We start from the raw sequence: 57,671 nt of genomic DNA on the forward strand, positions 1-57,671 counted from the left end.
CTCTCCAATTTCTTGCATATTAAGGTTTTCCGCTGCTTTTAGGGTGTCTAAATCAAGTACATGTTGTGAGGACGTGTTGGCCAGCGATTTTACTGCCACCCCAAAATCTTGCAGTTCACCGCCTGAAGCCACTTGACTATGGTGGCTTAAAATACGCTCTACCAAGGTAGTGCCAGAGCGGGGCATACCTATTACAAAAATTGGCGAGCTGTCTTGGGCGCCATGTGCTTGAATACTTTTAATCAAGTTCTTATTAGCGCTTCCACACGGGCTATTCGCCTGCTGCTGTAGATAATCGAATAAAATTTCATAATCAGCCAAGGCGTCTTGACTAGCCTTCTGCTTAGGCGATTTGGCGTGCTGTAGTGCTTCAAAAGCCTCATCGTATTGCCCTAATGCTTCATATTCTTTTGCTAGTGCATGGCCAATATGTAGTCGTCCTTCGACATGATTTTCACACGTGCGTGATGCGTCCAGCAAACGATTGATATGATTTTTCTCAGCTGTGATCCCCCCTAAATCAGACAGCGCAAAATGCGCCTGATAAAAATTGGGATTCAGTGAAATAGCTTGCTCGAAGTGGTCTCTGGCTTGAGTAAAACTACCGGCGAACTTACTACTGACGCCATAGTTATAATGAAACTGTGGATTGTCATTATTAATTGATAACGCACGCTTGAAGTAAGAAAGTGCCCCTTCGTGATCGCCTACTCTGCTTAACGCTACCCCAACGGTATCTAAATCAAGCGCTCGGGTAAGTGACGTTGGTGGGGCGTGTTTAGCGGCGGCTTGGGCAAGGTTAAGATCGCCAATCAGTGCAAAGCATTTGGCTAAATAGGCATAAGTAAGCGCTCTGGTTTCTAAACCATTCGACTTTTCTAACAACTTAACCGCTTTGTTAATTTGTCCTATTTCGATATGGATGATACCCAGAAGAAAATAAGCATGGGGGTCATCACCAAAAGTCTGAATAACATGCACGCAGGCTTTGTGTGCTGACGTATAGTCCCTTTTGCTAATGGCTGTGGAAGCCACATCGAAAAGCTGTTGTTTATCTATCATTTTTGTATGTCATAGCGGTTCGTCGATACTGTTTGTGGTAATTGTTTTTTCGTTGCTATTTATTGCTAACGTTAATAATCATAAACCTGAAAAAAAGGCACTCCATGGAGTGCCTTATTAAGTACTATTGGTAATACTACTACATATCAAACTTGTAGTTGAACTTCAGACCTACTGTACGTGGCGTAAGTATGTAATGGCCATAGTTACGACTTAATTCAGTACCATTTGGTTGAAGCACACTATCATATAAACCTTCACCAATATCGCTCACAGTACGTCGTGTAGACACAAACGCATACTTGTCGAACAAGTTGTCGATGTACAAGGTTACGGACCACGTTTCAGATGAAATTCGCGCATTCAAGTTACTAATAGCGTAACCGGGTAACGCTTCACCGTCCTGGCGTAAACCCACCGTAGTATAAACATCACTTTGTGCAGTGATACCATAGTTCACGTCTAACATCTTATCGCCAAACACTTCTTGGCTGTATGTCATACCAAATGAAAATTGATGCTCGGCTGAACCTGGCAAACGATCGCCATCTTTACCGTCGTAAAAATCCTGTAGTTCACTACCTTCTTCACCTTGGGCAGTAAACAAAAACGGCGTATCAGCGGTTAGCTCTGCTTTCGTATGAGCATACGTGGCATACATGGTTAAGTAGTCGTTTGCGCGACCACGCAACGATAACTCTGCACCTTTAGAAGCTGCACCTTCTGCATTAACGGTAATGGGTTGCTGGCCATTTACGGTAGCTCCTTGTACTTGAGGATCGTCCCAATCTACGTAGAACAGAGCGGTGTTAACTTGAAGCTTGTTATTAAAGAAGTTAGTTTTTATTCCCAGCTCGTAGTTAGTCGTGGTATCTGCACTATAAGTTTGCTCTTCTGGCAACGCACATACTATTTGGTTATTTAAGTCATCAACATCGTCTGGGCACGCTGGTGCACCATTAGCGCCACCAACTCGAAAACCTTCGCTAATCGTCGCATAAGCCATGGTATCAGAAGTGAATTTATAGCTTGTATTTAGTTTAAACAGAGTTCCATTATCTTCTTCCACAGGAGCTTCTGTCAGTTCCAAGTTGATAGCGTCCGAAGGCTCGCCACCGAAAACTGAATTGGCTAGCGGGAAGTCCACTCCCGAGCGAGCATCAACTTCATACTCATAAGCTCGTAAACCGATGGTAGCATCCCATTTATCACTAATTTCGTACGTTAGTTCACCGAATAGTGCCATTTCGGTTACTTCCACTTCGTCAGCTGAAAAATACTCAAGCCCATCTGGGCGATAGTTACCTTCAACGCCCGCCACTTCAATCAAGTAAACATCGTAATTAGGCGTGAATTCTTTGCTGGTGCCTTCACTGTCAGTGTCGTAATAGAATCCACCCACAATCCACGATAGTGGACCATCGTCTAGCGACACTAAGCGCACTTCTTGCGTCAGCGTAGAGCGCTCTGTTAGCTCTTCCGTGTAAGAAGAAAACGCCGGGAATTCTTCGTAACTGTAGTCTAAGCGAATAAGCAGGTCAGTTTGGTCTCGTTGACCGTCTGATTCGAACTTCGAATAGCCCGTAGCAGACACCAATTCAGCAAAACCAAGATCGGCTTTTACTTCTAAGCTTAATAATGAATCTTCTTTCTCACGAGGCTCTTCGTAACGATAAGCCGACTCGTATTTACCGACTAACGCACTTAACCCGTTTTCATCAGACAACGCATTGTAGTGGCTGATTGAACGGCCTTCTACGTCTTGTGTTTGGAAAAAATAAGTAAGCGTAGCGTCAATGGTGTCGGTGGGTAACCAACGAACTGCTACGCGACCGGTTAGCGTGTCTTCACCGTTAGCATCTTCTACTTGGCGTAAGTTTTCGCTAATAGCCGTGCTGTCGGTCCAATCAGGATCGGGCAGTGAAACACCACCTTCTTGCACAACGTAATTGTAATCAATAAACCCCGGATTATTGAAGTAATTAAGTGATGCACGAACACCCAATTCACCTTCAATAATAGGCGCGTTGAATACGAAACTTCCTTCGCCACCTAATGAATCACTTTCTTCCATAGTGAACACGTCACCGGTAATTTCAGCAGTAGTAAAATCTAGATCTACTGCTTTTGGAATATAGCGAATGGCACCACCAAGCGTACCAGCACCATATAAGGTGCCTTGCGGCCCAATGAGAACTTCAACACGATCTACATCAAGTAAACGCATGTTAAGAAAAAGCGGAATTTCACCAAAATAAGTAGCTACCGTACCACCATCTGAACCTGGGCCAGATGAGTTTGTATTTAAGCCTCGCACGATAATAGGAGAATCGTTTCGACCACCCTGATCGGTGACGGTCAAGCCTGGTACCCAGCGAGCTACTGAGTCAAGGTCTTCAATATTTTGTTGGGCCAACACGTCCGATGTTATGGCGGAGATATTAATTGGAACTTCCTGCAAAGTGCCGCTTCGGCGGGTTGCAGTAACTTCAATTGTTTCTACTTGTTTTTCATCTACAGTAACTTCCTGGGCGACAACTGCACTGCTACTTAAAGCAGTAAATACAGCGCCGGCAACCAAAGAGTACCCGAAGGTGCTGCCTTTATAGTGCATGCTTGTGTTTTCTCCTGGCGGGGCTTCTATCTAGTACCCGTTAATTTTATTGTTGGGTACGTGCATCAGTGTTTTCAGCATGATCCGTAGCAGAATCTATGCCGTAAAGGGCGCGCATTCTAAAGCAAAAACGCAGTAATTTTTAATTATTTTTGAATAAATATGCTCTAATATCGCGCATGCATGCACTAAATGTGAATTAAGAGTAATAAGCAGCTGATCTAATGCAGCATTAGAAGTTGATATATATGGACTTTTATAAATTATCACCAAAACAGTGAGTACATGCTCGCACACGGTGCAAAGCTGCGGGAATAAAAACCCATTCAAAAAAAGGCGCCTTTTAAAGGGTGCAAAAAAAGAAAATTTACACTCGCTTACGCTAAAAAGTGCATTATCGGCATGAATAAACATAGAAAGCTTAAATAAAGACAGCGGGTTTAAGCTGGGAGATGATTTAAATATTAAGGCTGATTAAATTTAGATAAGAAAATTTGGAGCGGGAAACGAGATTTGTGACTGGCCGACATTTGGTCGCGGCCCCACGGGGGTCGCATTATTCAGTCTGAAATCGTGCTAGTTCAATTTGAAGTATAAAATTTGGAGCGGGAAACGAGATTTGTTACTCGCCGGGAACCGGTCGTGACCCGTGGGGTCGCATTAATCAAACTGAAGTAGGTTGATTTAATTTTATATATGAAAATTTGGAGCGGGAAACGAGATTCGAACTCGCGACCCCGACCTTGGCAAGGTCGTGCTCTACCAACTGAGCTATTCCCGCATAGAGTCGATGCTGTTGCATCTGATGATACTCACTACCATTTGGATTGTGATAGGAGTTTTTTTTGGAGCGGATAACGAGACTTGTAACTGGCCGACACTCGGTCGCCGGGAACCGGTCGTGACCCATGGGGTCGCGCTTTCACACTCTTCAGTGCTGTTTTTCAACAAACACTGTTTTTTTGGAGCGGGAAACGAGATTCGAACTCGCGACCCCGACCTTGGCAAGGTCGTGCTCTACCAACTGAGCTATTCCCGCATACAAAAAAAGGCACTTCGTTTTGAAGTGGTGCGCATTGTACAAAAATAATTTTATTTGGCAACCATTAATTGGATTTTTTTGTACAAACGCACCTTTCCCGCTTAAATCGTGAACACTTTCTCACGATAGTAGCGCATTTCTTCAATAGACTCGCGAATGTCATCAAGGGCAAGGTGAACCCCCTTTTTATCAAATCCATCTAAAACTTCAGGCTTCCATCGCTTAATCAGCTCTTTTACGCTGCTCACATCAATACTGCGGTAGTGAAAGTAATCTTCTAGCTCTGGCATGTACTTCACCATAAAGCGTCTGTCTTGGCCTATAGTATTTCCGCACAAAGGAGATTTACCGGCATCAACATAGTCAGATAAAAACGCCATTGTTTGACGGGCTGCTTCAGCTTCATTCACCGAACTGGCTCGACAACGTGCAGTAAGCCCAGTTTCACCGTGTACACGGGTGCACCACTCATCCATATTATCAAGTACATCATCAGGCTGATGCACTGCAATAACGGGGCCTTCAGCAAGCACATTTAGCTGTGCATCTGTCACTATGGTTGCAATTTCCATCACCACACAAGTCTCTGGATCGAGCCCTGTCATCTCCATATCAATCCACACTAAATTACTGTCGTGCTTTGTCATCGGCTTCCTCTTAGTACTGAGGCATGGCAACCATGCCCTACAAACGTTATTATAAGCGCAGTATACGTGAACTAGAAAAGAATCGTGGCGAAAAAACCAAAACTTACACATAGACAGAAACGCCAAGTCGCAGCTAACAGAAGCAAACGGCTGCAAGATAAGCATGGTGACAACAAGCAAACGTCAGTAGATGAAAGCCAACTGATGAGCGGCGTTGTGACGGGTCGCTTTGGCAAACATGCCGATGTTGAAGACGCCGAGGGCAATGTGTCACGGTGTCATATCCGCCGTACAGTAGACTCTGTGGTATGTGGTGATAAAGTACTATTCAGTAAAGGCGACGATGCCGACTCTGGTAGTGTACGTGGTGTTATTGAAATAGTTAACGATCGCCATTCAGTCCTCACCCGCCCCGACTTTTACGACGGCATAAAGCCCATTGCGGCTAATATCGATAAAATTATTGTGGTAAGCGCTACCCTTCCATCACTCTCTACGCACATTATCGACCGCTATTTAGTGGCTTGTGAAGACATTGGCATTACCCCTTTTATTGTTTTAAACAAAGTGGAGCTTCTTTCACAAAGCGAAAGAGAAACCATTAATGAACAATTAAAGGTTTATAACGATTTAGGTTATGAAGTGCTTTTCACCAGCTGTAAGACCGGTGAAGGTATTGATGAACTTAATGCCTATCTTGATAACAATGTAAGTGTTTTCGTAGGTCAGTCGGGTGTAGGGAAATCTAGCTTAATTAATAAAGTATTACCTGGTGCCGACATACTCACCGGGGAAGTATCAGATAACTCAGGCTTAGGCCAACACACCACCACCGCAGCCAAGCTACTGCATTTACCGGCTGGCGGTGATTTAATAGATTCTCCAGGCGTCCGAGAATTTGGCTTATGGCACATTCCTACCGAACGCATTACTTGGGGCTTTATTGAATTTAGGGATTACTTAGGTGGGTGTAAATTCCGTGACTGTAAACACCTTAACGACCCTGGCTGCATTCTTCGGGAAGCCGTAGAAGAAGGTAAGATTAATGCCGAGCGTTTTGCTAGCTACCACAAAATATTAACCACCATGGACGAGCAACGTCCGAGCCACAGTCAACCACCTGGCGCTTAAGGCTAGCATTTACTATTAATATGGCTTGTTGAAAATGAATATAAACACGACTTCAACAAGCCTACCCCTTCTGGCTTATTCCAAGTTTGTAGCATACATAATCTTAAAGTTGCTTACGCGCTTATAAGTTAGGGTACAATTAACCTGTCTTTTTAATGGAGAGCTTTCGTGCTGGACTGGCTTAAAATAAACTTACAATACATTACCCCTAAACATTTGTTGTCTCGCCTAGTAGGCAAATTAGCGGCAGCAGAGCTTGGTGGCTTCACTACGTTTCTTATCAAGCTTTTCATCAAGCAATATAATGTTGATATGAGTGAGGCATTACATTCAGATCCTGCGCATTACCGCAGTTTCAACGCCTTCTTTACTCGCCCATTAAAACCAGAAGTACGCACCGTTGACCCACGAGAAGATGTATTGATTCAAGCGGTGGACGGTACGGTAAGTCAATTTGGCGACATTGAAGTTGACAGTATATTTCAAGCCAAAGGCCATGATTACAGTCTAACCAGTTTATTAGGCGGTAAGCCAGATTTAGCGGCGCCGTTTAAAGACGGAAAATTTGCCACTATTTATCTAGCCCCTCGAGACTACCACCGCATTCATATGCCGGTAGAGGGCACACTTACCGACATGGTTTATGTGCCTGGTGAGTTGTTTTCTGTAAACCCGCTTACCGCACAGAATATTCCTGGCTTGTTTGCTCGTAACGAGCGCGTTGTGGCGTTATTCGATACGCCCGTAGGCAAAATGGCTATGGTATTAGTAGGCGCTACGATTGTTGCCAGTATAGAAACCGTTTGGGCAGGCACAGTGTCGCCGCCTACCGGTAAAAATGTTCAACACTGGACTTACGAGAAAGATACCGAAGCAAGCGTGCACCTTGCGAAGGGTGATGAGCTAGGCCGCTTTAAATTGGGCTCTACCATTGTGGTATGTTTCGAAAAAGACATGATTGATTTTGATGCATTAGCACCTGGGCAAGTAACCCGTTTAGGTGAACCTATGGCCTTTGTTGCGAACGCGCCAGTAAACACTGATGCGAGCGCTGATTTAGGCGATGACGCAAGCGCTGATTTAGGCACGCAAGCGACACCAAGCTAGTTTATGAATGCAGTAAAACGAAGTTTGATATCACTGCACTTTACCGTTGTCTTATTAGGCGGTACTGCGCTTTTTTCTCATCTAGTGCCTCTGAGTGCCAGTGATATCACGCTAATGCGATCGGTATTTGCCTGTATCGCATTATTTCTCTTCCTAAGATTTTCTAGCGAAAGTTTGACGCTGGCAAGCCGCAAAGATTATCTAATAGCCATAGGGCTAGGTATCTTGATGGCCTTGCACTGGGTAACCTACTTTGCGGCAATGCAGTACTCTAGTGTGTCGGTAGGTATGATTGCCCTATTCACTTTCCCCGTAATTACCGTACTGATAGAGCCGTTCTTCGAAAAAGTAAGCTTGGTATGGCAAGACATTGTATCTGCGCTTACCGTTATCGCAGGCGTGTATTTTATTGTGCCTGAAACGTCACTGGATAATGACATCACTTTAGGGGTGCTTATTGGTGTGGGCTCTGCGGTGCTTTACGCGTTCAGAAATCTGATCCACCGAAAACACTTCAAACAATACAGTGGCGCGAAAGCCATGGCGTGGCAAACCCTAGTGATTGCTATTTTCTTGCTACCTACCGGCAGCAATGAAATTACAGATGCCCCGATGAGTGCTTGGTTAATGCTTCTGCTGTTAGGTACTGTTTTTACCGCGTTACCACATGCATTAATTGCAGCAAGTTTACGTCATTTACGAGCAAAAACCTTTTCGCTGATTGCCTGCATGCAGCCTTTCTATGGGGTTATTCTTGCCGTATTGCTGTTGGATGAAAACCCCAGTGGAAACACGCTATTGGGCGGTATTCTTATTACTTCTGCATCTATCTATGAAACACTCAATACCCATAAGCTGCACGGTAAGTCAGAAAAGGACAGCGACTAAATGCTTATTATTGCCCACAGGGGCGCGAGTACGCTTGCGCCTGAAAACACGCTTAAAGCATTTACGCTAGCCTTCGAGCAGCAATCTGATGGTATAGAATTCGACACCTACCAGCATGATGACGCCATTATAGTATTTCACGATAAAACCCTTGGGCGCACCACAAATGGTTCAGGATTTTTATTACAAACTTCACTGGCGGATTTAAAGCAGCTAGATGCTGGGGAAGGTGAAGTTATTCCTACCTTGGAAGAAGTGCTGGCTACCGTACCAGATGGTGCGCTGTGTAATATTGAAGTGAAGCACTTGCGCAATGCTGAAGCTTGGGTGCAAGACGTAAAGCGTGCAGTAGAAGATGCACAGATAAACCCAAATTCCTTACTTATTTCTTCGTTTAATCACCATTGGCTAGCCGAAATAAGCGCATTATGGCCACAGGTGGCCATTGGCGCATTAACCGCCACCTACGCACTTGATGCAACGTACTGTGCCCGTCAGCTTAAAGCGAAATCTATTAATATTGCGTTAGATGTGGTGAATGCTGATTTTGTAAATGCGGCGAAACAAGAAGGATTGGATGTGTATGTTTATACGGTAGACGAGCCAGAAGATATGCTTCAATTGAAGCTATGGGGCGTAACCGGTATTTTTACCAACGTGCCCGAAATTGCAAAGCGAGTTGTGGGTTAAGGGCTAAGGATTAAGAAGCTAAAACTTAGCGTTATTTATAAAGCTTTGGGCGTAAAGCTTGAGTTAAAAATTTACGCCGGTTGGCTTACAAAAGCGCCTATTCTACTTCGGTAGATAAGTGACTAGAAAATACCGTTTCTTTACAGCACTTACATTGACGGCACAAACGCATGTTAACCCAATGCCCCGCCACGATAAGTAGCGCACCCACAGCGATGGTGAACGGCTCATAGGCTTCACCAAACATGTTTTTGTTCCAATAAATTGCACCACCCGTAAACAGCAATGCCAACGGATAATAACGGCCATGATAGCGAGTGGCCCCGCCGATAAGTGCAACCGCACCAATAATTAACGATATAGTTAATATGGTTCGTTCAAACCAAATTTGGGCGAAAAACGAAGAACCGATAAGTGGCAATAATGGCACAACAACAGGTAGCGCTAGGCAATGCAACGCACACAAGCTCGACACCCAAATGCCCAGTCTGTCTAATTTTGTTGGATTGTCTTCTACCGGATTCATTTACTGTACCTTTACAACATCAAAAACTTTAAAACACGCCACTTCACACACGCTTTAATCATATGACTCTTGTCACAGAAGCTCTTGTTATAAGCGCTTTCGTGATATCACAATAGCCGCACGTGCACTGTAGCCACAGAATAACTCTGCAAGAGACGTTATAATATAACATTTTAAAGCAAATGCGAAACTTTCCCCTATGATATTTTCAATCTTTAAAAGAACGAAATGCCATAAGTGGAGATTAGAGTCGGGAAATGGCTGATTATTATTAATAATTAAATGCCGAGGTGCGAATCACGGAAAAAGTAGAAAGGAAGAAACTTATGCTTGTTGCACGAGCAAAATTAACGAGGGCTATTCATTCGGCGCAGAGGCGATTCATTCGGTGCGGAGACTATTCATTCGGCGCGGCCGCTTCAGTTTCTAACAGCGGCTTTGGATGAACCTCTTTAACCAAAGTGTTATTGGGGATGCTATTGGGGATATTAGCCACCAGTGTGAAATAATCGTTTACTGACGCTAAAGCAATTCCTTCGTTTGCCAGGCTAGGCAACGTGTGCGCTAAAAAGGTAATCGTTTCTGGGTAAGGATGTGCAATTACCACAACGGTGCCGTTTCGTTTGGCCAATCGTTTTGTGTATTCAAATTGCTTACTAAGCGATGCAACCGAGCGATCATTATCAAGAAATACCTGCCGGCTTGCATTCGGCACCCCCACTCTATCCGCTACCTGTTGCGCTGTAGTATTTACGCTAGTTCTGCTATCTACAAAGAAAAGTCCTTGGCGCTTTATCTCTTCCATAATGGTTTGCATGGCGGGCTCTTCAACCGTAAATGCACTGCCCATGTGATTATTCACTCCTACTGCGTTCGGCACACTTTTAAGCGCTGCTCTTAGCGTGTGAGTAATGGCCGCAGGATACATATCGGTAGATAACCCTAAGGGACCCATGGCTTTGCCGCTGGTCGACTGCATTGGCATGTGTAACATGACAGCGCGGCCTTGCTGCTCGGCTTTACGAGAAATTGTTTGTGCAAGAGGGGTTCGCGGTAAAATTGAAAAGGTCACTTCGCTGGGAAGCGCAAAGGCCGCCATATCTGATTTTCTGTAACCCAGATCATCAAGAATAATAATAACACGAGGATTTACCGGGATAGTCGCTGACGCCGCAGCATGACTCGTAAAACTCGTCATTATCATTAACGATAAAACACACAGACGCCAAAGCACCTTCATCTACGTTTCTTCACTTCCATTATTGATTTTATTATTTCCACGCGCACTGCTGATATTAACAACGAGATACTAAACCGAATAAGAAATAAGTCTTATAAGAACTGAGCCAGACAACAATAGTATGGCTGTATCTCGGCTCCATTGAACCAGCATTTATGCAGCATACCAATTTACAAAAAGGAAACAAGCTCTGCTCAGCTGTTCTTAGCGTGTAAAGGTTGCGTAAAGAGTGACCGCCAAGCTCAATTTCAGCTTTAATTGTCGATAAGGTTACAACGTATACTATTTATTGTGGAGTAATTATGATTTCTTCTGTTAACAGCTCAACCATGCAAGCTGGCATGCCGCCACGCCCTGAAGGCCAAGCCCTTAGCGATACACAAAAAGAGTCTGTGAGCGCTATTTTGTCATCTTACGATCCGGAAAACTTATCAAGCGAAGATGCGGCTTCTATTGTAGAGCAATTCAAAGAGGCAGGTATCGAGCCAAGTAAGTCTTTGAATTCGGCGTTAAGCAGTGCAGGTTTTGAAGGTAAAAACATTGCTGAATTAGCAGGAATGGGCAAACCACCGCCTCCTCCACCACAACAAGAAGCGTCGAATTTACCTGACAATTCCACATTTTCGATAACGGTATAACCGTAAAAAATGTTTAACTTGTCACAGTGTAGCCTGCTTATATAGCGTGCTTAGCGATCAGTTAAACCAAGCGGTGGGATTTAACGCTTTTCCCTTATGGCGTATTTCAAAATACAAATTAGGGTAATCTTGTCCGCCGCTTCTTCCTACTAAGGCAATACTTTCACCTGAAAGAATATCGTCGCCAGCTTGTTTCAACAACGCTTGGTTGTGCCCGTAAACACTCATGTAACCTTCCCCGTGATCGACAATGGCCACTAAACCAAACCCGCGAAGCCAATCGGCATAAAGTACTTTGCCCGATGCCACGCTCTTTACCGCTTCGCCTTCCGAACCATCGATAATAATGCCTTTCCAGCGCACTTGTCCTTGCCTGCGATTGCCAAAGAGTTTACGAATGTGACCTTCAACAGGCACTGACAACTTCCCCTTTAACTTGGCTAACCCATCCAGCGATACCTTAGCTCTAGCCGCAGCGCGTTCAGCAGCAATACGGGCAGCTTCAATAGCATCAAGTAACGCCTTTTCATTTGCCTGCAAGGTGGCAATTCGTCCGCTTTCACTGGCGATAGTTTTATTAAGTTTGGCTAAGGTTTGCTTTCTATCATCTTGGCGAGTGAGTAACACCCCCCGCTGACTTTCTTGTGTCTTGCGAAGGGCAAGCAAGGATTCCGCTTTTTCAGCAAGCTCTTCGGTTACCGCTTCAAGGCGAGCCACGTTGTCTCTAAATCGGGTAATTTCTTGCTGACGTGCCTTTGCCAAATATTGATAATACGTAATGACCCGTTCGAAATTACGGGCATCTTCTTGATAAAATAACATTTTGGCGTAGTCGTAATGCCCCGCCATAAACGCACTTTTCAATTGACTTGAAAGCAAGGACTGTTGCTGGCGAATAGCTTCTTTTAACCCTTCCTGCTCTTTTACAAGCACTTCTTCTTCCGCTAACACACTATTTAATTGCTGTTTGTTTTGCGCCAAGGCTTTCGCCACTTTCGCTATTTCAAGCTCTGAACGCTTGAGCACTTGCTCTAGTTCTTGTGCGCTAGCTTTGTTATTTTCTAAAACCTGCTGACGCGCTCTTAATTCAACTTGTAGTTCTGCCAGCTTCTCTTGGCTAACATCTTGCGCCTTTACGGTAGATGAGACTAAACCCATACCGAATATGACAGCAAGTAAACAGACAATTGGGCAAAATCGTTGAATAAACATAAAAAGGTAATAGCGGCCTTTGGCGGTGTATTGGTGGCAAAAACAGATTGCAGAATTCGCCTACAATCATGATGATAGTTAGCGTATCAGTGTATCTGAGGGCTAGATTAAATCCCAGTGCAATTTGGTTGTAATATCAATCCGCTATTGTACCGCACACAATTACAAGACACGCTTGACTATTGCAGGGTGGTTTCTCGCCCGTTTTTCTATATACTTTGCACTCTTTTTATGGTCTGTAGACAAGGTTAGAAGTAATGGATCAGCTAATAGCGTTTGCCAGCGATAATATTGTACTTGCTGGTGTATGGGTTGCTTTGGTGGGCATGTTGGTGTTTAGCTACATTTCAACGTTTACCTCTTCAATCAAAGAAGTTAATACACACGAAGCCACTTTGTTAATGAATAAAGACGACGCGATTATCTTTGATACTCGCGCGGCTAAAGACTTTAAAGCGGGGCACATTTTAGGTGCTAAGCAAATAAAACCAGAAGAATTGCGCGAGAAAAACTTCGCTAAGCTTGAAAACAGCAAAGATAAACCCATTATCGTTGTATGCGCTATGGGCAATCAAGCTCGTGGTACAGCCGGTGCGATGTCAAAAGCGGGCTTCACTAATGTCAAAGTCCTTAAAGGCGGCATGAACGCGTGGCAGAGTGCAAGTTTACCGATTTCAAAATAATAGGTGATCATAGTGAGTAAAGTAGAAATTTACACCAAGGGCCATTGCCCATACTGCCATCGTGCTAAAGCACTTCTCGCACAGAAAGGTGTTGAGTTTCAAGAGTACCCTATTGATGTTCAACCAGAATTGCGTGACGTAATGATTGAGCGCGCGAATGGCGGTTGGACAGTGCCACAAATTTTCATCGACGATAAGCACGTAGGTGGCTGCGATGACATGATGGCACTAGAAGCACAGCAAAAACTAAATCCTATGCTTGGGTTAGCATAACGCGTCAGCGCGTAAAGCAACGCAATACATTAAAGTAAAACGACAATTAAACAGGAAATATCATGGCTGACGATAATCAGACTACTAACGGCGCCGCAGCAGGCGACCAAGTGCAAGCCCCTCAATTCAACATTCAGCGTATCTTCACTAAAGATATCTCTTTTGAGTCGCCAAATGCGCCAGCTATTTTCACTAAAGAGTGGAAGCCAGAAATTAAGCTAGATATTGACACTAGCACCAACAAACTAGACGAAAACGTTTACGAAGTAGTGTTGTCAGTAACCGTTACCGCCACACTTGGCGAAGAAACTGCATTCTTATGTGAAGTGCAGCAAGCCGGTATTTTTGCCATTGGTGAAATGCCTGATCAGAACAAAGCGCATACGCTAGGTTCATTCTGCCCGAACATGCTTTTCCCGTATGCACGTGAAACGATTTCAAACCTTGTGAACCGTGGAACTTTCCCTCCACTAAATTTAGCGCCAGTTAACTTCGACGCTATCTTCGCTGCTTACGTTCAAAAGCGTGCACAGCAAGCCCAAGGCGAAGCGCCTAAGATGGACGCGTAAGCACCATTATGATGAACCCGAATTCGGTTTCAGTATTAGGGGCGGGGTCGTATGGCACCGCCCTTGCTTTTTGCTTAGCCAGAAATGGTAACCCTACCTTGTTGTGGGGGCGCGACGAAAAGCATATGGAAGCGCTGGCTTCAAGCAGAGAAAACGCGCGCTATTTGCCAGGTGCTACCTTTCCTGATGCGCTTAATGTAGATGCCAATTTAGAAACGGTCATTGCCACTAGCCAAGATATTCTTGTGGTAGTGCCAAGCCACGGCTTTGCGGCAATGCTTCAAAGCATTAAGCCTTTGTTGCAGCCCAACCATAGAATTATTTGGGCAACCAAAGGGCTTGAACCTAAAACCGGCAGATTGCTTCGAGAAGTTGCAGAAGAAATTCTGGGTACTGCCTATCCGCTAGCCGTATTATCTGGCCCCACATTTGCCAAAGAAATGGTGGCAGGCTTGCCTACGGCTATTTCGTTATCGTCCACTGACGAAACCTTTGCTGACGAATTTGCCGCTAAGCTACATTGCGCGAAATCGTTTAGGGTATACAAAAACCCAGACTTCACCGGCGTACAATTAGGCGGTGCAGTGAAAAACGTGATTGCCATAGGCGCTGGTTTGGCAGATGGGTTAGGTTTTGGTGCGAATGCCCGTACCGCATTGATTACTCGTGGTCTTGCAGAGCTTACTCGTCTTGGCGTGAAGCTAGGTGCTCAGCCAGAAACCTTTATGGGCATGGCTGGCCTTGGCGACTTAGTGCTCACCTGCACCGATAACCAATCACGTAACCGTCGATTTGGCTTAGCCTTAGGCCAAGGTAAATCTGTCGACACGGCGATTGAAGAAATTGGGCAAGTGGTAGAAGGCTATCGCAACACGGAAGAAGTACATGTGTTATCGCATAAAGTCGGTGTTGAGATGCCAATCTGCGAGCAGATTTACGCGGTACTTTATCACGGTAAATCGCCAAAAGAGGCCGCATTAACCTTACTGGGTCGCGATCTTAAAAACGAAGCCTGATTAAAAATTATACAAAACTGATAAAGCGCGCAGCATCAACACTGCGCGTTTTTTTATGTCTAGCGTGCGCCGTCGTAGCCTAGTTGACGCCAGCTTTCATAAACAAAAACCGATACCGCATTCGATAAATTCATACTTCTGCTGTCGGGTAGCATTGGAATACGTACTCGCTGTTCTGGCGGTAGCGCGTCAATAACATCGTCGGGCAAACCTCTGGTCTCTGGCCCAAACAATAAAGCATCGCCTTTTTTGTATTGTGCATCGCTGTGAAATGCTTTGCCTTTGGTAGTACAAGCAAAGATTCGGCTTGGCTTTTCACTTTCAATGTAAGCTTCTAATGATGCATGACGCTTAACGTGAGCAAATTCGTGGTAATCCAGCCCTGCCCTACGTACACGCTTATCGTCCCACTCAAACCCAAGAGGCTCAATCAAATGCAGCATAAAGCCGCTATTGGCGCATAAGCGGATAATATTTCCCGTATTGGGGGGAATTTCTGGCTGGTAAAGTACGATGTCTAACATGCTGGCTCACTGTCGAAATGCTAAATTGCCACGCTTTTAAATGGCGATATGACGAACGGGCGCTCATCGCCCATTAGCGTTATTTTACGCGCTTAAAAAATCAAATACAGTAGAGAGTGCAGCATCACGAATGTCGTCCGATTCGGTAAGCACCTCATGATACGCCACAGGAATAATTTCTACCTGAGCATTGGGGAACTTAGCGGCTACGCGACGTTGGCGTTTATTCTCTATAATACTGTCGCCATCTGCACTTAAAATTAACGAGCGCGTAGTAATAGCAGCCGCATTAAGTTCAATGGTATTCATCGCGGCTTGTGCTGCCCGCAACCATTCAGTGGTTACACCACCAAGTTGAATTTGGCGCTCTTCATCATAAAGCTGGCGAAATAAGCTATAGCGATTCTTACTATGCGTAAGTTTATTTAAGGCATAAGGAAATGCAATGTAAGGCGTTTGCCCAAAGAAATAACCTGACTCACGCTTTTTCATTTTATTAATACTAAGCCCTACTTTTATAAGGCTATTGGCCAACCAATTTGGTAGTGCAGGCTTAATACCGAACATCGGGGATGCGAGTACTGCTTTGTCGAATAAGCTAGGGTCTCTTAATAGGGTTAGTGCGCCAATTGCGCCGCCCATAGAATGGCAAAGTAACTGCAACTCACCCTGTTGGCGCGGCTTCACAATATCGTTTACGAAGGTGATTAAATCATCCACGTAATCGGCGAAATCCGCCACGTATCCATGTTGAGGATCGTGAGTCATACGCCCCGATAACCCTTGCCCTCGGTGATCAAGAATAAAAACTGCAAAGCCATTTTGATACAAATCGAAAATGAGTTCTTTGTATTTTAAGTAGGACTCGATACGTCCAGAACTGATCACCACCGTGGATTTGGGGGTTTCTGGTATGCACCACGCGTAATGCACATCGATGTTATCTTTACCAACAAACTCGCCAAGGGTGACAGAAGTTTGCCAAAAAGGGTTTATTTCAGTGGCAAAGGTCGAAGCTAAGTCTTGCTCTGACGTAAACGTCCAGCTCATACAGGCATATCCTAATAGAATCGTGAGGCAGTGATAACTTGAACGCTACACGGCAATGAAAATTTATGCGCGTTAAGTGTTTTCTAACTTGCGAGGGAAGGACAGTGTGACGCTTAGGCCACCTTCTTCTCTTGTCACTGCTTTTATTGCGCCATGATGCAATTCTACAGCAGCTTTTGCAATGGATAAGCCCAAACCTACCCCACCAGAAGCTCTTTCTCTGGCTAAGGTTGCACGATAAAAAGGGGCAAATACCCGTTCGCACTCTTCACTTGATAAACCTTCACCGTCGTCGCAAACGGTCACCGACCATTCGGTGTCGGTGACGGTAAACTCAACCGTTGTTAAATAGGTGCTGTGGCGGATGGCGTTACGTAGAACATTCTCAACTGCACGGCAAAGTAAAACTTGGTCTACCAGCACGGTCAGCTTGGGTATTTCATTTATATCGAGGGCTTTATTGCTATTTGCGGCTTCAAACTGACCATCAGTAAAAATATCGCGAAACAACAGAGATAAAGAATAAGATGAGAAGGTGGTTACCCCATTTTCAGCGCGGCTTAATTCCAGCAATTGGCTCACTAAAGCTTCCATACGCTCAGCCTCTCGCTCAATACGGGCCAGCGATGCTGGGTCTACATTTTGCTGATGTGCTAAACCAAGTGCCATCTGCAGTCGAGCCAAGGGAGAACGAAGCTCGTGAGATATATCGGCCAGGAGCCGTTTTTGTCCGGTCCACATTTTCTCTAACTGACCTGCCATTGAATTGAAGTCGCGACCTAGTTGACCAAGCTCATCCTGTCGCTTCTCAGTATTATCAATTCTCGCTTCCCAGTTACCAGTAGATAATGAACGCGCAGACTTCTGCAGCCGAAGAATTGGTCGTGTGAGAGATTTCGCAAACAGCCAAGATAACAACGTCGTTGTCACTAAGGCGATACAAAGAAACAATACAAAGGGAGGAGCATTTTCACCAGGCAAATCCATTTTGGCAAAGAACAAAGCAAACCTTTTACCATCACGCTCAAAGAGCATTGGCCCAGTTATTTTTAGCGCGCCCCGATTTAGTGTGATTGGTACTTTTTGATCGACGATGCGCTCTATATCTCTTCGGTCGTCTTCACGTAAAGGCGGGCCGCCAGCAGCGATCATCCGGCCTGTGTCGACATCAACTGCGATTGCTCTTCCTCTAACGGCACGTCCATTTCTATCTAGCGCTACTCTTAGCGGCGCTTGCATGGCGCGCTCGCTAGTTATGCCGCCAAGCAAACGCTCTAAATGTTGAATTTCCTGTGGAGACGCGGTGTTTACCTGAAGTTCTTCAAAGAAGAATCGACTTCCCCAAACAGCCAGTACAGCAGTAACAATGAAGGTAGCCCAGAACCACAAAAAAAGGCGCCCCACAATGGCGCGAGCAGGGTTTATTTTACGGAAAAACGTCATTGACCAGATAGCAACATATAACCCACGCCGCGGATGGTTTTAATTTTTTCGATATTACTAATAGCGGCTATTTTTTTGCGCAAGTTACTTACGTGCATATCGATACTTCTATCAAACGCTTGAAGAGATTTACCTAATACCTTCAAACTGATTTCTTCTTTCGTCACTCGGCTTCCTGTGTTTAGCATAAGCAACCGAAGTATAGAAAATTCTGTACTGGTCAAGGTCATTTCAACCTCACCGACTTTGGCGACTTGGCTACTACTACTTAAAAATAATTCATTCACAATCAAGTCTTGTTCAATAGTACCACCGCTGTGAGTCAATGACAGTCTTCGGAATATGGCTTTTATTCGCGCTACCAACTCTCTATGATTGAACGGCTTTGGCAAGTAATCGTCTGCTCCAAGCTCTAACCCTAGAATGCGGTCGTAGTCATCACCGCGCGCCGTTAGCATAAGCACGGGTGTCGCATGACTCACTCTTAACTTCTTAAGTACATCGAAACCGTCCATTTTAGGCATCATGACATCAAGCAGAATGAGGTCGTAATGACCACCTGCCGTTGCTTCTGCTAACCCTGCTTGGCCATCATTACTGACCTGAATTTGATACCCCATGCTTGATAGATAGGTGGCTAGCATGTCAGTTAGTTCATTATCATCATCGATAATAAGAATGGACTGTAAATGAAACTCTGAACTCATGTTTTTGAAACCTACGACGGCTTGATTCATCTTTCGGATACCCAAGTATAATGCATAGAGGAATGACAACGGTTAAATACTGCGCGTTGCGTTAAAAAAACTAGGAAACGCCACAAGCGACGACCTAGCCATTCCCACACACAAACGATGGAAATGATAAGCTTTGTGACCGATAGAATCTGCGCATGGTTCAAACTTTACACAAGCTTTACAATGCGTTGACTGCTTTTGGCCGCAGAGCTAGTAAGATTCTGGGGTGCGAATACAAAGGAGACGCCCGTGAAATCAATTCTCATTGCTGGGTTATTAGCGACAACTTTTAGCCTAGCCCACAGCGCAAATGCGGCCCCTCAAGGCCCCAAAATGCGTGATCATGCTCCTGGGATGGAAATGATCAAAACCTTAAGCCGCCTTTCTCTTTCTTCAGAGCAAATGGATGAGGTGAAAAAGCTTGTTACCGCGTTTAAAGCCAATCATGAACGCCCAGACGCCTCGTCGGAGCACCCAGATAAGCCCGACCTCGCTACCCTTTCAGAAAGTGAAATTCGTAGCCTTGTTGAAACCAGGATACTGAAACAACAATCGCGTCATTTTGCTATTGCAGAACTTCGCAGTGAGATTTACAACCTGCTTTCAGCGTCGCAACGTAACATGCTAACCGAGTTTGAAGCTAAACGAGAAGCCAAACGAGAAGTCGCGCACGGTGGGAAAAGAAATACTGTCAGAAGCGCTATGCGAGGCCAGCCGCCAAGAGGACCTCGCCTGCCGTTTAAAGAACTGCAACTGACTGACGAGCAGTTAGTATCACTTGAAACCTTAAACGCCACTTTTCGTGAAACCCGCTTTCAACATAAAGTCACAATGGATGCACTCAGAAACGCTGAGCAAGCCCTTGTGCGAAGTGGCAATTTCTCCGAATCTGCATGGGATGCACTTTATGCTGAATATAAAGATGATCTCGTTAATGCAGCAATAGAAAACATGACTCATAAACAAGCCACGTTTGCAGTGCTTACCGACGCACAGCAAGCCGAGGTATTGGAGAAGCGCGAAAACGTAGACGCGCTTCGCCGTTTGTTTAGCGATAATTAAGACTACTCGCTAGAAAAAGATAACAACTTGGAACGTAAGCAAAGACGCAAACTTTAGTTTGCGTCTTTTTTTTGTACTGGCGAAACGATGTCATATAAGTGAACTGCCGATTCTGCGCCTTCAACCTTTAATACACTCACTTCATCACCTAAATGGGTAATAGCAAACTGCCCATTCTCTACCGGCAACATCACGCTCTTAGTTGGCGATAGAAGTACCGGCAACGACTGCTGTTTGTATAACTGAAAGCTATCGCCTTCGCGAATACCTTGGGCAATACCTAAATCGACAATCAACTGCTGGTTACTGGTATTAACCACCCGCGCAAAGGTAGGCTCGCAGGTAATGGCGGCAGAAATATCGGTTAGCGCAGCATTTACGGTGTTTAATACCATTCGCCCGTACTCGCTACGCCAAAATAAGCTGTTATTGGTATCCACTTGGTAGCTGTTTTCAAACTCCCAATCTGCTTCACTGTGATAACTGTCGTTATAAATGATACGTTGCCTGAAGGTATCTAGCACGAACACTTGAAGGGTAAAGTTGCGCCTAACCGCCACCTCGTCGCTGTCGAAAAAGGACTCACTTTGTGCTATTTGCTCAAACAAGCTTACATCTTTAATGTAGCCGAATAGTGCGAACTGCTGACCATAGGTATCGCGTAAGTAAGTCGATTTTTGTTGTAACTCTACGCCTGAGAGTGCTTCGGCAGACCACATATCGGCGCTAGCCATGGCTTGTGATATCTGCATGACATTAGGTGTATCCGCGGTATTTTTCAGTTGCTGCGCAAATCGTTGTGTAATGTGTTTACCAATATTATAAATACCGCCTGTGGCCGCCTGTCGTGAGTCGAGTAGGGCAAAATGAGTCACCAGTAAGCGCTTTTGAAAGCGATTGGGTTCACAATCAAACAAGGGGGTTAAATTGACATTCACCACTACCGATAGCACATTATCTTGAACACTTTCGCTAATGATTTCGACTCGCTGTATTCGGCCTGCGGTACGAAGCTCTGCTTTGCTGCTGAGTATTAACCCATCGATTAGAACATCTTCGGCGGCAATAACACTTCCGCTCTTATAAGACGCATCCGCGATAGCATTTTTAATCACCGTAGGGCGCACAGAATCTAAGTCGGCACCGGTAAAATTAAGACTTGCTTCACCTTGTACCCATATGGCCATGGCCGTGCCATGCCACATAGTTATTATTGCTATACCTAGACGAAGATAGCCTTTCATGCTTTTCACCTACTAACCGAATATTGCGAACAATTTATCTATCACAGAGCGCTCTTGATTCTCTTGCAAATCCCCAGTGCCGCTATATTCAATGAGTGCATTACCCACTTTTGAAGACACCACGGTATTGCTTTCATCAACATCTTGCTTGCGTACTTCACCTGAAAAACGAATATATTCTTTTCCTTTATTCATGGTTATCCATTTTTCCCCTGTGACCAGCAAGTTTCCTGCTGGCGTAATAGCGGTGACATAAACGGTAATGCTGCCTTGCAATGAGTTTGACTGGCTTGATTGTGCCGAACTGGTAAATTCGCTGTCCTGTTCATGGTCTACTTCAAGGTCATCGCCTTCAATTTGAATTCCCCCTACCCGCACAGTTAAAGGTTCTATATCAAAGGTGCTGTTTTTATCTTGGTTGTAATCAAGTGACTTCTCAGACTGGGTGGTCTCATCCAGCTTTATTAAAATCATATCGCCCACTTTGTACTGGCTGTGGCGCTGGTACAGCCCCATGGCAAGCTCCGGATTAAACAAAGAGCCGCTAGGAATACGAACTTGTTCAACAGAATACGCCCGCGGCGGCGCATAAGTAGGATCGCCCGGAGCAGGTTCATCAGAGGTGGGCGATATAGCGCGCTGCTCTACTTTTGGATTAGTTGGACTGCTTGCCACCACTTCTTCTTCATGTGAAACCGTTTGGGCACAGCCGGTCATTGTAAAGATTAGGGCAAGAAACACTTTCTGGCATCGAATTTTCATAATGTGCTCTGAAGGAAATAAAAAATAACGTTGATTAAGTGCCATCCATGACCCGAACAGGAGCAAGTTTAAACGAATAATTTCAACACGAAATACGTTCTTTAGTAACTTTGCAAAACCTTTACAAAACAATGACATGCCTGCGGGTATGGGGAAGTTATGGCCATTGAAACATCTACACAAGGCACAATAAATTCGTTGCTTTCAGCAGTGCCATTAGCGGGGGAAAATTCCACCTCGAATACGGCAGAGGAAGCGGCAACTACTAGCCAGTCTTTGCCGTCTATGTTTGCCGCTTTGTTGTCAAATGAAGAAGCCAGCAATGACGACACGTCAGAAACGACAGATTCACAAAGCAGCACTACCACAAGTCAATTTGATACCAGCTTGTTGTCGAACCTTGTCACCGATGACGCTATTAGTCTAATGCAAAACCAATTGCTTGGTGCGCTACAAAATAATGTCTTCGCGGCACTTACTGCGGCAGCATCAACGTCTTCTACCGACACTGCAACACAAGCATCAAGCAGCGCTGCCACTTCAACTACCACTTCAACTTCTGTTGAAGCAGCAACGACTGCAACCGAAACAACCTCGATGTTCGATAACATGATGACATCGGCATTCGGTGAGGACGGACTGGGGCTGCAAGACGGATTCGACGCGCTCAACATTGTGAACCATTTGCCGGTAGTGTCTGATATTTATGAGGCGACGACATCAAGCCATATTGCAGCGGCATCCAGTATGGCAGGCAGCTTCTTATATGGCGGACTCGGTGGTTTGCTTTATAACGCCGTCGACCTAACCGTAGAGGGGCTTACCGGTAAGAGTATCTCAAATAATTTATGGGATGCGGGCAAACAAATAATTAATGGCAATGCCACCACTGAAAGCACAGGTGAAAATAGCCTAATGATAGATGCGGCCGATGGCGAGACATCATCAACACCTGCTAGTGACGTTTATGAATTTGTACGTCGACAAGCTGGGGGCTAAGGGGTTACGCAAACTTTGGGGAGGTAACGTACGAGAGCTATAAGCGGCGGTTAGCGCCGCCACGCTTAAAAATTGGGTTTGATTGGTTTGTATTCAGACGATAAGAAAAGCGGAGATGTTACCATTAAATCGGCGGTGGCTGGTGTACATGCCACTGGCACATTCCACACTGAACATAATCGCAATAGTGCGCGAACATCAGGATCGTGAGGCGCTGCATTTAATGGATCCCAAAAGAAAAACAGCGCATCAAGCCTGTTTTCAGCGATTAATGCACCAATTTGCTGATCGCCGCCAAGTGGTCCACTTTTAAACCGTTTTACTTCTAATCCAGTTTCGTCACTGATGAGCCCGCCCGTAGTGCCAGTTGCCACTAGGTCACATTGCTTCATTATTTCGATGTGATTATGTACCCATGCAAGTAATTCGGGCTTTTTATGATCGTGAGCCACCAGCGCAACGGTAAGTTTACTCATACTTAGAAATTCCACCTGTCGATTGTTTAACCATGCTTAATCTGTATCATCGCCGATTTATGCGATAATTAGTATAAATATTCAGTTTTATACACTCAATTGTCAACATTATGTCATATCTCAGTGGCTACTATAGGTAAAACTCTTACCCATCTGTTTATTGGTATATCTGTAGCGCTCAAGACCAAAAATATTTATACATTTTTATTGCATAAATATTCCATATAAGTAAACTAGTCGACGGTTAAGGCATCCATCCCATTTTTAGGGTTGATACAGACACAGGAAGCACTGATGACACAACCAACTCTCGTTCGTGGTAGTAATACTGGGAACGTCAATGAGTTAACCACTCCCCTGGATAGCTGCACATTGCATTGCTTGCGACGACGAATGTCTGCGATTATGCTTTTTCGGTAGCACACTTTTTACCTTTGTAATGTGGTAGCGGTTAGGCAATGCATTTCGCCAAATCAGTTTACAAAGGTAAAAAGTGATTTTTTTCTCCATTTATTGAATTTCTCATTATGTATAACGTATCGATTATTGGTGCCAGTGGTTACACCGGCGCACAGCTAGTTCAATTAGTTCATCAACATCCTGCTTTGTCGCTTGAGGGTACTTATGTTTCAGAAAACAGTGCCGATGCGGGAAAAAACATTGCGGCTCTTCATGGCAACCTAGCACACCTCAACTATACGTTGACGCCTATTAGTAATGACATATTAGTAGAGTTGGCGACGGAGATGGACTTCGTATTACTGGCCACGCCACATGAAGCCAGCCACGATTGGATGGAAACCTTGTCTGCGGGCAAAGCAAAAATACTCGACTTATCTGGTGCGTTTAGAATTAAAGATACCCAAGTCTTTGAGCAGTTTTATGGTTTCCCTCATACCGCAACAACAAGTTTGAAAAAAGCGATATACGGGCTGGCTGAATGGTACGAAGACGATATTGCACAAGCCGATATTATTGCCGTACCTGGCTGCTACCCAACTGCGAGTTTGTCAGCGCTAAAACCTTTGGCTGCGAGTGGCCTATTAGATGATGCGGTTCGCCCTGTGATCAATGCGGTATCGGGTGTATCCGGTGCCGGCCGAAAAGCCAGCCTAACGTCAAGCTTCTATGAAGTGAGCTTGCAAGCTTATGGTGTGCTCGGTCATCGCCATACGCCAGAAATTGAAGCTTATTTAGCGACACCGGTTATATTTACACCTCATTTAGGCAACTTTAAACGGGGCATACTTGCCACTGTTACCGTTAAGCTTAATCAAGGAGTGACTAGCGCTCAACTAGATGCTGCATTTACCGAAGCTTATGCTAATGCGCCAATAGTAAGGTTACGTGCTAGCTTCCCCAAAATTGACGATGTGGCGCATACGCCTTTTGTTGATTTACACTGGAAGTTTGATGAAGCATCTGGTTATGCAGTTATTACGGCTGCTATCGACAACGTCATGAAGGGGGCAGCATCGCAGGCAATTCAATGCCTTAATATTATGACTGCCCAACCGGTTGAAACAGGACTCGTGCAATAATGAACAGTTCACCTGTAGTAATTAAAGTAGGTGGCGCGTTGCTAGACGACGCAGCCGCAATGCAAAAGCTATTTTTAAGCATTAAACAAGTTAGCGAATCGCGCCCTGTTGCCGTGGTTCACGGTGGCGGCCCTTTGGTTGAAACCCTGATGGCAAGTTTAGGTTTAGCAAGCACCAAAATTGATGGTCTTCGGGTAACGCCTGATGAACATATGCCTTATATCTGTGGTGCGTTGGCGGGAGCGGCAAACAAACAACTATGTGCTGCGGCGATTGCCTCAGGATTAACGCCCGTCGGCCTTTCTTTACTTGATGGCAATATGGTAGTGTGCCAACCGATGGCACAGAAGTATGGCGCTGTAGGTATTCCTTCAACTGCCGATGCTTCTTTCCTTAAGAGTGCGCTAGCGCAAGCCACCTTGCCGATAATAAGCTCAATTGGCAGCAGCCCTGAAGGGCGTTTATTAAATATAAACGCAGATCAAGCCGCCACTGTCGTTGCCGAGTTGCTTGATGCTGAATTGCTGTTGTTATCGAACGTTGATGGCGTACTTGATGCTGATAAGCAGCTCATTGAAGTGCTTAATCAAGACTCAATTGCCGAGCTTGCTCAAGCTGGGGTAATTACTGATGGTATGAAAGTTAAGGTAGATGCCGCGTTGCAGTCTGCCAATACCCTTGGACTCCCCGTTTATATTGCTAGCTGGACAGCTGACATTACTGACATTTTAAATAAGATTACGGGCACGCAGGTATTACCTACATCGCAAGCACCGGAACATGGCGTACTAGGAGACGCATTATGAAACAAGACCTACTGACTTTTTCCAATTGGACACCCGAAGCAATGCATAAGTTGTTGAATTTGGCTGTTGAAATTAAACAATCACCTTCAAGCTACAGCAATGTATTAGCCGGAAAATCGGTAGTCGCCTTGTTCGAAAAGCCATCTTTGCGTACCCGTGTCAGCTTCGATATTGGTATTAACCGCTTAGGCGGCCACATGGTGTATTTAGACAGCCAAAGCGGAAAGCTTGCTGGCCGTGAAGACGCGGTTGATATGGCGGCTAATCTTGCATGCTGGGCTGATGCTATTGTTGCTCGTGTATTTTCTCACAGCACACTAGAGCAGTTTTCTGCTGCCTCTAAAGTACCTGTAGTCAACGCACTGTGTGATAAGTATCACCCTTGTCAGGCATTGGCCGATTATCTCACCGTATTTGAACGTTTCGGTAAGACCCAAGGCCTTACCATGGCCTACATTGGAGATGGCAATAATGTAACCCACTCTTTGTTAATTGCAGGCGCGTTACTAGGCTGTAATCAAGTAGTGGTTACGCCAGAAGGTCACGAATGTGATGCCGAGATTGTTGCGCATGCTAAAAAGCTTGCTGAGCAAACTGGCGCGACTATTGTAGAAAGCTATGATGTTAGCGCTGCAAACGGTGCAGATGTCATCTACGCTGATACCTGGTTGTCCATGGGTGACGAAACACCGCTGGCTGATATCAAAGCGAAGTTTATGCCTTACCAGGTGAATGAAGCGCTAATGGAATCTACCGGTGCAAGCTATGTTATGCACTGCCAGCCAGCCCACCGCGACCTAGAAATTACAGGCTCGTTGATTGATAGCGACAAGTCGTTATTGATGCAACAAGCCGAAAATAGAATGCATGGCCAAAACGCCATTCTCACTCAATTATTAAGTGCCTAAGAGGACTCTTTTAGATGCAAAACGTAAAGAAAATCGTACTCGCCTATTCAGGCGGTCTTGACACTTCAGCCATCATTCCATGGCTTAAAGAAAACTATAACTGCGAAGTCGTTGCCTTTGCGGCCGATGTCGGCCAAGGCGACGAAGAGCTTGAAGGCTTACACGAGAAAGCGATTGCTTCTGGTGCTAGCGAATGTCACATCGTTGACTTGAAAGAAGAGTTTGTACGCGAATATATCTACCCAACGATTAAAACCGGTGCGGTATACGAAGGTGAATACCTACTTGGTACGTCTATGGCGCGCCCTGTTATTGCCAAAGCACAAGTAGAAATCGCCTTAAAAGTTGGCGCTGATGCACTTTGTCACGGTTGTACGGGTAAAGGTAACGACCAAGTACGTTTTGAAAGTACATTTGCGGCCCTTGCTCCACAGCTTACGGTAATTGCGCCATGGCGTGAGTGGGACATGGTATCTCGTGAAGACTTATTAGCTTATTTAGCTGAACGTAATATCGAAACTACAGCGTCTGCTACCAAAATCTACAGCCGCGATGCAAACGCATGGCATATTTCTCACGAAGGTGGGGAATTAGAAGATCCATGGCAAGAGCCTACTAAGCAAATCTGGACGATGACAGTTGACCCAGAAGATGCACCAGATGCGCCAGAGCGCGTCACGCTTTCTTTCAACGAAGGTGAACTTACTCACGTTGACGGTGAAGCCTTATCGCCTTACCAAGCATTAGTTAAGCTAAACACAGTGGCAGCTGCACACGGTGTTGGCCGTATCGATATTGTTGAAAACCGTTTGGTTGGCATGAAGTCTCGTGGTTGTTATGAAACACCAGGGGGCACGGTAATGCTTAAAGCATACAAAGCCCTTGAAACGATGGTGCTTGATAAAGCCGCGCTTAAATACCGTGAGCAAATTGGCCTTGAGTTCTCGCACGTAATGTACGACGGCCGTTGGTTCACAGCCTTAAATGATGCCTTACTAGCGGGCGCAGAATCTTTCGCTAAGAAAGTGACTGGCGACATCGTAGTGAAACTTTATAAAGGTCAGGCAACCGTTACACAACGCCGCTCACCTAACAGCCTTTACTCTGAAGATTTTGCTACCTTTGGTGCAGATGACGTTTACGACCAAAAACACGCTGAAGGCTTTATTCGCCTGTTCAGCCTTTCAAGTCGTATTGCTGCATTAAAAAATCAAGGTTAAGGAGTAACACATGGCATTGTGGGGTGGTCGATTCGAATCAGGCGCTAGTAGCATGTTCAAGCAGGTTAACGATTCGTTGCCGTTTGACCAAGTGATGGCAAGCCAAGATATTCAAGGCTCTATTAGCTGGTCTCGTGCACTGCAAAAAGCAGGTGTACTAACCACAGACGAACAAGCACAACTTGAAGGTGCACTTAGCGATTTAAAAGCGAAAGCTGACGCGGGTGAACTAGACTTCAACGCTTCTAGCGAAGAAGACATTCATAGCTTTGTTGAGTCTGCACTTATTGAGCAACTTGGTGACATTGGTCGTAAATTACATACGGGCCGAAGCCGTAACGATCAGGTAGCTACAGATTTTCGCTTGTGGGTACGTGAGCATATTGCGTCACTTCGTAGCGATGTAGTGGCCGTTATTCGCTCACTCCTTAATGCCGCAAGTCGTCACCAGGAAGCCATTATTCCTGGTTACACCCACTTGCAACGTGCTCAGCCTATACACTTCGCTCACTGGTGCTTAGCGTATGTTGAAATGTTCAAGCGCGATTTAAGCCGCTTAGACGATTTAAAAGTACGTATGAACCAGTGCCCTCTAGGCTCTGGTGCGTTGGCTGGTACAACTTACCCGGTTGATCGTCATGCTATTGCCGAAGAACTGGGATTTGACTCTCCGTGCTTAAACAGCCTTGATGCTGTTTCAGATAGAGATTTCGTACTAGAGCTATTGTTTGTCGCGAGTACCAGCATGATGCACTTGTCTCGCGTGGCTGAAGACATGATTTTCTATAACTCTGGTGAAGCGGGCTTCTTGCAACTTGGCGATAGCGTAACCTCTGGTTCTTCACTCATGCCTCAGAAGAAAAACCCTGACGCATTAGAGCTTATGCGCGGCAAATGTGGCCGTGTATTCGGTTCACTACAAGCCTTGCTTGTGACTATGAAGGGCTTACCACTTGCGTACAACAAAGATATGCAAGAAGACAAAGAAGGCGCTATCGACACGGTAAATCAATGGCATATTTGTTTGTGTATTGCTACCGAGGTGCTCGATTCATTGCAACTTAATGAAGACCGTTGCCGTGAAGCTGCCACACAAGGCTTTGCTAACGCGACTGAGCTTGCCGACTACTTAGTAGGTAAAGGTATTCCGTTTAGAACGGGTCATGATATTGCCGGTAAAGTGGTGCTAGAGGCCATTGAAGCAGGCTGTGCGATTGAAGATTTACCATTAGAAAGCTTGCAAGCAGTATGCGATAAAATTGAAGACGATGTTTATACCGTATTGCAATTAGAGTACGGCGTAAATCAGCGCAATATACTAGGTGGCACTAGCAAAGAAACAGTGACTAAAGCACTGTATCAAGAGCTAGAAAACCTAGATAAGCAAGGGTAATCACATGGTGCTTGCCCATCATGACGGCGTTAAACTTTTCAGAAGTTCACTGCCGTATATCAATGCTCATCAAGGGAAAACCTTTGTTTTGATGTTCGGTGGCGAAGCCATTGAACATCAAAACTTCCCCAATATTATTCATGACATTGCCCTGCTGAATACCTTGGGTGTTCGCGTGGTAGTGGTGCATGGTGCACGGCCGCAGATTGATCAACGTGTTGCGCTTCGCAATATTGAAGGTCGATTTGAACATGGCGTGCGTATTACCGATAAGCAAACCCTAGAGTGCGTTAAAGATGCCGCAGGCTCTGTGCGCTCACAGGTAGAAGCCTTACTTACCATGGGACTACCTAATTCACCGATGCACGGCGCACAAATTCGCGTGTGCTCAGGTAACTTGGTCGTTGCTAAGCCTATGGGCGTAAGAAACGGTATTGATTTTGAGAATACCGGCATGGTGCGTCGAATAGATACCACGGGTATTAATGACCACCTGAACGATGGCTCTATTGTGCTGCTCTCCCCTATGGGGTATTCCGCTACAGGGGAAGTATTTAATCTTTCCCATGAAGATGTAGCAACCCAAGCGGCCATTGCCCTTAAAGCTGACAAGCTTATTGTTTTCTCTAACTTAGACGGTATTTACAATAGTGAAGAAAAGTTACTTCGCACTATTGAGCGCCCTCAGTTAGAACAGCTTATTTTAAGCGGTAATATTACTACTGAAGATACGGTGTTAAAGGCGTTAACCACCAGCGTAGCAGCTGGTATACCTCGTGCGCACTGCATTAGTTACGAGAAAGACGGCGCGTTGCTGCAAGAGCTATTCACCCGCGATGGTACAGGCTCGCTGGTAATGGAGCACCACTACGAACAACTTCGTGCCGCGACTATTGACGATGTGGGCGGCATTTTAAAGCTCATTAAACCGCTAGAAGAAAGTGGTGTGTTGGTAAAACGCTCACGTGAACGCTTAGAAAGTGAAATCAATCAGTTTATTGTGATTGTTCGCGATGGCATGATCATCGCGTGCGCGGCACTTTACCTTTACCCCGAAGATGGCTGTGCTGAGTTAGCCTGTGTGGCTACCCACCCTGATTATCGTGGTAAAAATCGTGGTGAGCGAATTTTAGATGAAGTTAAAATACGCGCCCGCGAAGCGGATATCAATCGTGTATTCGTACTTACCACAGTGACTGCACACTGGTTCTTAGAGCAAGGTTTTGAACACGCAGATATTAGTGCTCTGCCTGAAGTGAAAAAAGAACTTTATAACTTTCAGCGAAACTCTAAAGTGTTCACCTTAAACATTTAGTAAAGTTATAGCGCGCTAAAGTGTTAGCGCGCCGTTTTTTAACACAGAAAATTACTAATAACTATCAGTTATTTAAAACAATATTCTCGACAAACAGGCTAGGCTGAGATAACGTTGACGATAGAATAATTACTCGGTTATATGTAGTGTTTAATCGTTGCAGTACGTTACTCAAACGTTATCTTCTTCTTGATGTAGAGCATGTTCGCGCCCCAGACGCTGATACATGGAAGCTTAGCGTGCTGCGAATTATCCTTCTTATCGGTGTTACCCTAACTTCAGCCATCGTACTGCACTCTTCTTATGCTGCCTATCAAAAGGGCATGTATTACGTGTTGTATCTTACCATCGGCTTTTCAGCATTACTTTACGCCACACTGGGGCTTCGTAAAGGTCAAATAAAACTCGCGTCAGCCAGCCTTACCCTCACTATTGTATTAGCCGGGCTGTGCATACTTTTCTTCACGATAGATATTGCCTCGGCTCGTTACGGCTTACTATTTTTCTTCACGCTTCCCATTATTTTACGGCTATTTTATGGCAATAAAGCTGCCATAATCGGCATGTTTTTGAACCTCATTCCTTTTGCGGTACTAATAAACAACCAGCCAATTGCTCCACTTTTCGGCATCGACATCACGTTACCCGACACTCACACCTATTTAAGTTCGCTAATATTCATGTTTTTTAATTTTTGCCTTCCCATGGCAGTGATTCGCGTGATGACATCATTGGAAAGTCAGTCATCGTTAAACTTGAAGCAAACGAAAAAGATGGAAAAACTGGTAAGTCGCTATCAAGAAATTTTTAACAACGGCGGCACCCCTTCCCTTTTTTGTGATCAGCAAGGGAAGATATTGCAAGCTAACAAAAGCGCCCGAAAACTGATTAATCAATTACCGGAACCCTGCCATTATATTCATCAACTTTTTGAGCTAAATGAGCCGCTAAGTGCAGGTCATCGGCAAAAGACACATATATCGGGCAATCCACATGCCACCTTCGAGCTTCAATCTGCCAGCCTTCAGCACCACAAAAAGCAATTAAATCATTGCTTCGATGTATCTGAAGCAACGGAACATGACCGCAAGTTTGACGCTTTTAAACGCCAGCATTTTGAAAAGCATTATTACGATGAGCTCACCGGCCTGCGAAACCACCATTATTGGAATTGCAGTATTAATCAGCCCGTTCCCGCAAACACACACGCGGTCATGCTAAAACTTGCGAATTTACGTGACATTAATTTGCAGTATGGTTACACCCAAGGTGATAAAGCATTGGCCAGATGTGCGGCGCAGATACAAAGTGTGCTGCCCGCATCGGTGAACGTATATCGATTACCTGGCGCTAGATTTCTGGTCTCAAGTCAACATGACTCCCGCAAGTCCAAAGACTTTAATACTTGGCTTCGGAATAAGCTTCCCCGCACTATTCAGATTGATGACAATTTCGTAAAGCGAACTCAAACACTAAACTGGTTGGGCGGTTTTGTACAAGTAAACACCCCCAAGTCGCCCTCTCAGGTTACTGAGTCTTGTGCCATTGCCTTAAGCCAAGCCAGTAGCGACAAAGATTTCAGTCAGTTCGATAGCAATGTAGTAAAGCTTATTCGAAAAGACACGCAACACAGAGACAAGGTAAAGCGGTTACTCGACAACCGCTGTTTAGCGTTATGGCTACAACCTCAGGTTTCAATTGATAATGCAATTGTAGGTTTTGAAGTGCTTGCTAGGCTCAAAGATGATGAAGAAAATAAGATACTTCACCCTTATCAATTTCTTCCTGTTATTGAAAAGAACAACTGGCACATTCTCTTTACCCAAAAAGTGCTTGATAACACTATTGAGCTTATTGAAAACTGGCCAAGCAGTATTCCGCCAGTTCCTGTGGCTATAAATTTATCGGGCCCTGAACTCCTCAGTGATTTGTTCTACGAAAAATTACTGCGCCGCTATTCAGAGAGCGCATTTTTACGAGATCGCCTGAAACTGGAATTGACAGAAACGTCGGTATTGGCGAGCCACCAAGAAACAAAACGCAGGCTAACTTCATTGGCCAATGTGGGCGCGACTATTATTATTGATGATTTTGGAACTGGCCATGCGTCACTGTCGCAACTTATCGATATGTCTGCATCGGTGTTGAAAGTAGATAGAGAATTCATAGACCGGATAGATAGCTCAGAACGTCACCGTAAGATTGTTCAAATGACAATAGAGTTGGCAAAAAGCCTAGATATGCAGACCATTGCTGAAGGAGTAGAAACTCAAGCTCAGCTTAACTTACTTGTCGACATGGGCTTCACACTTTTCCAAGGGTATCTGTACGGAAAACCAGCCCCAATTGAAGCATGGCAGGGAATGGACAAGGCTATTACTGTAGGAAAACCTGCCGTTTAATAACAGTCTATAACAAATTTAAATACCTATTCTCTTGCATTTTCAAGCACTCCTCGCTTTACTGGTAAGACCAGAAGAGCGAGAATGATAGATGATCAAAGATATCAGCGTTACCTGTGAAGACAGTACTCACTTAACCGCAACACTCTACACACCGAAACGCGCTATTAAAGGCGCAGTAATGATAGCGCCTGCCACGGGAATTAAGCGTCAGTTTTACGCGGCGTTTGCTAACTATCTTTGTGAGCAGGGTTTTGGTGTGATTACATTTGATAACCGGGGTATTGCTGAATCGTTAAAAGGTAAGATTAAACACAGTAAAGCGTCGCTAGTCACCTGGGGGCAACAAGATATGCCCGCCGTTTTAGAAACCCTAAAAATACACTTCCCTAAGACCCAATATTTTTTAGTTGGCCATAGCGCAGGTGGGCAACTTTTAGGGCTAATGCCAAACGTTAACGACCTTACTGCATTTTGTAACTTCGGTAGCTCTTCAGGCAGCTTACGTAACATGCGAGCAGGTTACTTGCTCAAAGCGCACTTTTTCATGAATTTCTATATCCCTTTGAACAACTTACTTTTCGGGCACACTAAGTCTCACTTAGTCGGCATGGGTGAGCCCTTGCCTAAAGGCGTAAGCAGGCAGTGGCAAAAGTGGTGTAATGGTCAAGGGTATGTGAAGGAAGCCTTTGGTAAAGAAGTACTCAGGCACTGGTATGATGATATACGCCTGCCATCTAAATGGATATTGGCCACCGATGATGACATAGCAAACTTGTCGAATGTGAAAGACATGATTAGTGTTTTTCCAGAGCTCGAAGCGGATATTCGTCTGCTCAACCCCGATGACTATAACCTTGCAGAGATAGGCCACATGAAGTTTTTCTCAAGAAAATGTCAGGCATTGTGGCCTGAGGTTAGTGATTTTCTATCATCACATAATGTATTGTCCGCGTCCGAGACTGAATCCCCTGTAATATGAACCCAGTCTCTGCAGTATAATTTCCACAGAGACTGGGATTAAGCTTATCTAGTCGCAACTATCTGGGCTGGTGTGATTACCAAGGGACTAGGCTTGATCTCACAAAAATAGAACTATTAGGGGCTATAAACTAGCCCCTCGCTGGCAGGCACAAGCCCATTGCAAATCGACTCAAAATCGCTCGCTAGGCTGTCAATACTACGTTGGTTTTTGACCGTTAACCACGACGCCGTCCACATCATAGCTTCTTTAACAAAAGCCCCGCTCCTAGCGTGAAACACACTCGCACCTAACTCAGCCATTCTGGTTTGAATATGTGCAGGGGCAAAGAAAAACTCATCTTCCTTATCAGAGGTCTCCAAAGTGTTTGATGAGGCCTCATCGGCTTTAGCATCTTGCCAATGGGTTAATCCCACTTGCACATAGCGCATTAGATCATCGCCAAGCCTATTCTTAAGCCGCAGCTTTATCTTATTGTTGCCTGACATATCTACTACAATGCTGGATTTGCTGGCGATGTCATCTAGGTTGTCGTAACAAACCACTTGATGGTAAACATCTAGTCCTTCAACAAACTTTTGGCTTTTACCTGAAGTCACACCTACTACGTGATAGTCATCTTTTCTAAGGGCATAAGCCAACCCTAAACTGGTTTTGCTTGATGCGCTTAATAGAATCACTTGTTTAGGTTTAGGCATATTGCACTGGTCAATTAAATCCCACAGACAATAAGACGTAATATATAAAGGCCAAAGTAACATTTGCAGACTTTCGCGGTGTGTTTGCATTTCGTCAGCATGACTATCTAACGGGCGATACAGATTATATCCCTGTGGTAACGGCCTTCTATGCGCGCTGGTATCAATCAAGTTGTTTTGAGCAAAGGTGACAGAGTCCATATGAAGGTGTGTTGCAGGCGGGAAATACCCAAAATAGCGACTGCCTACGTCCACACCTTCTACACTAGATGCTGTTACCTTCCCTATTCCCCATACCGGAATAACGCCCCAATTTTCTTCGTTATTGTTTTTAGTTGAATGACTATTGATAGGTGGGAAAAACTGCCAATAGCCAAGCTTATCGCCCATCATAAAGTAGGTGAGATTATTAGCAGTAAACGCAAAGCGCTCGACCTCAAAGGTCACCCCTGCTTGGGTTAAGGGTAAGTCTTCACTTTGCACTACACGGTATTTACTTAACTCTTTTTTATTAACTTGAAACTGTTTCACAGCCTTCTCCCTTATTAGCTAAGACGCTAGTTTTCCACTTGCTTTTAACCCATGCATGTATTCCATGAGTTTTCCCATAGCAGGTTGCGAGGCTGCTTTTAGACGCCCTAGCACTTGTAGTTTCGACATATCGTCTTTGGCCACACCATGAACAATTTTTGAAAAACCATCGAGCCTGCAATTGTGGATCCATGCACGAAGCTCAGGCTGCTCCCCCCAAATATGCATATTTCGCAGCATTGCTGCTGTCATAGGTACCCAATCAATATCACGATTAGGCAACGGGACAACTTGCGTCAGTTTCTGCTTTGTAGCTTCATCATCGTAGGCCGCCTCAACGTGCGCAATTAACGCTGCACTGAACACCGGCTGGTAAGCTCGCACGGTTTGCGGCGTAATAGTATTGCCTTCAAAAACAGGCTTTATCTCTAAATTGGTGAGTGCTGACGCCGAACAGTCCACCACCAATGCATCTTCTGGCATTGCCCACTGAGCATCCTTAAATGTAAGCGCCTCTTTTCCCACATGCGTTACTCTGCCATGGCGAATTATATTAGGTAAGGTTTGCAGCGCTGCCAGCTCGGCTTCACTTACCGTTGCACCATGGAACATTGCGGGCCTAACGTCTTTATCAATACGCAACATGACGCCCTTTTCCTCTAATTTATCGAACATGTCATCGATAGAGGTCGACTGTGCAATGGCTTCCATTTGGTTAGCTTGTGCGCCAATGGTATCGAAGAAAAAATCACTGAGTGGCTGGGTGTTTTTTCTATTTAGCAGCCATGCGTCACGAGATACCACCCAATGAATGTTTTCAGGATTTACAAAGTTGCTAAGCAACCATAAACACGTGTCAATCCCCGTTTTACCGCCGCCTATGACCACATAGTTTTTATGACCTCGTACTCGTTGGGTTAAGGTATTTACCGGTGTAAAATCAACCTCGTCGTCAAGGGTAAAACTGGGCTTGTGGGTAATAGGAATACTGGTTTTTAAGTAGGTTGCATCCACGATTTTATTGTTGACGGTAACGTCGAAAGTTTTACCGCCAGTGATATTGGTAAATTTACCGTCGCCTTCGTATTGGCTGAGGGGAAAGTATTGAACGCGCCCCGAAGGCAAAAAGGTTTCTTGCATGACTGAATCGAAGTAAGCACTCACCTCAGCACCAGAAGCTAAGCCCATCAAGCCCTCATTCATTCCTGTTTTATCAATCACTCCGCGATTTAGCTCTCGTGAACAAACACCATAGAAAGCAGAAGGCTGATGTAAGGTGACAAAAGGGTAAGCTAAGTTCCAATGGCCGCCAGGCTTGGCATATTTATCGACTATGATAATGCTGGCATCGGTTTCACTGAGTAGTACATCGGCAAACGCCATACCTACCGCCCCACTTCCCACAATCAAATAATCGCAAGTTAATTGTTCTGCTTTCATATACTATGTCCTTTATGTATAAACCTGCCTGCTCGCGGGTTTAATAAATGTAGTCACGCTAATCGACAATCTAATGGAACGATTGAATATAACAGTGTTATATTCAATATATATAACGCCGTTATATTGCGCAACATGTAAATTCAATGTAAATGAAAAAAGATACTCGTCAGAAAATTTTAGAAGCTGCTTCAACCTTGTTTTTAAAGGGCGGAACTCACGCTCTTAGCGTTCGCGCTATTGCTGAAGGTGCAAGCATGTCTACAATTGGCATTTACAGCCATTTCAAAGGGAAGCAAGGAATTCTTGATGCCTTGTATATTGAAGGCTTTACGCTTGTCGATGAGATGATGAAGCAGTCTGAGGGTAATACCCCGGCAGATAGGTTGCTTAATGCCTGTGAACACGTACTTCAATTCTCAGAAGCACATGCAGCACATTACAATTTGATTTTTGGCTCTAACCTAAAAGACTACACCCCGAGTGAAGACGCACTTGCTGCTGGAGAAAAGGCGTTTATTACCTTAACTAAAGTGGTATCAGCGATAATTAAAAAAGAGATTGCTGTAGAAGAGCGTCAAGATATAGCCATGCAATTTTGGGCGCTGTGTCATGGTTATATCAGTTTAAACCAACATGAAATTCGCAATAGAATAAATTGGGTAGACTGGAAAGCACGGGCGTTAAATGCTATTCGCTTACATGTTTACGCGTTGGTTGCTGCGTACAACAGTCATTCATAAAAAGAGCACAAAGCAGCAACACATTAACCGGCCTATCACGAGTAGGTACGAAATAGGCGGCGGTTTATATGTTGCTAACTTATGCAGTGATCGAGGCTTATTTCGCTTCGTTTAGCGCATCATCGATGTCTTTCGCGCTGTGCCTATCTTTAAGCTGTGCATCGCCCCACGTACGATTAACAATCACGCCGCGCTGAACTGCAGGGCGGGCTCCAACCTCAGTAGCCCAGCGTAGAACATGCTTGTAGTCATTAACTTGCAAGAAAGTGGCTGCGTCATAAAGATTACCGAGTACCAAATTGCCGTACCATGGCCAAATAGCCATATCAGCAATACTGTATTCCTCACCGGCAAAATAGGTATTTTTGGCGAGATGTTTGTCTAGCACGTCCAGCTCTCGCTTCACTTCCATGGTAAAACGGTTAATAGGATATTCCATCGGGTACGGCGCATAACTGTAAAAGTGCCCAAACCCGCCGCCCAAATAAGGCGCTGAACCTACTTGCCAAAATAACCAATTGAAACATTCTACTTTTGCAGCAGGATCGCTAGGAATAAACACATTAAACTTATCCGCTAGATAACGAAGTATTGACCCCGATTCAAATAGCTTTGTTTCCGGTGTGGTCGATGTATCTACCATGGCAGGAATTTTTGAATTTGGGTTTACATCAACGAAGCCAGATGAAAATTGATCACCTTCGCCGATATTCACCAACCACGCATCGTAATCAGCGTCAGCAATACCTGCGGCTAAGAGCTCTTCCAACATGATCGTGACTTTTTGTCCATTGGGCGTTGCTAAAGAATATAGTTGAAGTGGATGCTGGCCTACGGAGCGTTCTTGCTCATGAGTGGCTCCCGACACTGGTCGATTGATGCTAGCCCACTTGTTACCGTCACCTTCATTTTGGCTCCATACTTTGGGCGGCGTATAGGTATTACTGTCAGACATATCAGATCCTTTTCTATTGCATTAGCATGATTATAAATTTGATGTGTGTGCTGAATAGGGAATTACAAGGGATAGGCTAAATGATATACGACCAAGCGCTTCTCGCTGGGACAATTCGCAAAGAAGGCAGAGTAAAATCGTTTTAAAGCGTATTTTAAACTGCCCCCGCGTTAATAAAAGGCGCGCAATCCATTGCCCGCAAACTGTGTGGTTATTCGGTGCGTGCTGTTAAAAAGCGTATTCGCTACAACTAGCATCACCAATAACCGAATTTTTTCTAACAAGTACTAACCGCTGTTTGAAAAAGCCTAGTCTTGTTCCAAAGAGGACAGTGCATCAATCAACATGCACGTATTGAAATCGTTCGACATGAGCTCGTTTGACACAAGCTCCTTAGCAAAAATGGTTTTGGTAAAATTCCTTACTATTGCAAACATACACTTCCTACCTGTGGGTATTGCTTTGAGGCGCAATACCGATGCAGCCATTACTTCACTCTTAACCTTGATTAAGCAGTATTTATGCCACCACAACAAAGGCATGAATATCAACACCTTACTCAAAATCATGGCGCAGGTAAGATAAGCGTCGTTGAGAAAATGTTGCACTCTCGCAACACTTTTTTACTGACTAAGCAAATAGTGGGAACGTGTGCTAAAGCATGGAGTGAATAAAAGAATGCGTCAGAGCGAGTAAAACCTAACGGGAGGGATAAAAAAAGCAGCCCTAGGGCTGCTCTTATAGACTTTAATTAACGCTTACACAAATGCGCAGGCCTAAATGCTAACGCGCTTGTATGGTCTGTATTCAGCTTTCCAGAAATTACGCTCAATGTGGTCATTCAACGCATCGTCTGACAACTCAAGGGCTAGCCCTTGCGCCATTGCTACCTTACCTACTTCAAAGGCTATTTTACGGCTAAGCTCTGCGATAGCACCGAGTGGAGGCAATAATGAACCCTCGCCGGTGTTTACCAAAGGCGACGCGTCTGCAAGTGCGTTACTTGCAGCCATCAGCATTTCATCACTGATTAATTTTGCCTTTGCAGCAACCACACCCAGGCCTATGCCAGGGAAAATATACGAGTTGTTACACTGGGCAATGGTAAATACTTTACCTTTGTATTCAACTGGCTTGAACGGGCTTCCCGTTGCAATAACCACTTCGCCATCGGTCCATTCAATAACCTGCTCTGGTCGTGCTTCAACCTGACGAGACGGGTTACTTAATGGAAAGATAATCGGTAGCTCACAGTTTTGCTTCATGGCGCGAACCACCTGCTCAGTGAACAAACCAGGTTGCCCCGATACGCCAATAAGAATATCTGGCTTGGCACAGTGCATAACATCAAGTAGCGATGCGTAATCGCCGCTAAAGGTCCAGGTTTCAAGGTCAACTAACTGCTGATTGAGCTTTTGCTGGAAATCACGTAGGCCTTCCATGCCTTCGGTTACTAATCCGAAGCGGTCTACCATGAAGACTTGCTTACGCGCCTGCGCATCGCTAATACCTTCATGCTCCATTTGCTGAATAAGCATTTCAGCAATACCACAGCCGGCTGAACCTGCCCCAACAAACACCACTTTCATGTCAGATAGCTTTTGTTGCTTCATGCGACACGCCGCTAAGATAGTGCCTAATGTAACCGCAGCAGTACCTTGAATATCGTCGTTAAAGCAACACACTTGATTGCGATAGCGGTTTAGCAATGGCATAGCATTTGGCTGTGCGAAGTCTTCAAACTGAATCATTACTTCAGGCCAGCGGCGTTTTACAGCCTGAATGAACATATCGACAAATTCATCGTAGTCTTCTTGCCCAATACGAGGATGACGTGCCCCCATGTACATTGGGTCGTTAAGCAACTTCTCGTTGTTCGTTCCTACATCAAGCATAACCGGCAAGGTGTACGCAGGGCTAATACCACCACAAGCGGTATATAAAGATAGCTTGCCGATTGGAATACCCATACCACCAATACCCTGGTCACCAAGACCAAGAATCCGTTCGCCGTCAGTCACTACAATCACTTTGACTTTACGCTTCGTGGCGTTACGAACAATATCATCTATTTGGTGGCGCTCTTCCCACGATACAAACAATCCGCGCGAACTACGATAAATGTCCGAGAACTGCTCACAAGCATCACCCACTGTTGGGGTGTATATAATTGGCATCATCTCATCAATATGCTTTTGAATAAGACGATAAAACAAGGTTTCGTTGTTATCTTGAATAGCGCGTAAATAGATATGCTTGTTCAGTACTTCGTCGAAACTACTGTATTGCATGTACGCACGCTCAACTTGCTCTTCAATACTTTCGTAACGAGGCGGTACTAAGCCTGTTAAGTTAAACGCAGCGCGCTCTCTCGAGGTAAAGGCACTGCCCTTATTTAATAGGGGCGTTTCCAGCAGCGAGGGTCCAGCATGAGGAATATAAAGATATCGATTTGAATCTTCTGACATGGGTTATCCGGTTTTATTTACAGGCAATTACTTAGCAGCAACCTGATGAGCGCGCTTTTGCACGCTCTTTATTAAAATATTTCTTCAGGCTCAGGCGTCGTTGTTTTATCTTGCGAGGCAGGGTCGACCACTTCATCATCAAGAACATATGAGGTGGGTTCGGTGCCTTGCAAGAAATATTCAAACAGTGTCGTATGGTCTGTCCTTCGGGTCAACTTACCACTGGTACGATCAATGCGAACACGTACTATCTTCTCAGGCACAGGAATCGGTGAATGCGGCTTCTCTGCCAATGCATATTCCATAAATCTTATCCATGCCGGACCTGCTGCTTTTGCACCGTCTTCAGTGCCAATTAACGCATTACCGATCCAATTAAATTTTTCAGGGTTACGATTAATGAGATTTTGGTTACGAGTGGCACGGCCTAGTTGTCTGCCCATGTTGTCAAAACCCACCCACGCAGTCGCAACGATATCTTTTTGGAAACCACTGAACCACGTATCTCTTGAATCGTTTGTAGTACCGGTTTTACCGGCAATATCGGTGCGCTGAAGAATATTTCGTGCACGCCAACCTGTACCAAGCCAATAAGTCTTCTTACTCCAATTCCCATTTGCTCGCACACCTGTACGCATCATCTCACCTACCAAGAAAGCATTTTGTGCGGTAATAACTTGCGGTGCACTTTGTTTTTCAGTTACTTCGCTTTCGGCTAGCAATACATCTTTATTAAGCTGGGCTTCAAGTAAGGCTTCGACATCAACCTCGTCATTGTCTACATCGCTTTGTGAGTCACTTTCTGGATAGCTTTCAGGTGCATGTGCTTTAGTGCAGTTGTCGCATGCCCAAACAGGATTGGCTTGCCACAACACTTGATTATGTTCATCCAGCACTTTAGCAATAAAGTGAGGGTTTACTAAGTAGCCGCCGTTAGCAATAACTGACATACCACGAACCACTTCAAGCGGTGTATGAGAGCTAGACCCTAAGGATACGGTTTCGTCTAATGGAATATCGTCTGGATCAAAACCAAAGCGAGTCAGATAGTCTGCCGCTTTGCGAAGCCCAACTCCCCGCAATAGACGAACTGACACTACGTTCTTCGATTTACCCAATGCTTTACGCATACGAATAGGGCCATCGTACTCTGCCGGTGAGTTTTGAGGACGCCACGCCACACCGGTCGCCGCATTCCATTGATTGATAGGGGCATCATTAATAATTGAAGCAAGAGTATAGCCACTGTCTATCGCCGCAGAATAAATAAAGGGCTTAATATTAGAGCCTACTTGTCGTTTTGCTTGCGTGGCACGATTAAACTGGCTTTGATAAAAACTGTATCCGCCGACTACCGCTTCAACCGCACCATTTTTTGGGTTAAGCGCGATAAACGCCCCGCTCACTTCAGGCAATTGCGCTATACGCCATGCATCATCTTGCTCGCGAATATAAATAACTGCGCCAGGCTGGGTAACATCCGATGCCGTTTCAGGCTCGCTGCCTTGTCTAAAGTCAGTGATATAACGTCTTGCCCAGTCTAGGCCTTCCCACGTAATCGTGCGCTTGTCGCCGTTTACATCAAGCACATCAATCGATTGTTGGGCAACTGAAAGCACAACTGCAGGCACAAGAGGCTTTATGTACGCCACTTGTGACAGCGCAGAAAGCATCTCGCGCTCACTCCAATCACTGGCAAGCAACTTGTCACTGATATCGGTATTTAAAGATAGCTGAGGCACTGGCTCATCTTGGCTGTCAGGCGAAGGGGCGTCCCATAAATAGCCAAGTGGTCCTTTGTAACCATGGCGCTCATCATAATCGTGTAGATTTCTTACCACCGCGCGCTGAGCAGCAAGTTGCAAGTCAGAACCTGCGGTTGCATAAACTTGATATCCACCAGTTTCCGCTTCATCTTTACCGTAAATATCGACCATTTCGTTATAGATGATGTCGGCCAAATAAGGGGCATCTACTTCAATTTCAGCCCCATGTTTACGCGCAGTGATAGGCGCGTTTGCCGCATTATCAAAGTCCGCTTTAGATATGTATTCTTCATCAAGCATGCGCAGCAACACTACGCGGCGGCGTCCTGCTGATGCTTCAGGGTCAGTAATAGGATTTAGCGCTGAAGGCGCTTTAGGCAGGCCAGCAATTGTGGCAAGTTGTGCCAGCGTGAGTTCATTAAGCGATTTGCCGTAATACACCTGGGCAGCGGCACCAAAACCAAACGAACGATGGCCTAGCTCCACTTTATTTAAATAGAGTTCCAGGATCTCTTCTTTGCTAAGTTCCTGTTCCATGTGCCAAGCGATAAATATCTCTTTTACCTTACGAATATACGTTTTTTCTCGACTTAAAAAGAAGCCTCGGGCAAGCTGCATAGTTAATGTACTGGCGCCTTGCCTTTTTTCACCCGTTATAATTAAGCTTAAAGCAGCACGAGCGATTCCGATGGGGTCAATACCGTGATGTTCAAAGAATCGACTGTCTTCGGTTGCCAATATCGCGTGGATTAATTGTTCAGGTACTTCCTCAAGTTTTACGGGGATCCGCCGTTTAACGCCATATTGGGAAATTAATTTTCCATCATGGGTATATATCTGCATGGGCGTTTGAAGTCTAACATCCTTAAGTACAGTAACGCTTGGTAGGTTAGGTTTGATATAAAAGTAAATACCAACAAGCGCGACAAAACCAATAAGGCCTGAGATGACAAAGAATAATAATAACGGTTTAATGTACTTCACAATTTAAGGATACCAAGGCATTTTTGCGAAAATGACGTATATTTTCATACGTATGTGTTATCAATAGAACCATACGCACAATAAAAACTGAGTAATATTGTACTTTAGAGCAATTACCATTGAAACCGGACACTTGTAAATGAAATCGCTGTTCAAGAAAAAGATGCCTCCCATTGTGGGTTTAGACATAGGCACACGTCAAATAAAAGCGGTATGGCTAGAACATTCAGTCAATGGCTACATGCTTCAAGGCTATGCTTGTGAATCTATCAATAAAGTGGCTTTTTCAGAGCGCGATATTAAAGATTACGAGGCGGTAAGTTTAGCACTTAAAAAAGTGCGTAACAGCTTAAAAACTAAAATAAAGCAAGCTAATGTCGCGGTAGCGGGTACATCGGTAATCAGTAAAATCGTTTATATGGAGCCCGACCAAAATGATTATGAACTTGAAAGCCAGATAGAAATTGAAGCTGACAGTCTTATTCCTTTTCCCCTTGAAGAGGTTTACTTAGACTTTGAAGAGCTTGGCCCAAGTGAAACACACTCTGGTAAGGTCAATGTTCTGTTAACGGCTGCACACAAAGATTTAGTCGATAGCAGACTGCTATTGTCTAGAGAAGCGGATTTCGAACCTAAAATTGTTGATGTGGAAAATTACGCGATTGGGAATGCCATCGACTTTTTCTACAATGGAAAAGTAGAAGATGAAGCCATTTGTGCCATTAATGTAGGTGCATCATTACTTCAAGTGAGCGTGCTACGTAACGGCAATGTTGTCTACACAAAAGAGCATGCATTCGGTCTAAATAACTTAATCAACGATATCAGCGCTATTCAAATGATTGAGCGTGAGGAAGCCGAACGTCTATTAATGGATGATTCATCATCTAACAGTTGGGTAGACGAAGTTTTACCTATCTTTGCCGCTAACTTACAGCAAAACATAAATCGTGCGTTACAAATGTATATGACGACATTTCACGTTGACCGCCCTGCAAAAATTTTACTTTGCGGCGGCGCTGCCACTATTCAACCTTTAGTCGACATATTACGCCAAGACTTAGGCTTACAAGTTGATGTATTCGATCCCTTCTTAGGCATGACTATGAACCCTAAGTTAGATTCTCAGCGGTTACGTCGTATCGCCCCACAGCTAACTATTGCTGCAGGCCTTGCTAGCCGGAGTTTCACATCATGGCACATGTAAACTTACTTCCTTGGCGAGAACAACAGCGCCAACATCAGAAGCAACAGTATCTAATGGGGCTCGTCGCCGTTGCCGCTATCGTGGGGTTAATTTTTTGGTTTATCGGTCAAGCCATCGACCAACAAATTAATCATCAGAATTCAAGAAACCAGTTTCTTGAACGAGAGATTGGCTTACTAGATGCACAAATAGCAGATATAAAAAATATAAAAGAAAGCAAAAATGCGATTGAACAGCGCATGGCCCTAATTGAGCAATTACAGGCTAGCCGAAATGTAGCGGCCATTATTTTTGATGAGCTGGCTAAAATCGTACCTGTGGGTGTGACCTTCCAATCCATGAAGCGCATAGGCAATAAGTTAGAAATTGAAGGCATCAGTGATTCAAATAACCGTCTTTCTGATTTTATGCGTTCATTAGACAACTCTGATGTTTTTGTGGGGGCTGAATTATCCTCTATAAAAGCTGACACCAATGCTTCTCGCGCAATAAGCACCTTCACGCTTACCTTTATGGTTAGCCCTTCGGTAGCACCGTTGGAGCAAGACGCTGAAGGGGAGACTAAACAATGAAGTTTGATGTAGAAAAGCTCAAAGAACTTAATGAACTAGACTTTGAGCAAATCGCAATTTGGCCCAACGAAGTACGCATCGTGGTTGCTGCTTTTGTGGCAATCTTAATTGGTGCGCTTAGCTATTATCTGCTTATAAGCCCTAAATTACCTATTCTTGAGGCCGCAGAATTAAAGGAACAAGAGCTTAAACTGCAATACGAAGCTAAGTACCGAATAGCGGTAAACAAAGAAGCGTACCGGGAACAGCTCGCGCAGCTAGAAGACGACTTTTCTTCCATGCTGAAAAGCTTACCGACTAGCAATGAAACGCCAGGTTTACTGGACGATATCACCTATGTAGGCACATCATCTGGCCTTACTTTTAAGCTATTGAACTGGCAACAAGAGGTACCTAAAGAGTTCTACACCGAACTGCCTATTGAAATTGAAGTCAGCGGCGGCTATCACCAATTTGGAGAGTTCGTCTCTAAAGTGGCTGGACTACCTCGTATTGTCACCTTGCATGACTTCGATATTTTACGGCAAAGCAATGGGCTCACCTTGCAATTGCAAGCGAAAACCTACCGTTCAGAAAATAGTACCGGTATAGGCGGAGGCTCTGACTGATGCGCTATTTCTTAGTTCTTGCCGCGGTTGTTATGATAACCGCTTGCTCACCAAAACTTGATGACTTGCAGGCGTACACACAGAGCGTGAGCGATAGTGCGGTTCATAATATTGAACCCTACCCTGAGTTTGCCACCCCTAAAACCTTTATATATTCGGCGGGCGAATTGCCTAGCCCTTTTGATTCGCCCAAAGAAAATACGCCACCACTAACACAAACTCGACAACAAAACTGTGTTCAACCTGACTTTGAACGCACAAAGCAGAAATTGGAAAGATATGGCTTAGACTCATTAGGGTTGACTGGAAACTTTAAAAGCCAAGGCGTTGAATGGGCGCTAGTCACTAGTAATGACGGTATTCTACATAAAGCCAAAATTGGCAGCCGCATCGGTTTATTTTACGGTAAAATCACTGGAATTAATCCAAACTCACTAACAATAGAACAGCTTATACCTGATGGCGCAGGTTGCTGGCAGAAAAAAGAGATAACGTTGAGCAAAACCTCAACGTCAGGAGAGAAAAAATAATGGCTGAGCGTTACTTATTTAACAAATCTTTAAATCGTAGAAGCTCTCGCTGGCCTTGGTTGCTGTGCTTTGCTGCCATTTGTACGGTAGTGATGGTTTATGTTTCGCCCGCCAAAGCGTTACAGCCCGTATTGTACGACCCAAATGACGACACCCCGTCAACGCGAATTACCGGCGTAGACTTTACCCGAGAAGCCAATAATACCGGCGTTGCGTTAGTCACCTTTGAAGGTGCTTCGCCTACACCACAACTCGTTGAATCTCAGGGAAAGGTCACCATTACCCTCGCTGATAGCGTGTTGGATGAAAGTCAGCTCGTTGAATTAAACGTGACAGAATTTTCCACGCCAGTATCAACCATTGAGACCTTTCAAGACGAAAAGAATACGCGCATAGAAATTCTCTACAGCGATACCGTGACCGCTCGCCACGCGATAGACGATAACGTCATTCGCATCAAAATTGAGCCGATGAGCTTGTCGCAACAAGAAGAGTTAGAGAACAAGAAAACCTATACGGGCGACCCTATCTCGCTAGATTTTCAAGACGTTCCTGTACGTCAGGTATTACAAATTATCGCACAAGTTAACGGCTTCAACTTAGTGACCACAGATACGGTGACCGGAAATGTCACCATAAGTCTATCTGGTGTACCTTGGGATCAGGCCCTTGATATGATTTTGCGCGTTAAAGGCTTAGATAAACGCTTAGAGGGCAATATCTTGTTGATTGCGCCAACCGAAGAGCTTACCGCCAGAGAGACCCAAGCACTGCAGTCGAAAAAGCAGGTATCTGATTTAGCGCCTCTTAGCACGGTAAATATCTCGGTAAATTATGCCAAGGCAGCTAACCTCGCAACTATCTTAAAATCTTCAGAGGGCGGCATTTTATCTGAGCGCGGGACAGTTACCGTAGATGAGCGCACCAACACGATGCTTATTCGAGATACGTTACCTTCCATTGATGAAGCAAGAAAAATGATTGATGCGTTGGACATTCCCGTCAAACAAGTATTAATCGAAAGCAGAATGGTGACCGTACTTGATAACGTGGATGAAGAGCTAGGCGTTCGCTGGGGCTTAAGCGATAGAGAAAGTGACAGTGGTGTTTCCGGGAGTATTGAAGGCGCTGAAACTATTGCAGGCGGCTCTATTCCGAGTATTGACGACAGACTAAACGTAAACCTTCCGGTTTCGGGTGCAACGGGCACTATTGGCTTTCAAATCGCCAGCTTGGTTGATGGCACCATATTAGATTTAGAGTTGTCAGCACTTGAATCTGAAAACAAAGGTGAGATTATCGCCAGTCCACGTATTACCGTGGCGAACCAACAAGAAGCATATATTGAACAGGGAACCGAAATTCCTTATGTTCAAGCTACCTCAAGTGGTGCTACGTCGGTTGAATTCAAAAAAGCGGTGTTATCGCTTCGTGTAACACCGCAAATTACGCCAGATAACCGTATTATTTTGGATTTAGTGGTTACCCAAGATACCCGTGGTGAAACCGTGTCTACTTCAACCGGTGATGCGGTGGCCATTGATACCCAAGAAATCAAAACTCAGGTCTTGGTAGAAAACGGTGAAACCATCGTATTAGGCGGTATTTTCCAGCAAACGAGTACCGATAGCGTGTCAAAAGTGCCATTATTTGGTGACCTGCCGTTTTTAGGTGTGCTGTTTCGGAATACTTCGGAGTTTCAAGAGAAACGTGAGCTACTTATATTTGTAACACCGAAAATAATTACAGAAAAACCGTAACAACCTATAATTCAAGGTAAAATGCGGGCTGAGAGCTGTCCGCTTTTTGCGTTTTCTCGTACTGCAATGCCCCTGTATTTACATTATAGTGCTAATTGTTTTCAACAATACTTGCAAGGGCTTGTTAGAAACTGAGATAATCGCGGTCTCGAAATTTTAGCGAGGTTAAAGGAGTAGTGCTTATTGGACATTAAATAAGCACGAGTCAATGGGTAGGCTGGTAAGGCAACAGTGCATGCCCCTAACATGATAAAGTTGTGATATAAGCAAATATGGCTGAAAAACGTAATATCTTTTTGGTTGGCCCAATGGGTGCTGGCAAAAGCACCATCGGTAGACACCTGGCAGACGAACTTCACCTGGATTTTTATGACTCCGATCAGGAAATTGAGCGCCGTTCTGGTGCTGATATCGCCTGGATCTTCGACCTTGAAGGCGAAGATGGATTCCGTGCGCGTGAAGAAAACATCATCAATGATTTAACAGACAAGCAGGGTATCGTGCTTGCCACTGGTGGCGGTTCAATTGTAACCAAAGCAGTTCGTAATCGTTTGTCTGCACGAGGCATTGTTGTTTACTTGCAAACTACGATTGATAAGCAAGTTGCTCGAACACAGCGCGATAAGCGTCGCCCTTTGCTTCAAAACAACGATCCGGAGCAAGTACTTCGCGATCTTGCAGATTTGCGTAATCCTCTTTACGAAGAAGTTGCAGATTATGTAGTTGATACTGATGACCAATCTGCTCGCGCAGTGGCAAATCAGATCATTAGTAAAATCGGTTTATAAATAAAATAATTAGGAGGTGCTACGCCCATGTCAACCTTAACTGTGGAACTTGGCGAACGTAGCTATCCTATACATATTGAGGCCGGGTTGCTTAAGCAGCCTGGCCTTTTTGTGCCTTATATAAAAGGTCCGTTAGCGGTTATTGTTACCAACGAAACCGTTGCGCCTCTATACCTTGATACCGTGAAAGCGGCATGTGGTAGTAAGCAAATTGAAACCATTGTATTGCCTGACGGTGAACAATATAAAAACCTTGAGCAATTCGAGGTAGTCATGACCCGCTTACTTGAGCTCAACGCGGCTCGAGATACCACCCTAATAGCATTAGGTGGTGGGGTTATTGGCGACTTGTGTGGTTTCGTGGCTGCAACATATCAACGTGGCGTACCCTTTATTCAAGTGCCCACTACCCTACTTTCACAAGTAGATTCTTCTGTGGGTGGTAAAACTGCGGTTAATCATCCTCTAGGCAAAAACATGATTGGCGCATTTTATCAGCCAATTTTAGTCGCTATTGATACACAATCACTGTCTACGCTACCTCCCCGTGAATTCTCTGCTGGTATGGCGGAAGTCATAAAATACGGCATCATTTATGATGAAGCCTTTTTCTCTTGGCTTGAAGCGAATGAGCAAGCACTAAAGCAGCTAGATGAATCAACCCTTAATGTTGCCATTAAACGCTGCTGTGAAATTAAAGCAGAAGTGGTCGCTAAAGATGAACGTGAAGGCGGACTAAGAGCTATTTTGAACTTGGGTCACACGTTTGGTCACGCAATTGAAGCTGAACAAGGCTACGGCAACTGGTTACATGGCGAAGCAGTGTCAGCTGGTACTATAATTGCTTGTGTAGCTGCAGAGCAGTTAGGTTGGTTTACAGCGTCAGAAACTCGTCGCGTACGATCACTCTTTGAGGCATTTTCACTTCCAGTGGAAGGGCCTAGCACAATGAGTAAAGCAGATTATGTTAAGCATATGAAGCGCGACAAAAAAGTAGAAGCCGGTAATATTCGTTTTGTGCTTCCTAAGAATATGGGCAATGCTGTCGTCACTAAAGATGTGACTGACGATATGCTTACTGAAATTCTACGCTAGCCATTTACTGGCACACCTAACTAACACCAACATTCGTTTTCTTTGCTAGCCCTTTACACATGTATCGGGCTTTATGGGGTTATTGCGCATGCACAGTGAATTGCATGAACGTCTTGAGTATTTAGTTAATTATTCCTCTCAACTGGTTTTTGTCAGCGGCGACTCTATTGCAGAGCAACAGCAAACCCTTGAAGCCTTCGTCTACCAGCAGCATGACGATACTGAGATAGCGTATTTAACCGCTGAATCCAATATGGAAATTTCTGACTACCGTGGTCAGTTGTGCCGTCAGTTGTTAGGTCAAGTAGTCGGCAGTTTCGTACGCCCTCTTAACGAACTTTTATCCGCGCTAAATAACCATGAGGGTCCAGTCCTCATTGCTATCACGCAAGCCGAGCACATGCCCGACAAACTGCTTCAAGAATTATGGGATTTGGTGTTACAAAGCCGCTTTGCAGGTAACAAGCAGCATTTGAACGTATTACTATTTGCCACAACCAAGTGGGCTGAAAATGCTAAAAAATGGCTTCCAGCCAAAAATACCGATACGCCATTGCTTATTAGTAGCCAGTCCATTTCTTCAAACCTTCAAGGTTCAAAGCCCCAAGGCTCTGAATTAGATAGGATGATTTCCCAGCGCAGAGAAGCGTTTCAAGCTCATCTTGATAAACGAAACCTTCCTATGGAAACTGCCCCGTCTAATCCACTTACTTCTACGGGGTTTTATATTGCGATTGCCTTAGTATTCTTATTAACTTTTGGCGGGTTGGTTACCTGGCAGTATGGTGATTCAATATCGTCATTATTTTCACCTATTGAACAACAACCTAAGCCTTCTGAGGCTGAAATTGTGGTACCAGGCTCTGCTTTTAGCAAAGTCGCAGACAACCACGTTGAGCAGCCTAACGCGCCAACGTCAGATAATGAGAGCAATGTAGAACTGGTGACTGACTGGAAAGGGGCCGTTTCTTCGCTTAATGGCGATGTAACAAATAACACCTTGGCAGGCAGCACTGACACCGCTAATGGCTCTGTGACAGACCTCGCAGTTAAAAGTAGCCCTGTTGTGCCGGCATCGCCAGTAGTGGGTACAACAACGCAAAGCAGCAACCAAGAGCCTCGACAATCAGTAGTCGCCCGTGAAGTGGCTAATAGCGCACCTTCGAACGCGACTGATAGCAGTGCATCTACGCCCGCAACAAATCAAGCCCCGCCGCAAGCCCCCTCGGTTCAACAAAGTAGCGCAACGGTGCAAGAGCAACCATTAAGCGATGATGGGACAACCCGTGAAGGTGTTACCGCCACTAGCGCAGAAATTTTACGCCCTGACATGGTTTTACCCAACGACTTTGTGATTCAAATGGTAGGCATTAAAGATAAAAGCGTGGTTCGCCAATTTATTGCTCAACATAACTTGTATGCCGTGACCCGACAGTATGTGACTACGCGGTATGGCGGTGATTGGCATGTAGTTGTTTTTCATCAACCATTTCGCTCATTAACAGAAGCTCGAGCAGCGCTGTCCGCGTTGCCCGATTACCCGACTAAGAACGAAGCGTTCATTAAACGTGGGCAGCAAATTCTAGACGAAATGGCACTGGTAGCTGGCGAATAATAGTACGTTGTGCCCATTGTACTGACTTCAAACAAAAGAAAAGCCGTCAGCTTTACGTTTCATGGTTGTTCCATCGTATGAGGAAAGATACAATCTATCTTTAGCGTGGTATTGCGAAGTAATTGCAACGCCACTCCCCAGAATTACGCCAAACTCGGCGAGTACCGGATTGACAACCGTCTATATTCCGTGCAGGTAGTAACGTTTACGCATGATGCAGAAGAAAAACCGGGCCTTTTTAAAATGGGCCGGTGGCAAGTACAGCCTAGTAGAGCATATTCAGGCAAGGTTACCTCAAGCAAACAAACTTATTGAACCGTTTGTAGGCGCGGGGTCAGTGTTTCTGAACACTCAGTATAAGCGGTATTTGCTGAACGACATCAACCCTGACCTTATAAACTTGTACAACTTCTTAAAAGTTCAGCCCGATGCCATCATCCACGACGCACGCAGTTTCTTTAACGGCGAACGTAACGATGAGAAAATGTACTATGCATTGCGAGAAGAATTTAATGCAACCGAAGACGAGTACTACCGAGCTATTTTGTTTCTATACCTCAATAGGCATGGGTACAATGGATTATGTCGCTATAGTTTAGCGGGCAGGTTCAACGTCCCTTTTGGGCGCTATAAAAAGCCTTACTTTCCTGAGCATGAAATGTTTGTGTTTGCAGAAAAAGCGCAAAAAGCCACGTTCACTTGTTTACCCTTTGAAAAAGTATTTACTCGTGCTCGCCGTGGAAATGTCATTTATTGTGACCCACCCTACGCGCCTATCAGTAAAACAGCTGCGTTTACGAGTTATGCGGCACGCAGTTTTGGGCAAGACGCGCAAGAAAAGTTAGCTGAACTCGCGATGCGATCAGCAAAAAAGCGGGGGATCCCCGTATTGGTGTCTAATCACGACTTGCCACTTACCCGCTCCTTGTATAAGGGCGCAGACTTCAGCATGTTGTCGGTAAAGCGCTCCATCAGTCAAAATGGTGCTACTAGAAAGCCTGTAGATGAAATTTTGGCGTATTTCCCGCCTAGCACAGTAGTAAAAAAGCCAAAACGAAATCAACGCAAAAGTATGGTAGCGAAAAAATAATTAGTAACCGGTGAGCCACTTCACAAACATCATTAAAGAGACCACCATCATGGCAACTAAAATTATGCCAATGATCAGAAAACTAACAAAAGTTCCTTTCGTGAAATCACGCTCGTAGTTTTTATGGCTTTGTACACCGAACACACCCGCGACAACACTCATAAGCACTGACCAGAAGCCGGTACCCGGTTGTTGACTCATTACTGATAAGTCTTTTGTTGGGGAATTGTCATGCTACTTGCAGTCTTACTTACTGTCATCATCATGAAGTAGCTCAAGCAAGTCGAGAAAATGGAACTGAAATGAAGGCGATTTTCCCGCTATCCAAGACAGCCAACTGACTTCAGTAACGCCGTCTCTGTCTCTGGCACACTGATTTTGCACATGGCTAGCAGGTAACTTAGGGTTAAAACGAGAAGAAGGTTGAAACTCGCACACCGAGGCTTCCGAGCCCGAACGTGGATAGACCGCTACACTAACTAGCGCAACAATGCCGCATACTGCATAAAATGGAAGTACTTTCATCCTGAACACTCCTTACGCTATTTTGCTTTGAACTTCATTATAAATAAAACCTTATTAGTCACAAGATAATATTCAATAATGATGAATATTAATACTAACTTCATCAGTAAAAAAAGCCTGACACATAAGTATCAGGCTTTTAGATTCAGACATTCGAAACAACTAATCTATTGTTTTCGAGGTCATTTTAAACTTACAGTTCGAAGTCCATGCTGTAAGCAACAGTGAACTTAACTGCATCGTTATCTAACGAATCTTCATCACCACTGTCATCTAAATCAGTACCGGTTACTGCGAAGCTAAATCCATCTTTCGCAATAGACACACCCCAATCTGCGTAACCGCCAACTACACCGTTGAAATCTTCCGCAAAATCACCTTGGTGGTAACCAACGTGGAAACCTAGTTCCGAACCATTTAGTACTTCTAAACCATAATCAAGGGAAACATAAGTCGCTTCACCAAAACCGTAATCACGGTTATCAGCTTCATCCGCTTCGGTATGAGCAAGAACAGAAAGGGTCAGACTTAAACCACCCATACCAACAGAGCCGTATACTTCAGCGAAGTCAAAGTTTGCTGCAGCATCATAGTTGTAATAAAGGTAACCGAAGTCGTAGGAGATATCGTTAGACTCACCAGAGAATCCAAAATACATATCGTGTTCGTACGAGTAATTATCATCTGAACCGTATTTCACGTTTGATGCCCAAGTACCTGCGTAAAAGCCACTTTCGTGTGCGTAGTCAATTCCGCCCTGAACGGCAGCTTCATTCATTGTTTGCGTTAGACCACGCCAAATGTAGTTACTTGTCGCGCCAGCGTTAGCTGTAACTTCTGCGTAACTAGGTAGCGCAGTAAATAGGCATGCAGACGATACTGCAGCAGCAAGCAATGTGCTTTTAGTAGATAATTTCATGTGTGTGTTCTCCGTGAAGTTCCAAAACTTGTTTTAATTAATTTTTCTGTCTTGATTTTTCTTATATTTGAGTTGGATCACGCAAGAGTGATGCCCACTTATTGCACATATACCAGCACTTGCAAAAAACGCATAAGCACTTGATTTATATGAATTTAAAATAAAAACACTTAAACAAAAACAATTTAACGGCTAAGATGAGTGCACAGAAATGCACCAAAAAAATGCAACCTCACCAATAGCGTGCAATTAATTTAATCTTTTACCCCCCTAATATTTACTTATCTGTAACACGTCATCGAATGCAATCAGCGCTGTTTTCAACTGCTAACTTTCGGTAAACTTCACCTTTTAGCACGTGCATTGCCTCGTAAATAGGGAAAACCGATGAAACCATTTTTGATTGCACCCTCAATTCTGTCTGCCGATTTTGCCCGGCTAGGAGAAGAGGTAGAGAACGTACTGAGCGCAGGTGCCGATGTGGTTCATTTTGATGTAATGGATAATCACTATGTGCCCAACCTCACATTTGGCCCTATGATCTGCGAGGCTTTAAGAAAATATGGCATTACTGCACCTATTGATGTGCATCTGATGGTGAAACCGGTTGATGACTTAATCGAAAAATTTGCCGATGCCGGTGCCACTTATATTAGTTTTCACCCTGAAGCATCAGAGCATATCGACCGCTCACTACAGCTTATTATTGATGCAGGGTGTAAACCTGGCTTAGTCTTTAACCCTGCCACGCCTTTGCATTATCTGGATCATGTCATGGACAAGTTACACCATATCCTTATTATGTCGGTCAATCCGGGCTTTGGTGGGCAAAAGTTTATTCCTAGCACTTTAGATAAAGTGCGCGCCGTTAAGCAACGAGTGTTACAAAGCGGTCACGATATAAGAATAGAAATTGACGGCGGCGTAAAAGTCGATAACATTCACGCCATTGCGGAAGCTGGCGCTGATATGTTTGTAGCCGGTTCAGCTATTTTTTCCGAGCCAGATTATCGCGCAGTTATTGATGACATGCGCAGTGAATTATCTCGTCTTTCTAAGGCGTAACTAAACAACGTTAACGTACAGGTACACATTATGAGTAACAAGCCTATTGTATTAAGTGGCTGTCAGCCTTCTGGACAACTTACCCTTGGTAACTACATGGGTGCGCTTAAACAGTGGGTTTCCATGCAAGACGATCATGATTGCCTATATATGTTGGTAGATTTGCACGCCATTACGGTTAGGCAAGATCCTAAGCAATTGTTTGAGGCCTCGCTTGATGGACTAGCTCTATACCTTGCCTGCGGTATTAATCCAGAGAAAAGCACATTATTTTTGCAGTCTCACGTGCCTCAGCACGCCCAGCTTTCATGGGTGCTAAATTGTTACACCCAAATGGGTGAACTAAATCGCATGACACAATTTAAAGATAAGTCGGCAAAAAACGAGAATAATATTAATGTTGGCTTATACGGTTATCCGGTATTAATGGCCGCAGATATTTTAATGTACCAAGCAGACAAAGTACCTGTTGGTGATGACCAAAAACAACACCTTGAGCTTACCCGTGATATCGCAAATCGTGTGAATAACTTGTACGGCGAAATATTGCGCGTACCTGAGCCTCATATCCCTGAGTTCGGCGCTCGTATCATGAGCCTACAAGAGCCTGAAAAGAAGATGTCGAAGTCTGACGTTAACCCAAATAACTTTATTGGTTTGCTTGAAGATCCTAAAAAGATTACTAAGAAAATTAAACGCGCGGTAACCGATTCAGACGAGCAAGCTAACATTTACTTCAATCCACAGGAAAAGCCAGGGGTATCGAACCTACTTACTTTACTGTCGCTGTCGACAGGTAAGACGATAGATGAGCTGGTTCCCGCTTACGAAGATAAAATGTATGGTCACTTGAAGGGTGACGTAGCAGAAGCGGTAGTGGGACTACTAGAGCCAATTCAGCAACGCTATGCCGATATTCGTACGAATCGTGACTACTTAAACGATGTCATGCGAAATGGCGCTGAAAAAGCATCAGCCCGCGCAGAAGAAACCCTTAAAAAGGTGTATGAAGCCGTTGGTTTTATTCCAAAGCCTTAACTAGTGTTGCATTGAACAGGTTAGATTGCCGTGTTGCTGTTAATTGATAATTTCGATTCATTTACTCACAATCTAGCCCGTTACCTTACTGAATTAGGTGCTTGCGTTAAAGTGGTGAGAAATAACGCCCTTAGCATTGCCGATATAGAAGCCTTATCGCCAAGTCATTTAGTGATTTCACCCGGGCCCTGTACACCTAATGAGTCAGGAATTAGCGTAGAGGTGATTAAGCACTTCGCTGGGAAAATTCCATTACTTGGTGTGTGCTTAGGCCATCAAGCCATCGGCCAGGTTTTTGGTGCTTCTGTTATCGGTGCAAAAGAAATTAAGCACGGCAAAACCTCTGCGCTCTTTCATAAAAACCGAGGCCTGTTTAATGGGTTTGAACAAGGTTACGCGGTAACTCGCTATCACTCATTGGTGCTTGATGAAAACCACTTCCCTAACGTTTTAAATATAGATGCGTGGTGCGTGACTGATGATGGGGAAAAAGAGATTATGGGAATCTCTCATAACGCACTCCCTATCTGGGGTGTACAATTTCACCCTGAATCCTTACTAACCGAGTATGGTCACGATATTTTAAATGCTTTTCTAAATGCTTAGGCCGTCACTCTTATTTATTCTGCCAAGGGTTCAGAATAAACTTAAGCTATATGGCTTCCTGCCGATAAAAAAGTTCTGCAGTTATTCGCATTTGGCGTTGTTTTTGTTTACTTTTTATAGGTTAATCAACAAAGCGCCTTTGTAAGTAGTATATTTAGGAAGTAGGGCGACCCAATGCACGGCATCTATGAACAGACGCACGAACAGTTACTTAGCAGGAGCTACTTTAAGATGACGACCCCAGCATCGACCCCGCCGCCTATCGATGAGCGCTTTGAGAGCCTATTAATTTCTCCAGAGCTTGCGATGAAAATGCTGGGAAAGCGTGGTCCTGGTGAAATCAGCTTTGAACAATCTGAACAAGGTGACGCCCGCAGACAATTACTTCACGTAGAAAAAGTCGCTATTGAGAATAAGCGCCTAAAAGCGCAATCTGATGCCTCATATACCGAAACAGTTAATCATT

Annotated in this window: 55 protein-coding genes and 2 tRNA genes (2 of these 57 cut by a window edge); 34 read left to right on the forward strand and 23 right to left on the reverse strand. The window is 44.6% G+C overall.

Annotated features, from left to right (window positions below; all coding sequences use genetic code 11):
- The 5 genes from AAC006_RS05720 to orn all read right to left on the reverse strand — a co-directional run.
- Window positions 1–1,062: the 5' portion of a sulfotransferase gene (locus AAC006_RS05720; RefSeq protein WP_339890887.1), read on the reverse strand. Its footprint begins 525 nt before the window's first position; 1,062 of the gene's 1,587 nt are visible here — the first part of the coding sequence; its start codon is at window positions 1,060–1,062; its stop codon lies off the left edge, out of view.
- A gap of 139 nt (window positions 1,063–1,201) precedes the next feature.
- Window positions 1,202–3,676 (reverse strand): TonB-dependent receptor, encoded by a 2,475-nt coding sequence (locus tag AAC006_RS05725; RefSeq protein ID WP_339890889.1) that lies wholly within the window; start codon window positions 3,674–3,676, stop codon window positions 1,202–1,204.
- A 705-nt stretch (window positions 3,677–4,381) separates the two neighbouring features.
- A tRNA-Gly gene (locus AAC006_RS05730) sits at window positions 4,382–4,457 on the reverse strand.
- A 182-nt stretch (window positions 4,458–4,639) separates the two neighbouring features.
- Window positions 4,640–4,715: transfer RNA gene (locus tag AAC006_RS05735), tRNA-Gly, on the reverse strand.
- Window positions 4,716–4,819: 104 nt separating this feature from the next.
- On the reverse strand, window positions 4,820–5,365 hold the full coding sequence (orn, locus tag AAC006_RS05740; RefSeq protein WP_013785622.1) for an oligoribonuclease: 546 nt from the start codon (window positions 5,363–5,365) through the stop codon (window positions 4,820–4,822).
- A gap of 84 nt (window positions 5,366–5,449) precedes the next feature.
- On the opposite strand from orn, the gene rsgA reads away from it, so the two are divergent.
- From rsgA to AAC006_RS05760, 4 genes are all read left to right on the forward strand, one after another.
- Window positions 5,450–6,496, forward strand: coding sequence for a small ribosomal subunit biogenesis GTPase RsgA (rsgA, locus tag AAC006_RS05745; RefSeq protein ID WP_126872918.1), 1,047 nt, complete (start codon window positions 5,450–5,452; stop codon window positions 6,494–6,496).
- Window positions 6,497–6,664: 168 nt separating this feature from the next.
- Entirely contained in the window at window positions 6,665–7,603 is a 939-nt protein-coding gene (gene asd, locus AAC006_RS05750) for an archaetidylserine decarboxylase (protein ID WP_339890892.1), read from the forward strand.
- A gap of 3 nt (window positions 7,604–7,606) precedes the next feature.
- Window positions 7,607–8,491: a DMT family transporter gene (locus tag AAC006_RS05755; protein WP_013785625.1), complete on the forward strand. Its 885-nt coding sequence runs from the start codon at window positions 7,607–7,609 to the stop codon at window positions 8,489–8,491.
- Window positions 8,492–9,181, forward strand: a complete 690-nt coding sequence (locus AAC006_RS05760) for a glycerophosphodiester phosphodiesterase family protein (RefSeq protein WP_126872921.1) — start codon at window positions 8,492–8,494, stop codon at window positions 9,179–9,181.
- A 97-nt stretch (window positions 9,182–9,278) separates the two neighbouring features.
- Here AAC006_RS05760 and AAC006_RS05765 read toward each other — a convergent pair whose 3' ends face one another.
- Both AAC006_RS05765 and AAC006_RS05770 read right to left on the reverse strand, forming a co-directional pair.
- On the reverse strand, window positions 9,279–9,707 hold the full coding sequence (locus AAC006_RS05765; protein WP_126872922.1) for a MerC domain-containing protein: 429 nt from the start codon (window positions 9,705–9,707) through the stop codon (window positions 9,279–9,281).
- Window positions 9,708–10,104: 397 nt separating this feature from the next.
- A complete protein-coding gene (locus AAC006_RS05770) occupies window positions 10,105–10,947 on the reverse strand; it encodes a divergent polysaccharide deacetylase family protein (protein WP_208805951.1) in 843 nt (280 codons plus the stop codon).
- Window positions 10,948–11,249: 302 nt separating this feature from the next.
- Between AAC006_RS05770 and AAC006_RS05775 the strand changes: the two genes are divergently transcribed.
- Window positions 11,250–11,585 carry a hypothetical protein gene (locus AAC006_RS05775; protein WP_208805950.1) on the forward strand — a complete coding sequence of 112 codons (336 nt, stop codon included), beginning with the start codon at window positions 11,250–11,252 and terminating at the stop codon, window positions 11,583–11,585.
- Between the two features lie 57 nt (window positions 11,586–11,642).
- Here the strand turns inward: AAC006_RS05775 and AAC006_RS05780 are convergent, their stop codons facing one another.
- Window positions 11,643–12,797: a peptidoglycan DD-metalloendopeptidase family protein gene (locus tag AAC006_RS05780; protein ID WP_339348760.1), complete on the reverse strand. Its 1,155-nt coding sequence runs from the start codon at window positions 12,795–12,797 to the stop codon at window positions 11,643–11,645.
- A 257-nt stretch (window positions 12,798–13,054) separates the two neighbouring features.
- Here AAC006_RS05780 and AAC006_RS05785 point away from each other — a divergent pair, with 257 nt between their 5' ends.
- The 4 genes from AAC006_RS05785 to gpsA all read left to right on the forward strand — a co-directional run bounded on the left by AAC006_RS05785 (window position 13,055) and on the right by gpsA (window position 15,338).
- Window positions 13,055–13,480: a rhodanese-like domain-containing protein gene (locus AAC006_RS05785; RefSeq protein ID WP_013785631.1), complete on the forward strand. Its 426-nt coding sequence runs from the start codon at window positions 13,055–13,057 to the stop codon at window positions 13,478–13,480.
- A 12-nt stretch (window positions 13,481–13,492) separates the two neighbouring features.
- Window positions 13,493–13,753, forward strand: coding sequence for a glutaredoxin 3 (gene grxC, locus AAC006_RS05790; RefSeq protein ID WP_013785632.1), 261 nt, complete (start codon window positions 13,493–13,495; stop codon window positions 13,751–13,753).
- A gap of 62 nt (window positions 13,754–13,815) precedes the next feature.
- Window positions 13,816–14,322, forward strand: a complete 507-nt coding sequence (secB, locus tag AAC006_RS05795) for a protein-export chaperone SecB (protein ID WP_126872925.1) — start codon at window positions 13,816–13,818, stop codon at window positions 14,320–14,322.
- An 8-nt stretch (window positions 14,323–14,330) separates the two neighbouring features.
- The gene (gpsA, locus tag AAC006_RS05800) at window positions 14,331–15,338 is read left to right on the forward strand and encodes an NAD(P)H-dependent glycerol-3-phosphate dehydrogenase (RefSeq protein ID WP_126872926.1); all 1,008 of its coding nucleotides are present in this window, start codon (window positions 14,331–14,333) and stop codon (window positions 15,336–15,338) included.
- A 59-nt stretch (window positions 15,339–15,397) separates the two neighbouring features.
- Here gpsA and trmL read toward each other — a convergent pair whose 3' ends face one another.
- The 4 genes from trmL to AAC006_RS05820 form a co-directional block, all read right to left on the reverse strand.
- Window positions 15,398–15,862, reverse strand: coding sequence for a tRNA (uridine(34)/cytosine(34)/5-carboxymethylaminomethyluridine(34)-2'-O)-methyltransferase TrmL (gene trmL / locus AAC006_RS05805; protein WP_126872927.1), 465 nt, complete (start codon window positions 15,860–15,862; stop codon window positions 15,398–15,400).
- Between the two features lie 84 nt (window positions 15,863–15,946).
- Complete coding sequence (locus tag AAC006_RS05810; protein WP_126872928.1) at window positions 15,947–16,912, reverse strand: alpha/beta fold hydrolase; 966 nt, start codon at window positions 16,910–16,912, stop codon at window positions 15,947–15,949.
- Window positions 16,913–16,984: 72 nt separating this feature from the next.
- A complete protein-coding gene (locus AAC006_RS05815; protein WP_232363150.1) occupies window positions 16,985–18,301 on the reverse strand; it encodes an ATP-binding protein in 1,317 nt (438 codons plus the stop codon).
- Window positions 18,302–18,351: 50 nt separating this feature from the next.
- Window positions 18,352–19,062: a response regulator transcription factor gene (locus AAC006_RS05820; RefSeq protein WP_041453065.1), complete on the reverse strand. Its 711-nt coding sequence runs from the start codon at window positions 19,060–19,062 to the stop codon at window positions 18,352–18,354.
- Between the two features lie 279 nt (window positions 19,063–19,341).
- Here AAC006_RS05820 and AAC006_RS05825 point away from each other — a divergent pair, with 279 nt between their 5' ends.
- Window positions 19,342–20,154, forward strand: a complete 813-nt coding sequence (locus AAC006_RS05825; RefSeq protein ID WP_126872930.1) for a Spy/CpxP family protein refolding chaperone — start codon at window positions 19,342–19,344, stop codon at window positions 20,152–20,154.
- A gap of 53 nt (window positions 20,155–20,207) precedes the next feature.
- Here AAC006_RS05825 and AAC006_RS05830 read toward each other — a convergent pair whose 3' ends face one another.
- Together AAC006_RS05830 and AAC006_RS05835 are read right to left on the reverse strand one after the other, a co-directional pair.
- Window positions 20,208–21,398 (reverse strand): flagella assembly protein FlgT middle domain-containing protein, encoded by a 1,191-nt coding sequence (locus AAC006_RS05830; protein ID WP_126872931.1) that lies wholly within the window; start codon window positions 21,396–21,398, stop codon window positions 20,208–20,210.
- A 12-nt stretch (window positions 21,399–21,410) separates the two neighbouring features.
- Window positions 21,411–22,160 (reverse strand): flagellar basal body L-ring protein FlgH, encoded by a 750-nt coding sequence (locus AAC006_RS05835; protein ID WP_041453066.1) that lies wholly within the window; start codon window positions 22,158–22,160, stop codon window positions 21,411–21,413.
- A gap of 159 nt (window positions 22,161–22,319) precedes the next feature.
- Between AAC006_RS05835 and AAC006_RS05840 the strand changes: the two genes are divergently transcribed.
- On the forward strand, window positions 22,320–23,159 hold the full coding sequence (locus AAC006_RS05840; RefSeq protein ID WP_013785642.1) for a hypothetical protein: 840 nt from the start codon (window positions 22,320–22,322) through the stop codon (window positions 23,157–23,159).
- A gap of 65 nt (window positions 23,160–23,224) precedes the next feature.
- Here the strand turns inward: AAC006_RS05840 and AAC006_RS05845 are convergent, their stop codons facing one another.
- Window positions 23,225–23,635, reverse strand: a complete 411-nt coding sequence (locus AAC006_RS05845; protein ID WP_013785643.1) for a methylglyoxal synthase — start codon at window positions 23,633–23,635, stop codon at window positions 23,225–23,227.
- A gap of 527 nt (window positions 23,636–24,162) precedes the next feature.
- Here AAC006_RS05845 and argC point away from each other — a divergent pair.
- The 8 genes from argC to AAC006_RS05885 all read left to right on the forward strand — a co-directional run bounded on the left by argC (window position 24,163) and on the right by AAC006_RS05885 (window position 34,202).
- The gene (argC, locus tag AAC006_RS05850) at window positions 24,163–25,176 is read left to right on the forward strand and encodes an N-acetyl-gamma-glutamyl-phosphate reductase (protein WP_013785644.1); all 1,014 of its coding nucleotides are present in this window, start codon (window positions 24,163–24,165) and stop codon (window positions 25,174–25,176) included.
- Window positions 25,176–25,982, forward strand: coding sequence for an acetylglutamate kinase (gene argB, locus AAC006_RS05855; protein ID WP_126872932.1), 807 nt, complete (start codon window positions 25,176–25,178; stop codon window positions 25,980–25,982). The genes argC and argB overlap by 1 nt, the downstream gene beginning before the upstream one ends.
- A complete protein-coding gene (locus tag AAC006_RS05860) occupies window positions 25,979–26,890 on the forward strand; it encodes an ornithine carbamoyltransferase (RefSeq protein ID WP_126872933.1) in 912 nt (303 codons plus the stop codon). The genes argB and AAC006_RS05860 overlap by 4 nt, the downstream gene beginning before the upstream one ends.
- Window positions 26,891–26,904: 14 nt before the next feature.
- On the forward strand, window positions 26,905–28,110 hold the full coding sequence (locus AAC006_RS05865; protein ID WP_013785647.1) for an argininosuccinate synthase: 1,206 nt from the start codon (window positions 26,905–26,907) through the stop codon (window positions 28,108–28,110).
- 10 nt (window positions 28,111–28,120) lie between these two features.
- A complete protein-coding gene (gene argH, locus AAC006_RS05870; protein WP_126872934.1) occupies window positions 28,121–29,503 on the forward strand; it encodes an argininosuccinate lyase in 1,383 nt (460 codons plus the stop codon).
- A gap of 4 nt (window positions 29,504–29,507) precedes the next feature.
- Window positions 29,508–30,818: an amino-acid N-acetyltransferase gene (argA, locus tag AAC006_RS05875; RefSeq protein ID WP_126872935.1), complete on the forward strand. Its 1,311-nt coding sequence runs from the start codon at window positions 29,508–29,510 to the stop codon at window positions 30,816–30,818.
- A 146-nt stretch (window positions 30,819–30,964) separates the two neighbouring features.
- A complete protein-coding gene (locus tag AAC006_RS05880) occupies window positions 30,965–33,220 on the forward strand; it encodes an EAL domain-containing protein (protein ID WP_339890896.1) in 2,256 nt (751 codons plus the stop codon).
- Window positions 33,221–33,311: 91 nt separating this feature from the next.
- Window positions 33,312–34,202, forward strand: a complete 891-nt coding sequence (locus AAC006_RS05885) for an alpha/beta fold hydrolase (protein ID WP_339890898.1) — start codon at window positions 33,312–33,314, stop codon at window positions 34,200–34,202.
- 116 nt (window positions 34,203–34,318) lie between these two features.
- Here AAC006_RS05885 and AAC006_RS05890 read toward each other — a convergent pair whose 3' ends face one another.
- Window positions 34,319–35,431 carry a DUF2855 family protein gene (locus tag AAC006_RS05890; protein ID WP_339890900.1) on the reverse strand — a complete coding sequence of 371 codons (1,113 nt, stop codon included), beginning with the start codon at window positions 35,429–35,431 and terminating at the stop codon, window positions 34,319–34,321.
- Between the two features lie 18 nt (window positions 35,432–35,449).
- The gene (locus AAC006_RS05895; protein WP_339890901.1) at window positions 35,450–36,871 is read right to left on the reverse strand and encodes an NAD(P)/FAD-dependent oxidoreductase; all 1,422 of its coding nucleotides are present in this window, start codon (window positions 36,869–36,871) and stop codon (window positions 35,450–35,452) included.
- A gap of 152 nt (window positions 36,872–37,023) precedes the next feature.
- Here AAC006_RS05895 and AAC006_RS05900 point away from each other — a divergent pair, with 152 nt between their 5' ends.
- The gene (locus AAC006_RS05900) at window positions 37,024–37,614 is read left to right on the forward strand and encodes a WHG domain-containing protein (protein WP_339890902.1); all 591 of its coding nucleotides are present in this window, start codon (window positions 37,024–37,026) and stop codon (window positions 37,612–37,614) included.
- 97 nt (window positions 37,615–37,711) lie between these two features.
- Here AAC006_RS05900 and yghU read toward each other — a convergent pair whose 3' ends face one another.
- The gene (gene yghU / locus AAC006_RS05905; protein ID WP_339890904.1) at window positions 37,712–38,569 is read right to left on the reverse strand and encodes a glutathione-dependent disulfide-bond oxidoreductase; all 858 of its coding nucleotides are present in this window, start codon (window positions 38,567–38,569) and stop codon (window positions 37,712–37,714) included.
- Window positions 38,570–39,090: 521 nt separating this feature from the next.
- On the opposite strand from yghU, the gene AAC006_RS05910 reads away from it, so the two are divergent.
- Window positions 39,091–39,243 (forward strand): hypothetical protein, encoded by a 153-nt coding sequence (locus AAC006_RS05910; RefSeq protein WP_339890906.1) that lies wholly within the window; start codon window positions 39,091–39,093, stop codon window positions 39,241–39,243.
- A gap of 102 nt (window positions 39,244–39,345) precedes the next feature.
- Here the strand turns inward: AAC006_RS05910 and AAC006_RS05915 are convergent, their stop codons facing one another.
- Both AAC006_RS05915 and AAC006_RS05920 read right to left on the reverse strand, forming a co-directional pair.
- On the reverse strand, window positions 39,346–41,037 hold the full coding sequence (locus AAC006_RS05915; RefSeq protein ID WP_338456158.1) for an NAD-dependent malic enzyme: 1,692 nt from the start codon (window positions 41,035–41,037) through the stop codon (window positions 39,346–39,348).
- A 71-nt stretch (window positions 41,038–41,108) separates the two neighbouring features.
- Complete coding sequence (locus tag AAC006_RS05920) at window positions 41,109–43,787, reverse strand: penicillin-binding protein 1A (protein WP_208805942.1); 2,679 nt, start codon at window positions 43,785–43,787, stop codon at window positions 41,109–41,111.
- Between the two features lie 139 nt (window positions 43,788–43,926).
- Here AAC006_RS05920 and pilM point away from each other — a divergent pair, with 139 nt between their 5' ends.
- The 9 genes from pilM to AAC006_RS05965 all read left to right on the forward strand — a co-directional run bounded on the left by pilM (window position 43,927) and on the right by AAC006_RS05965 (window position 53,052).
- Window positions 43,927–44,994 (forward strand): type IV pilus assembly protein PilM, encoded by a 1,068-nt coding sequence (pilM, locus tag AAC006_RS05925; protein WP_126872943.1) that lies wholly within the window; start codon window positions 43,927–43,929, stop codon window positions 44,992–44,994.
- On the forward strand, window positions 44,982–45,566 hold the full coding sequence (locus AAC006_RS05930; RefSeq protein WP_013785660.1) for a PilN domain-containing protein: 585 nt from the start codon (window positions 44,982–44,984) through the stop codon (window positions 45,564–45,566). Before pilM ends, AAC006_RS05930 begins: the two co-directional genes overlap by 13 nt.
- The gene (locus AAC006_RS05935; protein WP_013785661.1) at window positions 45,563–46,174 is read left to right on the forward strand and encodes a type 4a pilus biogenesis protein PilO; all 612 of its coding nucleotides are present in this window, start codon (window positions 45,563–45,565) and stop codon (window positions 46,172–46,174) included. Before AAC006_RS05930 ends, AAC006_RS05935 begins: the two co-directional genes overlap by 4 nt.
- Window positions 46,174–46,704, forward strand: coding sequence for a pilus assembly protein PilP (locus AAC006_RS05940; RefSeq protein WP_013785662.1), 531 nt, complete (start codon window positions 46,174–46,176; stop codon window positions 46,702–46,704). The genes AAC006_RS05935 and AAC006_RS05940 overlap by 1 nt, the downstream gene beginning before the upstream one ends.
- On the forward strand, window positions 46,704–48,464 hold the full coding sequence (locus AAC006_RS05945; protein ID WP_126872944.1) for a type IV pilus secretin PilQ family protein: 1,761 nt from the start codon (window positions 46,704–46,706) through the stop codon (window positions 48,462–48,464). The genes AAC006_RS05940 and AAC006_RS05945 overlap by 1 nt, the downstream gene beginning before the upstream one ends.
- Window positions 48,465–48,736: 272 nt before the next feature.
- Complete coding sequence (gene aroK, locus AAC006_RS05950) at window positions 48,737–49,252, forward strand: shikimate kinase AroK (protein WP_013785664.1); 516 nt, start codon at window positions 48,737–48,739, stop codon at window positions 49,250–49,252.
- Window positions 49,253–49,279: 27 nt separating this feature from the next.
- The gene (aroB, locus tag AAC006_RS05955) at window positions 49,280–50,347 is read left to right on the forward strand and encodes a 3-dehydroquinate synthase (RefSeq protein WP_208805939.1); all 1,068 of its coding nucleotides are present in this window, start codon (window positions 49,280–49,282) and stop codon (window positions 50,345–50,347) included.
- Between the two features lie 88 nt (window positions 50,348–50,435).
- Window positions 50,436–51,962 (forward strand): SPOR domain-containing protein, encoded by a 1,527-nt coding sequence (locus AAC006_RS05960; protein ID WP_288388474.1) that lies wholly within the window; start codon window positions 50,436–50,438, stop codon window positions 51,960–51,962.
- Window positions 51,963–52,173: 211 nt separating this feature from the next.
- Window positions 52,174–53,052, forward strand: a complete 879-nt coding sequence (locus AAC006_RS05965) for a Dam family site-specific DNA-(adenine-N6)-methyltransferase (RefSeq protein WP_126872946.1) — start codon at window positions 52,174–52,176, stop codon at window positions 53,050–53,052.
- Here the strand turns inward: AAC006_RS05965 and AAC006_RS05970 are convergent, their stop codons facing one another.
- From AAC006_RS05970 to AAC006_RS05980, 3 genes are all read right to left on the reverse strand, one after another.
- On the reverse strand, window positions 53,053–53,253 hold the full coding sequence (locus AAC006_RS05970) for a DUF2970 domain-containing protein (protein ID WP_013785669.1): 201 nt from the start codon (window positions 53,251–53,253) through the stop codon (window positions 53,053–53,055).
- 45 nt (window positions 53,254–53,298) lie between these two features.
- Window positions 53,299–53,577: a hypothetical protein gene (locus tag AAC006_RS05975; protein WP_126872947.1), complete on the reverse strand. Its 279-nt coding sequence runs from the start codon at window positions 53,575–53,577 to the stop codon at window positions 53,299–53,301.
- A gap of 193 nt (window positions 53,578–53,770) precedes the next feature.
- Window positions 53,771–54,496, reverse strand: a complete 726-nt coding sequence (locus tag AAC006_RS05980; protein ID WP_126872948.1) for a TorF family putative porin — start codon at window positions 54,494–54,496, stop codon at window positions 53,771–53,773.
- 387 nt (window positions 54,497–54,883) lie between these two features.
- On the opposite strand from AAC006_RS05980, the gene rpe reads away from it, so the two are divergent.
- The 4 genes from rpe to AAC006_RS06000 form a co-directional block, all read left to right on the forward strand.
- Window positions 54,884–55,561, forward strand: a complete 678-nt coding sequence (gene rpe / locus AAC006_RS05985; RefSeq protein ID WP_288388475.1) for a ribulose-phosphate 3-epimerase — start codon at window positions 54,884–54,886, stop codon at window positions 55,559–55,561.
- Window positions 55,562–55,591: 30 nt separating this feature from the next.
- A complete protein-coding gene (trpS, locus tag AAC006_RS05990) occupies window positions 55,592–56,599 on the forward strand; it encodes a tryptophan--tRNA ligase (protein ID WP_288388476.1) in 1,008 nt (335 codons plus the stop codon).
- 30 nt (window positions 56,600–56,629) lie between these two features.
- Window positions 56,630–57,205, forward strand: a complete 576-nt coding sequence (locus AAC006_RS05995; protein WP_339890908.1) for an aminodeoxychorismate/anthranilate synthase component II — start codon at window positions 56,630–56,632, stop codon at window positions 57,203–57,205.
- A 231-nt stretch (window positions 57,206–57,436) separates the two neighbouring features.
- A protein-coding gene (locus AAC006_RS06000) for an HDOD domain-containing protein (RefSeq protein WP_288388478.1) crosses the window boundary here: on the forward strand, window positions 57,437–57,671 show its beginning. Its footprint extends 932 nt past the window's final position; 235 of the gene's 1,167 nt are visible here — the first part of the coding sequence; the start codon lies at window positions 57,437–57,439; the stop codon falls past the right edge of the window.

Origin of the sequence: uncultured Alteromonas sp., assembly GCF_963976965.1 — a bacterium.
GTDB classification, from domain to species: Bacteria; Pseudomonadota; Gammaproteobacteria; order Enterobacterales; family Alteromonadaceae; genus Alteromonas; species Alteromonas naphthalenivorans.

Coding starts and splice junctions, on each gene's coding strand:
- AAC006_RS05810 (WP_126872928.1), bottom strand. CDS start 16,912: ATGAGCTGGACGTTTACGTCAGAGCAAGACTTAGCTTCGACCTTTGCC.
- AAC006_RS05835 (WP_041453066.1), bottom strand. CDS start 22,160: ATGAAAATTCGATGCCAGAAAGTGTTTCTTGCCCTAATCTTTACAATG.
- AAC006_RS05975 (WP_126872947.1), bottom strand. CDS start 53,577: ATGAAAGTACTTCCATTTTATGCAGTATGCGGCATTGTTGCGCTAGTT.
- aroK (WP_013785664.1), top strand. CDS start 48,737: ATGGCTGAAAAACGTAATATCTTTTTGGTTGGCCCAATGGGTGCTGGC.
- argA (WP_126872935.1), top strand. CDS start 29,508: ATGGTGCTTGCCCATCATGACGGCGTTAAACTTTTCAGAAGTTCACTG.
- trpS (WP_288388476.1), top strand. CDS start 55,592: ATGAGTAACAAGCCTATTGTATTAAGTGGCTGTCAGCCTTCTGGACAA.
- yghU (WP_339890904.1), bottom strand. CDS start 38,569: ATGTCTGACAGTAATACCTATACGCCGCCCAAAGTATGGAGCCAAAAT.
- AAC006_RS05980 (WP_126872948.1), bottom strand. CDS start 54,496: ATGAAATTATCTACTAAAAGCACATTGCTTGCTGCTGCAGTATCGTCT.
- AAC006_RS05830 (WP_126872931.1), bottom strand. CDS start 21,398: ATGAAAGGCTATCTTCGTCTAGGTATAGCAATAATAACTATGTGGCAT.
- AAC006_RS05895 (WP_339890901.1), bottom strand. CDS start 36,871: ATGAAAGCAGAACAATTAACTTGCGATTATTTGATTGTGGGAAGTGGG.
- AAC006_RS05775 (WP_208805950.1), top strand. CDS start 11,250: ATGATTTCTTCTGTTAACAGCTCAACCATGCAAGCTGGCATGCCGCCA.
- secB (WP_126872925.1), top strand. CDS start 13,816: ATGGCTGACGATAATCAGACTACTAACGGCGCCGCAGCAGGCGACCAA.
- AAC006_RS05865 (WP_013785647.1), top strand. CDS start 26,905: ATGCAAAACGTAAAGAAAATCGTACTCGCCTATTCAGGCGGTCTTGAC.
- AAC006_RS05820 (WP_041453065.1), bottom strand. CDS start 19,062: ATGAGTTCAGAGTTTCATTTACAGTCCATTCTTATTATCGATGATGAT.
- rpe (WP_288388475.1), top strand. CDS start 54,884: ATGAAACCATTTTTGATTGCACCCTCAATTCTGTCTGCCGATTTTGCC.
- AAC006_RS05840 (WP_013785642.1), top strand. CDS start 22,320: ATGGCCATTGAAACATCTACACAAGGCACAATAAATTCGTTGCTTTCA.
- AAC006_RS05915 (WP_338456158.1), bottom strand. CDS start 41,037: ATGTCAGAAGATTCAAATCGATATCTTTATATTCCTCATGCTGGACCC.
- argH (WP_126872934.1), top strand. CDS start 28,121: ATGGCATTGTGGGGTGGTCGATTCGAATCAGGCGCTAGTAGCATGTTC.
- AAC006_RS05930 (WP_013785660.1), top strand. CDS start 44,982: ATGGCACATGTAAACTTACTTCCTTGGCGAGAACAACAGCGCCAACAT.
- AAC006_RS05780 (WP_339348760.1), bottom strand. CDS start 12,797: ATGTTTATTCAACGATTTTGCCCAATTGTCTGTTTACTTGCTGTCATA.
- AAC006_RS05960 (WP_288388474.1), top strand. CDS start 50,436: ATGCACAGTGAATTGCATGAACGTCTTGAGTATTTAGTTAATTATTCC.
- aroB (WP_208805939.1), top strand. CDS start 49,280: ATGTCAACCTTAACTGTGGAACTTGGCGAACGTAGCTATCCTATACAT.
- AAC006_RS05845 (WP_013785643.1), bottom strand. CDS start 23,635: ATGAGTAAACTTACCGTTGCGCTGGTGGCTCACGATCATAAAAAGCCC.
- AAC006_RS05765 (WP_126872922.1), bottom strand. CDS start 9,707: ATGAATCCGGTAGAAGACAATCCAACAAAATTAGACAGACTGGGCATT.
- AAC006_RS05910 (WP_339890906.1), top strand. CDS start 39,091: ATGCCACCACAACAAAGGCATGAATATCAACACCTTACTCAAAATCAT.
- argB (WP_126872932.1), top strand. CDS start 25,176: ATGAACAGTTCACCTGTAGTAATTAAAGTAGGTGGCGCGTTGCTAGAC.
- AAC006_RS05860 (WP_126872933.1), top strand. CDS start 25,979: ATGAAACAAGACCTACTGACTTTTTCCAATTGGACACCCGAAGCAATG.
- AAC006_RS05970 (WP_013785669.1), bottom strand. CDS start 53,253: ATGAGTCAACAACCGGGTACCGGCTTCTGGTCAGTGCTTATGAGTGTT.
- AAC006_RS05965 (WP_126872946.1), top strand. CDS start 52,174: ATGATGCAGAAGAAAAACCGGGCCTTTTTAAAATGGGCCGGTGGCAAG.
- pilM (WP_126872943.1), top strand. CDS start 43,927: ATGAAATCGCTGTTCAAGAAAAAGATGCCTCCCATTGTGGGTTTAGAC.
- AAC006_RS05760 (WP_126872921.1), top strand. CDS start 8,492: ATGCTTATTATTGCCCACAGGGGCGCGAGTACGCTTGCGCCTGAAAAC.
- AAC006_RS05885 (WP_339890898.1), top strand. CDS start 33,312: ATGATCAAAGATATCAGCGTTACCTGTGAAGACAGTACTCACTTAACC.
- AAC006_RS05935 (WP_013785661.1), top strand. CDS start 45,563: ATGAAGTTTGATGTAGAAAAGCTCAAAGAACTTAATGAACTAGACTTT.
- argC (WP_013785644.1), top strand. CDS start 24,163: ATGTATAACGTATCGATTATTGGTGCCAGTGGTTACACCGGCGCACAG.
- gpsA (WP_126872926.1), top strand. CDS start 14,331: ATGATGAACCCGAATTCGGTTTCAGTATTAGGGGCGGGGTCGTATGGC.
- AAC006_RS05725 (WP_339890889.1), bottom strand. CDS start 3,676: ATGCACTATAAAGGCAGCACCTTCGGGTACTCTTTGGTTGCCGGCGCT.
- AAC006_RS05785 (WP_013785631.1), top strand. CDS start 13,055: ATGGATCAGCTAATAGCGTTTGCCAGCGATAATATTGTACTTGCTGGT.
- AAC006_RS05770 (WP_208805951.1), bottom strand. CDS start 10,947: ATGAAGGTGCTTTGGCGTCTGTGTGTTTTATCGTTAATGATAATGACG.
- AAC006_RS05945 (WP_126872944.1), top strand. CDS start 46,704: ATGGCTGAGCGTTACTTATTTAACAAATCTTTAAATCGTAGAAGCTCT.
- AAC006_RS05755 (WP_013785625.1), top strand. CDS start 7,607: ATGAATGCAGTAAAACGAAGTTTGATATCACTGCACTTTACCGTTGTC.
- trmL (WP_126872927.1), bottom strand. CDS start 15,862: ATGTTAGACATCGTACTTTACCAGCCAGAAATTCCCCCCAATACGGGA.
- AAC006_RS05900 (WP_339890902.1), top strand. CDS start 37,024: ATGAAAAAAGATACTCGTCAGAAAATTTTAGAAGCTGCTTCAACCTTG.
- AAC006_RS05940 (WP_013785662.1), top strand. CDS start 46,174: ATGCGCTATTTCTTAGTTCTTGCCGCGGTTGTTATGATAACCGCTTGC.
- orn (WP_013785622.1), bottom strand. CDS start 5,365: ATGACAAAGCACGACAGTAATTTAGTGTGGATTGATATGGAGATGACA.